General features: G+C 67.3%; 56 protein-coding genes (1 of these 56 only partly in view). 25 read left to right on the top strand and 31 right to left on the bottom strand.

Translation table 11 applies throughout. The annotated features are described in order from the left end of the window. The 5 genes in view from VMT65_RS33490 to VMT65_RS33470 are tightly spaced (at most 51 nt apart) and all read right to left on the bottom strand, a layout consistent with a single transcriptional unit that may run on beyond the window. Positions 1-225: the 5' portion of a copper resistance D family protein gene (locus tag VMT65_RS33490; protein ID WP_326312685.1), read on the bottom strand. 744 nt of this gene lie to the left of the window's left edge; the window shows 225 of its 969 coding nt (coding positions 1-225); it begins with the start codon at positions 223-225; the stop codon falls past the left edge of the window. Next, complete coding sequence (locus VMT65_RS33485; RefSeq protein WP_326312684.1) at positions 222-761, bottom strand: copper resistance CopC family protein; 540 nt, start codon at positions 759-761, stop codon at positions 222-224. The genes VMT65_RS33490 and VMT65_RS33485 overlap by 4 nt, the downstream gene beginning before the upstream one ends. Further along, positions 758-1,411, bottom strand: a complete 654-nt coding sequence (locus VMT65_RS33480) for a YcnI family copper-binding membrane protein (RefSeq protein WP_326312683.1) — start codon at positions 1,409-1,411, stop codon at positions 758-760. Before VMT65_RS33480 ends, VMT65_RS33485 begins: the two co-directional genes overlap by 4 nt. Positions 1,412-1,462: 51 nt before the next feature. Beyond that, complete coding sequence (locus tag VMT65_RS33475) at positions 1,463-1,963, bottom strand: hypothetical protein (protein ID WP_326312682.1); 501 nt, start codon at positions 1,961-1,963, stop codon at positions 1,463-1,465. Positions 1,964-1,970: 7 nt separating this feature from the next. After that, positions 1,971-2,609: a DUF6474 family protein gene (locus tag VMT65_RS33470; protein ID WP_326312681.1), complete on the bottom strand. Its 639-nt coding sequence runs from the start codon at positions 2,607-2,609 to the stop codon at positions 1,971-1,973. Positions 2,610-2,786: 177 nt separating this feature from the next. Between VMT65_RS33470 and VMT65_RS33465 the strand changes: the two genes are divergently transcribed. The 3 genes from VMT65_RS33465 to VMT65_RS33455 all read left to right on the top strand — a co-directional run bounded on the left by VMT65_RS33465 (position 2,787) and on the right by VMT65_RS33455 (position 6,943). Continuing rightward, complete coding sequence (locus tag VMT65_RS33465) at positions 2,787-4,436, top strand: TM0106 family RecB-like putative nuclease (protein WP_442790349.1); 1,650 nt, start codon at positions 2,787-2,789, stop codon at positions 4,434-4,436. Further along, entirely contained in the window at positions 4,433-6,391 is a 1,959-nt protein-coding gene (gene htpG, locus VMT65_RS33460; protein WP_326312679.1) for a molecular chaperone HtpG, read from the top strand. Before VMT65_RS33465 ends, htpG begins: the two co-directional genes overlap by 4 nt. A 351-nt stretch (positions 6,392-6,742) precedes the next feature. Continuing rightward, positions 6,743-6,943, top strand: coding sequence for a cold-shock protein (locus tag VMT65_RS33455; protein ID WP_326312678.1), 201 nt, complete (start codon positions 6,743-6,745; stop codon positions 6,941-6,943). Between the two features lie 106 nt (positions 6,944-7,049). Here VMT65_RS33455 and VMT65_RS33450 read toward each other — a convergent pair whose 3' ends face one another. Beyond that, positions 7,050-7,817 (bottom strand): SDR family NAD(P)-dependent oxidoreductase, encoded by a 768-nt coding sequence (locus tag VMT65_RS33450; protein ID WP_326312677.1) that lies wholly within the window; start codon positions 7,815-7,817, stop codon positions 7,050-7,052. 145 nt (positions 7,818-7,962) lie between these two features. On the opposite strand from VMT65_RS33450, the gene VMT65_RS33445 reads away from it, so the two are divergent. Both VMT65_RS33445 and VMT65_RS33440 read left to right on the top strand, forming a co-directional pair. Continuing rightward, positions 7,963-8,871, top strand: coding sequence for an SDR family NAD(P)-dependent oxidoreductase (locus VMT65_RS33445; protein WP_326312676.1), 909 nt, complete (start codon positions 7,963-7,965; stop codon positions 8,869-8,871). Positions 8,872-8,907: 36 nt separating this feature from the next. Continuing rightward, positions 8,908-9,552, top strand: coding sequence for a TetR/AcrR family transcriptional regulator (locus tag VMT65_RS33440; RefSeq protein ID WP_326312675.1), 645 nt, complete (start codon positions 8,908-8,910; stop codon positions 9,550-9,552). Here VMT65_RS33440 and VMT65_RS33435 read toward each other — a convergent pair. From VMT65_RS33435 to VMT65_RS33425, 3 genes are all read right to left on the bottom strand, one after another. Then, positions 9,493-10,242, bottom strand: a complete 750-nt coding sequence (locus VMT65_RS33435; RefSeq protein ID WP_326312674.1) for a TMEM165/GDT1 family protein — start codon at positions 10,240-10,242, stop codon at positions 9,493-9,495. The genes VMT65_RS33440 and VMT65_RS33435 overlap by 60 nt on opposite strands. Positions 10,243-10,536: 294 nt before the next feature. Further along, complete coding sequence (locus tag VMT65_RS33430; protein ID WP_326312673.1) at positions 10,537-11,058, bottom strand: peptidase; 522 nt, start codon at positions 11,056-11,058, stop codon at positions 10,537-10,539. A gap of 281 nt (positions 11,059-11,339) precedes the next feature. Then, positions 11,340-11,963, bottom strand: a complete 624-nt coding sequence (locus VMT65_RS33425) for a superoxide dismutase (protein WP_326312672.1) — start codon at positions 11,961-11,963, stop codon at positions 11,340-11,342. Between the two features lie 195 nt (positions 11,964-12,158). Between VMT65_RS33425 and msrA the strand changes: the two genes are divergently transcribed. Next, positions 12,159-12,839 (top strand): peptide-methionine (S)-S-oxide reductase MsrA, encoded by a 681-nt coding sequence (msrA, locus tag VMT65_RS33420; RefSeq protein ID WP_326312671.1) that lies wholly within the window; start codon positions 12,159-12,161, stop codon positions 12,837-12,839. Positions 12,840-12,914: 75 nt separating this feature from the next. Here the strand turns inward: msrA and VMT65_RS33415 are convergent, their stop codons facing one another. Continuing rightward, the gene (locus VMT65_RS33415; RefSeq protein ID WP_326312670.1) at positions 12,915-13,526 is read right to left on the bottom strand and encodes a hypothetical protein; all 612 of its coding nucleotides are present in this window, start codon (positions 13,524-13,526) and stop codon (positions 12,915-12,917) included. 321 nt (positions 13,527-13,847) lie between these two features. Between VMT65_RS33415 and VMT65_RS33410 the strand changes: the two genes are divergently transcribed. The 4 genes from VMT65_RS33410 to VMT65_RS33395 all read left to right on the top strand — a co-directional run bounded on the left by VMT65_RS33410 (position 13,848) and on the right by VMT65_RS33395 (position 17,105). After that, positions 13,848-14,219 carry a rhodanese-like domain-containing protein gene (locus VMT65_RS33410; protein ID WP_326312669.1) on the top strand — a complete coding sequence of 124 codons (372 nt, stop codon included), beginning with the start codon at positions 13,848-13,850 and terminating at the stop codon, positions 14,217-14,219. 47 nt (positions 14,220-14,266) lie between these two features. Then, a complete protein-coding gene (locus tag VMT65_RS33405) occupies positions 14,267-15,343 on the top strand; it encodes a DUF4328 domain-containing protein (RefSeq protein WP_326312668.1) in 1,077 nt (358 codons plus the stop codon). Next, positions 15,340-16,107: a glycerophosphodiester phosphodiesterase gene (locus tag VMT65_RS33400; protein WP_326312667.1), complete on the top strand. Its 768-nt coding sequence runs from the start codon at positions 15,340-15,342 to the stop codon at positions 16,105-16,107. Before VMT65_RS33405 ends, VMT65_RS33400 begins: the two co-directional genes overlap by 4 nt. An 80-nt stretch (positions 16,108-16,187) precedes the next feature. Beyond that, positions 16,188-17,105, top strand: a complete 918-nt coding sequence (locus VMT65_RS33395) for a DUF5926 family protein (protein ID WP_326312666.1) — start codon at positions 16,188-16,190, stop codon at positions 17,103-17,105. 359 nt (positions 17,106-17,464) lie between these two features. Here VMT65_RS33395 and VMT65_RS33390 read toward each other — a convergent pair whose 3' ends face one another. The 4 genes from VMT65_RS33390 to VMT65_RS33375 all read right to left on the bottom strand — a co-directional run bounded on the left by VMT65_RS33390 (position 17,465) and on the right by VMT65_RS33375 (position 21,292). Continuing rightward, entirely contained in the window at positions 17,465-18,013 is a 549-nt protein-coding gene (locus tag VMT65_RS33390; RefSeq protein WP_326312964.1) for a ferritin, read from the bottom strand. Between the two features lie 92 nt (positions 18,014-18,105). Then, entirely contained in the window at positions 18,106-19,404 is a 1,299-nt protein-coding gene (locus VMT65_RS33385) for an LCP family protein (protein ID WP_442790348.1), read from the bottom strand. Positions 19,405-19,659: 255 nt separating this feature from the next. Continuing rightward, positions 19,660-20,454 (bottom strand): CPBP family intramembrane glutamic endopeptidase, encoded by a 795-nt coding sequence (locus tag VMT65_RS33380; protein ID WP_326312665.1) that lies wholly within the window; start codon positions 20,452-20,454, stop codon positions 19,660-19,662. Positions 20,455-20,521: 67 nt separating this feature from the next. Continuing rightward, positions 20,522-21,292, bottom strand: coding sequence for a DUF2470 domain-containing protein (locus tag VMT65_RS33375; RefSeq protein WP_326312664.1), 771 nt, complete (start codon positions 21,290-21,292; stop codon positions 20,522-20,524). Positions 21,293-21,395: 103 nt separating this feature from the next. Here VMT65_RS33375 and VMT65_RS33370 point away from each other — a divergent pair, with 103 nt between their 5' ends. From VMT65_RS33370 to VMT65_RS33360, 3 genes are all read left to right on the top strand, one after another. Beyond that, positions 21,396-21,815, top strand: a complete 420-nt coding sequence (locus VMT65_RS33370) for a hypothetical protein (protein WP_326312663.1) — start codon at positions 21,396-21,398, stop codon at positions 21,813-21,815. A gap of 103 nt (positions 21,816-21,918) precedes the next feature. After that, the gene (gene pheA, locus VMT65_RS33365; RefSeq protein ID WP_326312662.1) at positions 21,919-22,836 is read left to right on the top strand and encodes a prephenate dehydratase; all 918 of its coding nucleotides are present in this window, start codon (positions 21,919-21,921) and stop codon (positions 22,834-22,836) included. Next, a complete protein-coding gene (locus tag VMT65_RS33360) occupies positions 22,833-23,495 on the top strand; it encodes a histidine phosphatase family protein (RefSeq protein WP_326312661.1) in 663 nt (220 codons plus the stop codon). The genes pheA and VMT65_RS33360 overlap by 4 nt, the downstream gene beginning before the upstream one ends. Here the strand turns inward: VMT65_RS33360 and VMT65_RS33355 are convergent. The 6 genes from VMT65_RS33355 to VMT65_RS33330 form a co-directional block, all read right to left on the bottom strand. Then, complete coding sequence (locus VMT65_RS33355) at positions 23,485-24,342, bottom strand: ESX secretion-associated protein EspG (RefSeq protein ID WP_326312660.1); 858 nt, start codon at positions 24,340-24,342, stop codon at positions 23,485-23,487. The two genes, VMT65_RS33360 and VMT65_RS33355, sit on opposite strands and share 11 nt — an antisense overlap. Beyond that, positions 24,339-25,523 carry a PPE domain-containing protein gene (locus VMT65_RS33350; RefSeq protein ID WP_326312659.1) on the bottom strand — a complete coding sequence of 395 codons (1,185 nt, stop codon included), beginning with the start codon at positions 25,521-25,523 and terminating at the stop codon, positions 24,339-24,341. Before VMT65_RS33350 ends, VMT65_RS33355 begins: the two co-directional genes overlap by 4 nt. A gap of 14 nt (positions 25,524-25,537) precedes the next feature. Next, a complete protein-coding gene (locus VMT65_RS33345) occupies positions 25,538-25,849 on the bottom strand; it encodes a PE domain-containing protein (protein ID WP_326312658.1) in 312 nt (103 codons plus the stop codon). Between the two features lie 79 nt (positions 25,850-25,928). Continuing rightward, positions 25,929-26,282 carry a metallopeptidase family protein gene (locus VMT65_RS33340; protein WP_326312657.1) on the bottom strand — a complete coding sequence of 118 codons (354 nt, stop codon included), beginning with the start codon at positions 26,280-26,282 and terminating at the stop codon, positions 25,929-25,931. Between the two features lie 20 nt (positions 26,283-26,302). After that, positions 26,303-27,463 carry a septum formation family protein gene (locus VMT65_RS33335; RefSeq protein ID WP_326312656.1) on the bottom strand — a complete coding sequence of 387 codons (1,161 nt, stop codon included), beginning with the start codon at positions 27,461-27,463 and terminating at the stop codon, positions 26,303-26,305. A gap of 81 nt (positions 27,464-27,544) precedes the next feature. Next, positions 27,545-29,134 (bottom strand): GMC family oxidoreductase, encoded by a 1,590-nt coding sequence (locus VMT65_RS33330; RefSeq protein ID WP_326312655.1) that lies wholly within the window; start codon positions 29,132-29,134, stop codon positions 27,545-27,547. Positions 29,135-29,331: 197 nt separating this feature from the next. On the opposite strand from VMT65_RS33330, the gene serS reads away from it, so the two are divergent. From serS to VMT65_RS33300, 6 genes are all read left to right on the top strand, one after another. Further along, positions 29,332-30,591: a serine--tRNA ligase gene (gene serS, locus VMT65_RS33325; protein WP_326312654.1), complete on the top strand. Its 1,260-nt coding sequence runs from the start codon at positions 29,332-29,334 to the stop codon at positions 30,589-30,591. Positions 30,592-30,666: 75 nt separating this feature from the next. Then, complete coding sequence (locus tag VMT65_RS33320) at positions 30,667-32,535, top strand: putative bifunctional diguanylate cyclase/phosphodiesterase (RefSeq protein ID WP_326312653.1); 1,869 nt, start codon at positions 30,667-30,669, stop codon at positions 32,533-32,535. Between the two features lie 100 nt (positions 32,536-32,635). Beyond that, complete coding sequence (locus VMT65_RS33315) at positions 32,636-33,901, top strand: MFS transporter (protein ID WP_326312962.1); 1,266 nt, start codon at positions 32,636-32,638, stop codon at positions 33,899-33,901. A gap of 113 nt (positions 33,902-34,014) precedes the next feature. After that, positions 34,015-34,902: a DMT family transporter gene (locus VMT65_RS33310; RefSeq protein ID WP_442790347.1), complete on the top strand. Its 888-nt coding sequence runs from the start codon at positions 34,015-34,017 to the stop codon at positions 34,900-34,902. A 70-nt stretch (positions 34,903-34,972) separates the two neighbouring features. Further along, positions 34,973-35,992 (top strand): MauE/DoxX family redox-associated membrane protein, encoded by a 1,020-nt coding sequence (locus VMT65_RS33305; protein ID WP_326312651.1) that lies wholly within the window; start codon positions 34,973-34,975, stop codon positions 35,990-35,992. Positions 35,993-36,096: 104 nt separating this feature from the next. Beyond that, positions 36,097-36,450: a BP74-related protein gene (locus VMT65_RS33300; protein ID WP_326312650.1), complete on the top strand. Its 354-nt coding sequence runs from the start codon at positions 36,097-36,099 to the stop codon at positions 36,448-36,450. 78 nt (positions 36,451-36,528) lie between these two features. Here VMT65_RS33300 and VMT65_RS33295 read toward each other — a convergent pair whose 3' ends face one another. After that, the gene (locus VMT65_RS33295; RefSeq protein WP_326312961.1) at positions 36,529-38,073 is read right to left on the bottom strand and encodes a Rieske 2Fe-2S domain-containing protein; all 1,545 of its coding nucleotides are present in this window, start codon (positions 38,071-38,073) and stop codon (positions 36,529-36,531) included. Between the two features lie 46 nt (positions 38,074-38,119). After that, a complete protein-coding gene (locus tag VMT65_RS33290) occupies positions 38,120-38,965 on the bottom strand; it encodes a hypothetical protein (protein WP_326312649.1) in 846 nt (281 codons plus the stop codon). 99 nt (positions 38,966-39,064) lie between these two features. Between VMT65_RS33290 and VMT65_RS33285 the strand changes: the two genes are divergently transcribed. Continuing rightward, a complete protein-coding gene (locus tag VMT65_RS33285; RefSeq protein WP_326312648.1) occupies positions 39,065-39,817 on the top strand; it encodes a lysophospholipid acyltransferase family protein in 753 nt (250 codons plus the stop codon). 95 nt (positions 39,818-39,912) lie between these two features. Here VMT65_RS33285 and VMT65_RS33280 read toward each other — a convergent pair whose 3' ends face one another. After that, entirely contained in the window at positions 39,913-40,143 is a 231-nt protein-coding gene (locus VMT65_RS33280) for a hypothetical protein (RefSeq protein ID WP_326312647.1), read from the bottom strand. A 449-nt stretch (positions 40,144-40,592) separates the two neighbouring features. Between VMT65_RS33280 and VMT65_RS33275 the strand changes: the two genes are divergently transcribed. The 3 genes from VMT65_RS33275 (at position 40,593) to VMT65_RS33265 (ending at position 42,560) form a co-directional block, all read left to right on the top strand. Then, positions 40,593-41,489 carry a helix-turn-helix domain-containing protein gene (locus tag VMT65_RS33275; RefSeq protein ID WP_326312646.1) on the top strand — a complete coding sequence of 299 codons (897 nt, stop codon included), beginning with the start codon at positions 40,593-40,595 and terminating at the stop codon, positions 41,487-41,489. A gap of 6 nt (positions 41,490-41,495) precedes the next feature. After that, a complete protein-coding gene (locus tag VMT65_RS33270; RefSeq protein ID WP_326312645.1) occupies positions 41,496-41,720 on the top strand; it encodes a DUF397 domain-containing protein in 225 nt (74 codons plus the stop codon). A gap of 183 nt (positions 41,721-41,903) precedes the next feature. Then, positions 41,904-42,560, top strand: coding sequence for a class I SAM-dependent methyltransferase (locus VMT65_RS33265; protein ID WP_326312644.1), 657 nt, complete (start codon positions 41,904-41,906; stop codon positions 42,558-42,560). 20 nt (positions 42,561-42,580) lie between these two features. Here VMT65_RS33265 and VMT65_RS33260 read toward each other — a convergent pair whose 3' ends face one another. From VMT65_RS33260 to VMT65_RS33230, 7 genes are read right to left on the bottom strand one after another with little or no spacing between them, the layout of a single operon-like run. After that, positions 42,581-43,207: a hypothetical protein gene (locus VMT65_RS33260; protein WP_326312643.1), complete on the bottom strand. Its 627-nt coding sequence runs from the start codon at positions 43,205-43,207 to the stop codon at positions 42,581-42,583. A 20-nt stretch (positions 43,208-43,227) separates the two neighbouring features. Continuing rightward, positions 43,228-44,898 carry an ABC transporter family substrate-binding protein gene (locus VMT65_RS33255; protein ID WP_326312642.1) on the bottom strand — a complete coding sequence of 557 codons (1,671 nt, stop codon included), beginning with the start codon at positions 44,896-44,898 and terminating at the stop codon, positions 43,228-43,230. A gap of 19 nt (positions 44,899-44,917) precedes the next feature. Next, positions 44,918-46,585 carry an ABC transporter family substrate-binding protein gene (locus VMT65_RS33250; RefSeq protein WP_326312641.1) on the bottom strand — a complete coding sequence of 556 codons (1,668 nt, stop codon included), beginning with the start codon at positions 46,583-46,585 and terminating at the stop codon, positions 44,918-44,920. A 48-nt stretch (positions 46,586-46,633) separates the two neighbouring features. Further along, complete coding sequence (locus VMT65_RS33245) at positions 46,634-48,298, bottom strand: ABC transporter family substrate-binding protein (protein ID WP_326312640.1); 1,665 nt, start codon at positions 48,296-48,298, stop codon at positions 46,634-46,636. An 11-nt stretch (positions 48,299-48,309) separates the two neighbouring features. After that, positions 48,310-50,187 carry an ABC transporter ATP-binding protein gene (locus VMT65_RS33240; protein WP_326312639.1) on the bottom strand — a complete coding sequence of 626 codons (1,878 nt, stop codon included), beginning with the start codon at positions 50,185-50,187 and terminating at the stop codon, positions 48,310-48,312. Beyond that, positions 50,184-51,110 carry an ABC transporter permease gene (locus VMT65_RS33235; protein ID WP_326312638.1) on the bottom strand — a complete coding sequence of 309 codons (927 nt, stop codon included), beginning with the start codon at positions 51,108-51,110 and terminating at the stop codon, positions 50,184-50,186. Before VMT65_RS33235 ends, VMT65_RS33240 begins: the two co-directional genes overlap by 4 nt. Continuing rightward, positions 51,110-52,084, bottom strand: coding sequence for an ABC transporter permease (locus VMT65_RS33230; protein ID WP_326312637.1), 975 nt, complete (start codon positions 52,082-52,084; stop codon positions 51,110-51,112). The genes VMT65_RS33235 and VMT65_RS33230 overlap by 1 nt, the downstream gene beginning before the upstream one ends. Before the next feature lie 261 nt (positions 52,085-52,345). Here VMT65_RS33230 and VMT65_RS33225 point away from each other — a divergent pair, with 261 nt between their 5' ends. Further along, the gene (locus VMT65_RS33225) at positions 52,346-53,146 is read left to right on the top strand and encodes an HAD family hydrolase (RefSeq protein WP_326312960.1); all 801 of its coding nucleotides are present in this window, start codon (positions 52,346-52,348) and stop codon (positions 53,144-53,146) included. Here VMT65_RS33225 and VMT65_RS33220 read toward each other — a convergent pair whose 3' ends face one another. Further along, the gene (locus VMT65_RS33220; RefSeq protein ID WP_326312636.1) at positions 53,147-55,318 is read right to left on the bottom strand and encodes an N-acetylmuramoyl-L-alanine amidase; all 2,172 of its coding nucleotides are present in this window, start codon (positions 55,316-55,318) and stop codon (positions 53,147-53,149) included. A gap of 319 nt (positions 55,319-55,637) precedes the next feature. Between VMT65_RS33220 and VMT65_RS33215 the strand changes: the two genes are divergently transcribed. Further along, positions 55,638-56,874 (top strand): SpoIID/LytB domain-containing protein (locus VMT65_RS33215; RefSeq protein ID WP_326312635.1); only part of this gene is annotated, 1,237 nt, incomplete at its 3' end.

Raw genomic sequence — 56,874 nt, 5'->3', positions numbered from 1 at the left:
CAGTCGCGGCAGCGCCGCCAGCCCGAGCACGCCCGCGCCCGCGCAGTCGGCCAGCACCCGGACCGGGGCCTCGGCCTGGACCGGATCGTTTCCGGCCAGGATCCAGGCCAGTGCCGCACCGTCGAGGGCGACCGGGATGACCAGCAGCAGTAGCCATCTCGGTGAGCTGCTGCCGCCGGTCGTCCCGCGCTCTCGGCGACGATCGGTGCGGTCGGGCCGATTCACTTGCGCTGCTTGCCCCGTCCGCCGAACAGGGCGAAGGCCAGGCCACCGCCGAAGAGCACCACCGCGCCCACGATGAACACCCACAGCGGCACGCCGCCGCCGTCGGAGCCGCCGGAGGAGGAGGCGTTGGCGTCGGCCTTGGGGCCCGGAGTTCCATTGCCCGCCTTGGTGAGCGTGAAGGTCCGCTTACCGCTGACGGGGTGCCCGTCGGCGGAGGTGACCCGATAGGCGATGGTGTATTCGCCGACCGGTCCCAGCTCACCGACCTCGATGCTGATGGTCGGCCCCTCCACCTTCGGCTGCCCCTTCGACCACAGGTTCTTGTCGGGACCGGTGACCGTCATGGACGGGTAGGCGGGCTGCAGGTTCTCGTTGAACGTGATGCTCACCGTCGCGGGCGAGGTGTCGATCGAGGAGCCGTTCTCGGGGCTCGACGAAATGGGCGCGGAGTGCGCGTTCGCGACACCGCCGCCCAGTAGCGCGAATCCGAGGGCCAGCAGGCCGGTCACCAGACCGGCCAGCAGCTTGCGGGTCATGACCGGCGTCCCCGCAGCACGCTGCCCAGACCGAGGGCCGCACCCAGCGCGCCCAGCGCCAGGCCGATGCCGCCGAGCCAGCGCGCGGTGTTGTCGGTGCCCTTGTTGGAGGTGTCCGCGTCGGCCGCGGCGGGTGCGTCGTCATCGCCGCCCTTGCTCTTGGCCAGGGTGAGCGTCGGCGCCGGATGCTCGGGCTCGGAGCCGTCGCCGTTCATCGGCTGATTCCACTCGACGACCTTGCCGTCGCTATAGGTCTGGGTGGCGTTGAAGCTGACCTTGTCCTGCTTGGGCAGCGGGCCGATGGACAGCGGAAAGCGCTGGAACTGGCCGGGGGCGATGCCCGGGTTGCCCGGCGCGGCGGTCCAGGTGACCGCGGTGATGTCGCCCTGGGCGTTCTTCTCGACGGTGGCCGTCCACCCGGCGATCGGCTCGGTGCGCGCGCTCTTCAGATTCGGCAGCGCGACAGTGAGTTTGGTGGTGGAGGCGGTGTCGGACTCGTCCGGCACCCGGAAGGTGGCGACGCCGTAGCCGCCCTGGGTCGCGCCCGGGGCGTCCACCACCACGTGCGCGGCGGCGATGCCCGCCGCGGACAGCAGCAGGCCGGACGCGGCCGTGGCGGTGACGAGGGCGCGCGAAAGAGAGGTGTTCATGAAAGTGGGTTGCCTTCTCTGACAAGGGTTACGGGAAGTTAGGGGACGGGGTTACGCCGTAACCGGTGGCGCGCGCGGTCCGCTCGCGCCCAGTGCGAGAAGGGTTTTCGGGGTCCAGGTCGACCGGGGGCGACGCGGTCGCGCGCCCGCGGTCACGAATTCCTCGGGTCGGGTGAGCACCGCCCGGACCGCCCGCGAGAGCAGTCCGTAGAGCCGCTCGGCGACCAGGATCAGGAAGGCGCAGCCGAGGGCCGCGACCGCGTGCGCGGCCACCATCGGGCCGTGGTCGGCGAATTCCATTGCGTGCGCGGCATGCCCGTGCTGCACCAGGCCGCTCAGCGCGAGATGGCAGGCGGGCTGGCCCGCCACCATGAGCACCGGCAGCGCGGCGCGCGGGCGGATGGCGGCGGCCAGCGCGCCCAGCGCGGCCGTCACCAACACCAGCAGCATGAGTCCCGACGAGCCGGGATAGCCGCCGCCCGCGAACCCGTGCGCGGCGACCGCCAGGGTCGCCATGGCGACGCCTGCCAGTCCACCGCGCACCGAGCTCATGGGGTACTCAGTTCACGCCGAGACGCGCGAGCACATCGGCCTCGAGGCCGGAGAGCTCGTTGGAGATGGAGGCGTGCACGGCGCGGCGACGCTGCACCGGCATCTGGGCCGCGGTGCGCACGGCCGCGGACAGGCTGTCGAGCCGGTCGCGGCTCGCGGTCACGAACTTCTTGGTCTCGGTGTCGGAGTGCTTGGCCTCGATATCGGAGAGCGTGGATTCCGCGCTCGCGATGCGGGCCTGCAGCTTCGCGCCGGGGCCGGAGAACTCGCCGAGCTGCTCGAGTCCGACGCCCAGCTGCTGGGCGCGGCGGGTGTCGAGCTGACCGCGCACGAAGGTCGCGGCGCGGTAGGCCAGCGGGGCCAGCACCGGCACCAGGATGCGCGCCACGCCCAGGTACTTGCGGATCGAGGCCGCGCTGAACGGATCCCGCTCGGCCCGGGCCGCGATCTTGTTCGCGGCCTTCTCCTCGGCCTGCAGCTTGGCGATCTCCGCCTTGGCGACCTGCTTTTGTGTACGCACCTCGGCACGGTGGCGCTTGCGCTCGTTGCGCGCGCCGAGCTTGGCCTCCATGCCAGCCTTGTGCTTGAGGGCCTTCGCCTCGGCTCGGCGGCTCACCTTCTTCTTGCGCTTGCCGAACAACCCCATAAATGGCCTCCGTCATGCTGGTTCGCCATGGCAGCACAGGGCCGGGGGGTTTGCCTGTCCGCCCATGAAACACAGTTTGCGAATCACCCTAACGGGTGCGCTCGCCACGCAGCGAGTGCCGGGCGGTTTCGACGCCAGTTCGTAGGAATGTCGGGGGTGGAGGCCATACTGACTGGCGTGTATTCGGGCATCGGTGACCATGGCGAGCGGGCTGCGTTTCTGGACGCACGGTCGCTGATCGGATGTCGGCACCGGCTTCACCTCGACGCCAGCCATCCCGGCGTGTTGACCGGTGTGGCCGAGGATGCCGGCGTGCAGCAGCGGCGGGAGGCCGCGGCCGCGCATCGATTGCAGGTGCGCGACACCCTGGTTGGGGCCGCGCCCGAGCGGTGGACCGTCATCGATCCCCAGCAGCCCGCGCAGCAGCGGGCCGCCGCCACCATGGCCGCCATGGCGGCCGGGGCCGAACGCATCTGGGGCGGGCTGCTGCCGCAGGAGACCGACACCGGCCGCCGCGGCGGTTGCGAAATCCTTTGGCGCGACGCCGATCGCGGCGGCTACATCCCGATCATCGTGGTGAATCACAAGGTCAGCGATCCCCGCCAGCCCGATCCGGCGGACTACCATCCGACCACCAGCGATCTGTACGAGTGGAATCCCAAGCCGGACAAGCACGTTCGCACCCGCCCGCAACCCCGCGATCAGCAGCGCCTGGCGCACCTCTACCGCATGCTGCAGCGCCACGGGCTGGCCAGTCCGGCCCTGGTCGGCGGCGCGATCGGCTACCACTTCGACCGCATCCTCGTCCACGATCTGGGCCCGATCCTGTCCGACTACGACATTCGCTACGCCGACCGCATCGCCGTGGTCCGCGGCGAATTGCCCACCGTCCCTTCGAAAGTCCCCGAATGCCGCCAGTGCCCCTGGTGGACCCGGGCCCCGGAGGAGGGCGGCCGCAGCTGTGAGCAGTGGTTGGCCGAGCACCGCGACGTGAGCCTGGTGGCCCCGGGTTCGCGCGCCGAGACGCTGCGCCGCCACGGCGTCGAGACCATCGACGATCTGGCCGCCTGGAACGGCGACGAACCCGACGACTGGCAGTACGAGCCCTTCACCGAGACGGTCGTCACCGCCCGCGCCTGGGCCACCGGCGCGCCCCTGGTCCGCCGGGTCGACCGGGTCCGCGTCACCCGCGCCGACGTCGAGGTGGACGTGGATCTGGAGAGCTTCCAGGAGCACGGCGCGTACCTGTGGGGCACCCTGCTCGACGGCGTCTACCGCCCGTTCGTCACCTGGGATCCGCTGCCCACCGAGGACGAGGGCCGCTCCTTCGCCGAGTTCTGGGGCTGGCTGATGACGGTGCGCGCCCAGGCCGCGGCCGACGGCAAAACCTTTGCCGCCTACTGCTATTCCCGCACCGCCGAGGACAAGTGGCTCTACGAGTCGGCGCGGCGCTTCGCCGGCCGCCCCGGCATACCCACCGAGCGCGAGATCCAGCGGTTCGTGGACGGCCCGCAGTGGGTGGACATGTTCCAGGCGGTGTCCGAACAGTTCATCTGCCCGAACGGCAAGGGCCTGAAGAAGATCGCGCCGGTCGCCGGATTCCATTGGCGTGACGCGGAAGCCGGGGGCGAGGCGTCCATGGCCTGGTACCGCCTGGCCGTCGCCTACGACGGCGGCCAGCCGGACCTGTCGCAGCGCACCCGCATCCTCGAGTACAACGAGGACGATGTGCAGGCCACGAAGGTCTTGCGGGACTGGATGACCGATCGCGCGGACGCCGAGGTTCCCGCCATCGCCGACTTCGCCCGTCGTAATATCGCGTCGTGAGCGAACACATCGAACACCTGGAGTTTCAGGCCGAGACCCATCAGCTCCTGGAGTTGATGATCCACTCGGTGTATTCGAACAAGGACACCTTCCTGCGGGAGCTGATCTCGAACGCCTCCGACGCGCTGGACAAGCTGCGTCTGGAGACCTTCCGTGACAAGGATCTGCAGGCCGACACCTCCGATCTGCACATCGAGCTCGCGGTCGACCGCGACAATCGCGTGCTCACCGTGCGTGACAATGGCATCGGCATGTCGCGCGCGGAGGTCGTGGATCTGATCGGCACGCTCGCCAAGTCGGGCACCGCCCAGCTGCGCAAGCAGTTGCTGGAGGCGAAGGCGGGGGACCAGCAGCAGGCCGAGGAGCTGATCGGCCAGTTCGGCATCGGCTTCTACTCGACCTTCATGGTGGCCGACAAGGTCACCCTGACCACCCGCAAGGCGGGCGAGACCACCGGCACCCGTTGGGAATCGCAGGCGGGCAGCTCCACCTACTCGATCGAGGAGCTCGACGAGGCGCCGCAGGGCACGTCGGTGTCGTTGCACCTCAAGCCCTCCGACGACGAGGATCACCTCTTCGACTACACGCAGGAGTGGAAGCTCCGCGAGATCGTCAAGAAGTACTCGGATTTCATCGCCTGGCCCATCCGCATGGATGTCGAGCGCACCGTCATGGACGGTGAGGGCGAGGAGAAGACCGAGAAGAAGCTGGTCGAGACCCAGACGCTGAACTCGCAGAAGGCGCTGTGGACCCGCCCGCGCTCCGAGGTCTCCGACGAGGAGTACAAGGAGTTCTACAAGCACGTCTCGCACGCCTGGGACGATCCGCTCGAGATCATCCCCATGAAGGCCGAGGGCACCTTCGAATACCAGGCGCTGCTGTTCATTCCGTCGCACGCGCCGTTCGACCTGTTCACCCGCGAGCACAAGCGCGGCGTCCAGCTCTACGTGCGTCGGGTGTTCATCATGGACAACTGCGAAGAGCTGATGCCGGAGTACCTGCGCTTCGTCAAGGGCGTGGTGGACGCGCAGGACCTGTCGCTCAATGTCTCCCGCGAGATCCTGCAGCAGGACCGCCAGATTCAGATGATCCGCAAGCGCCTGGTCAAGAAGGTGCTGTCCACGGTCAAGGATTTGCGCAATGCCGAGGACAAGACCAAGTACCAGGAGTTCTGGAAGGAATTCGGCCGGGTCCTCAAGGAGGGCCTGCTGTCGGACATCGACAACCGCGAAACCATCCTGGGCGTCTCGTCTTTCGCGTCCACGCACTCCGAGACCGAGCTGACCTCGCTGGCCGAGTACGTCGAGCGCATGCCGGAGTCCCAGTCGGCCATCTACTACATGACCGGCGAGACCCGGCAGCAGATCGAGAACTCCCCGCACATCGAGGCGTTCAAGGCCAAGGGCCTCGAGGTGCTGGTGCTGACCGACCCGGTCGACGAGATGTGGGTGGGCTCGGTCACCGAGTTCGAGGGCAAGCCGATCGTGTCCATCGCCAAGGGCGAGGTGGATCTGGAGACCGAGGACGAGAAGAAGGAGTCCGAGGCCCTGCGCGAGCAGCAGGAGAAGGACTTCGCCGACGTCCTGACGTGGCTGCGCGAAACCCTGGACGCGGACGTGAAGGAAGTGCGCCTGACCAACCGGCTCACCACCTCCCCGGCCTGCATCGTGGGTGATGTGTTCGATTTCACCCCGATGCTTGAACGCATGTACCGCGCCTCCGGTCAGGAATTGCCGCACAGCAAGCGCATTCTCGAGCTGAACCCGACGCACCCGCTGGTCACCGGGCTGCGCGACGCGTTCGCGAAGGTGTCCGGCGAGGAAGAGAAGCCGGTGGAGCTCACCGAGACCGCCGAATTGCTCTATGGCACGGCGGTTCTCGCCGAGGGCGGCGAGCTGAAGGATCCGGCACACTTCGCACGGGTGCTGGCCGACCGCCTCACCCGGACGCTCTGACTCACCCGGATGCTCTGACGGTCGTACTCTGATCGGGCTCCTGTGGATTTTCCGCCGCGCGCGGTGTTTCCGCAGGAGCCCGACCTATAGCAAGCGGGAATTGGTCATACCCAATTTGTCCCGAATGTGACGGTCCGCATCTCTCGGCGATTTCGGGAACTCACGGCGGACGCGTACGTTGTACGTCTTGGTCGTAAGTTTTTCGTGTTCGTGTTCAACATGCTCGCGCGGAACATTGTGCGGGCGTCGCTTCACCTTGCGAAGCAAGTTGCAAGCCGCCTTCTGATCGACCCCCGGGTGCCGCGGCCGCGGCACCCACGCACCAAAGAAACACCTCGTCAGGAGAAGGTAATGGTTCAGGGCACCGTCAAGTGGTTCAACGCGGAGAAGGGCTACGGCTTCATCGCCCGCGAAGACGGCCCCGACGTTTTCGTCCACTACTCGGAGATCGAGGGCAACGGCTACCGTCAGCTCGAAGAGGGCCAGGCCGTGTCGTTCGAGATCACCGAGGGCAAGAAGGGCCCGCAGGCCGCTGCGGTCCGCGCCCACTGATTCGGTAGGTCGGGCGCGGGTGACTCAACCCACGCCGCCACTTTTTGAACAACCAAAGCCCGCACCGGTTTCCGGTGCGGGCTTTGTCGTATTCGGAGACCCGGCGTCAGCGCGGAGCCATGCGCAGCGCGCCATCCATGCGGATGGTCTCGCCGTTGAGGTAGTCGTGCTCGGTGATGTACTGCGCCAGCTGCGCGTACTCGTCCGGGCGACCCAGGCGCGACGGGAACGGCACGCCCGCCTCGAGCCCCTTGCGGTACTCCTCGGTGACACCGGCCAGCATCGGGGTGTCGATGATGCCGGGCGCGATGGTGTTCACGCGAATGCCGAACTGTGCCAGGTCGCGTGCGGCCGGAATGGTCATGCCGGCGACGCCGCCCTTGGAGGCCGAGTAGGCGATCTGCCCGATCTGACCCTCGAAGGCCGCCACCGAGGCGGTGTTGATGATGACGCCGCGCGAGCCGTACTCGTCGACCGGATCGGTCTTGGCGATGGCGTCGGCGGCCAGGCGCATCACATTGAACGTGCCGAGCAGGTTCACGGTGATCACCGTGCGGAACAGCTCCAGATCGTGCGGGCCGTTCTTGGACAGGATGCGTCCCGCCCAGCCCACACCGGCGCAGTTGACGACAATGCGCAGCGGCACACCGGATTCCACGACGGTGGCGACCGCGGCGGCCACCTCGTCACCGCTGGTGACATCGGTCGGGATGAGGGTGACACCGGCGGGGACGCTGTCACCCGCACGCTCGATCGACTGGGCCAGATCCAGGCCGAAGACGGTCGCGCCCGCGTCGGCGAAGCGCTTGGCGGTGGCCGCACCCAGGCCGGACGCACCTCCGGTGACAATGGCGGCGGAGCCCGAAATCTCCACGGTGATTGGTCCTCTCGACGGTGGAGGGCCCTCTCACTGGCCCTCCGTCAATAGGCACCCTAGCGGGGTTCGGTGCGGCCCCTGCGAGGGGTCGCTCGCAAAGTTTGCGAACACGAATGTTCGTCTAAGTGGTAGTTTCGCATACATGAATGCCAGCCCGGCCCGGGCCCGCCGTGGACTCCGCCGAAAGACCCCGCGAGTCGCGGGCAAACGCATCCTGATCACCGGTGCGGCGCGGGGGATAGGGGCCGCCCTGGCCCGGCAGTTGCATCAGCACGGCGCGCACGTGGCGCTGCTCGGCATCGAGGAGTCGCTGCTGGCCCAGGTCGCCGCCGACTGCGGCGACGCCCCCTGGCGCTACTGCGATATCGGTGACCCGGCGCAGGTGCAGCGGGTCGTCAACTCCCTCACTGCCGAACTGGGCGGTCTGGATGCGGTGGTGTGCAATGCCGGTATCGCGCGGCAACTTTCGCTGCTGGGCGGGGATCCGACCGTGCTCGAGGAGACCCTCACCGTCAATGTCCTCGGCGTCTATTACACCCTGCGCGCCGCCGGACCCCACCTCGCGCACCGCGACGGCTACGTCCTGCTCATCTCCTCGCTGGCCGGGGCCATCCACCTACCCCTGGCCGGGGCCTACAGCGCCTCCAAGGCGGCCGTCGAGGCGCTGGGCGACACCCTGCGCATCGAATTGCGCCACACCGGAGCCAAGGTCGGCATCGCCTACTTCGCCGAACTCGACACCGAGATGACCAGTCGCGGCTTCGGCACCGAGGCGGCGCGCAGCATTCTGGGCCGCACCACCGTGTCCGGCATCGCCCCGCTCGGCCCGGCCATCGACGCCTGCGAACACGCCCTGGCCCGCCGTTCCCGCCGCATCGTCTCGCCGTACTGGGTGAGCATGGCGCTGTGGTGTCGCCCGCTGACCCAGCGCCTGGTCGACTACTCGCTACGCGGCGGGGTGGCCGGTGGTTTGGAGATCGCCCGCACCGAACCGACGGGCTTCACCACCGAACAACCGGCTCGACCCCGCAGAATGAGAAGGCTCGCCTGATCGTCCCCTGATCGCCCCGGCCAACGGAGTCCACCTATGCCCGAATCGGCAACCCGCCAACTGCCCCGCGGCCGCCACGGCCTCCCCCGTGCGGAAGTGGTCGCGGCCCAGCGCGATCGCATCCTGCTCGCCATGGCCGAGGCGATGACCGAGAACGGTTATGTCGGAACGCCGGTCGCCGCGGTCATCAAGCGCGCCGGTGTCTCCCGCGAGACCTTCTACGAGCAATTCCGTTCCAAGGAGGACTGTTTCGAGGCCGCCTACGAGCGCGCCGCGGAACTTATGCTGTCGGGCATTCTGGCCGCCACCGGCGCGGAGTTCGACGGCGAGACCCGCACCGAGCGCATCGAACGCGTGCTGGGGGCCTACCTGGACGCGCTCGCGGGCCAACCCGCCTATGCCCGTTTGTTTCTCGTCGAGGTCTACGCCGTCGGTCCCGAGGCCATCGCGCGCCGCACGGCCCTGCAGGAGACCTTCGTGGCCATGGTCGCCGATGTGCTGGGCGCGGACACCGAGCCGCAGCGCTTCGCCTGCCAGACCCTCGTCGCGGCGTTGAGCGCCATGGTCACCGCGCGCATCGCGGTCGGCGATCTGGATGGTCTGCGCGCCCTGCGCGAGCCGCTACTGGACCTCGTGCGGCGCAGCGGAGAACTGTTCGGCAGCACGGTCCTCGGCGACTGAACGCCGGACCGCGGCGTCCAGTGCGCGGCGGCGCAGCAGGTACAGCACGCCGCCCGCGAGGGCGGGCACGATCAGCGCGAGCGCGGCGGCGACCGGGGTGCCCAGGCCGTGCGCGAAGGCCTCCAGCAGCGTCAGCGCGCCGAAGTACAGGAACAGCAGGCCCGAGCAGACGGCGATGAACCGCTCCGGAATGTGCTTGCCGACGGTCACCCCGATCAGAATGGCCAGCCCGCCCGCGGCCACCATGCCCGCCACCGAGCCGATCCACACCGCGACCCAGCCGTTCTTGGTGGCCAGGGCCATGGTGGCGAACATGGTCCGGTCGCCGAGCTCGGCCAGCAGGAACGCCGAGAGCACGACCAGGAACGCGTTGCGGGACTTGGGTTGTGCCGCGATCTCCGCCTCGTCGTCGGCGGGGGTCAGCGGCAGGGTCTCGCGCAGGGTCCACAGGCCGACGCCGAGGAGGGTGGCCGCGGCCAATAGGGAGATGACGCCGGTGGGCAGCGCCGCGCCGACGAAGTGGCCGACGCCGACGGCGATCAGATTGACCAGCACGCTGGCGGCGGTGATGCCGCTCAGCACCACCCACCAGCGGTAGCGCAGCGCGAATGTCAGTGCCATGAGCTGCGATTTATCGCCCAGTTCGGCGAGGAAGAGCACGCCGAAGCTCAGCAATATCGTGGCGATCATGAAAGGTCAGCTCCCAGGTCTCCGGCCTGTCGGCTGAATGCGGGGGCGCTTCAGCCGACACCGCACCGGTCAATCGGTTTGGTTTGTTGTCGGCCGAAGGTCTCGCCCACCGAAGGCTCTCGGTTCACGCGCCGGACCCGAAAAGGATCAGTATGTCGACGGCGTGATTGTGGGCTACTCCCCTTCGCTCGGGGCCACTCTACTCCGGCAAACCGGGCGCGTGCAAACGACTGTCGCCCAAATCGCAATGCACGCAATAAGTTTGGCGACGCTGCCGAAAGGTTTCGGGTACCCTCACGCCGCCAGCAGCATGGCCAGAACCGCGGTGTCGGGATCACTGATCGGATCCACCCCGACCCGCGAAACCATCGAGGTCACCGTCCCGTCGCTATCGGTTTCCACCCAGGCCGCCCGATGTTCGAGTCCCAGATGCGGTAGCCCCGGCAGGAGCAGACAGCCCGACGCCGCGCCCGCGCACTCCGGCAGCGAGGGTCGCGTCTCGCGCGGCGGATGCAACATGATCAGGGCGGGTGGCACACGTTCGGCAAACTGGCCGGGCTGCAAGGCTTCCGAGCCCAATACCGTGCCCTCCGCGATGACCAGACCCACCATCGCCGGATCCGGATCGTCGGGCAGCTCCTCCCGCGCCCCGAACACCGTGGACGTGGGCAACAACCCCGGCAGACTCGCCACCCGCACCGCGAGCACCAGCACCTGCGCCCATTCCTTGGTCGAATCGGGCCAGCGCCCGGAGATCACGAACCCTTGCAGCGAACCACCCGCATGGAACGGCATGACGCCGATCTGACCATTCATGAGTGCCTCCCGAACCCTCCCCGGTGGCGGCTGTCCCGGTGTTGCTATAGCTGTTCCCATTGTTGCTATTGGGAACACCAGGTTGTACCAGAGCAGAACTGGCACACAAGTACCAAAGAGTGCTAGCACCTGCCCCTGTGAAATGCGAACGGCCCGCGAACCGGTCGGTTCGCGGGCCGAGTATCGGGTGTATGGGCCGACACCCTCGACTCCTCGGGGGTTCGGGGGCTGCGCCCCCGAATATCCCTTTTGGGGGTGTGGGGGCGTAGCCCCCACCGGCATCAGCCGAAGATCAAACCCTTGCCCTGGTTGACGGCCTTGCTGTAGCGGTCCTGGATTTCGGCCCAGTTCACCACGTTCCAGAACGCCTTGACGTAGTCCGCCTTGACGTTCTTGTACTGCAGGTAGAAGGCGTGCTCCCACATGTCCAGGCCGAGCAGCGGGATGATTCCGAGCGGCACGTTGCCCTGCTGGTCGGTGAGCTGGAAGGTGAGCAGCTTGTTGCCCAGCGTGTCGTAGCCCAGCCACGCCCAGCCGGAGCCCTGCAGGCCGTTGGCGGCCGCCGAGAACTGCGCGACGAACTTGTCGAACGAGCCGAACTCCTCGTCGATGGCCGAGGCCAGGTCGCCGACCGGCTTGTCGCCGCCGTCCTTGGACAGGCTCTTCCACCAGATGGAGTGGTTGACGTGGCCGCCGAGGTGGAACGCGAGGTTCTTCTCGTTGAGGAAGATGGCGGCGTGGTCGTCCTTGGCGCGCGCCTCTTCCAGCTTCTCGAGGGCGGCGTTCACACCGGCGACGTAGGCCGCGTGGTGCTTGGTGTGATGGATCTCGTTGATCTGCCCGGAGATGAAGGGCTCCAGGGCCGAGTAGTCGTAATCAAGTTCAGGCAGCGTGTAAACAGCCACGATGTCCCTTTCAGTGTCGGGGCCGTGTGCCCTCGGCATGGTCCGAGGCGCACCCAACCATCATTCGTACACCCGCTCGTCTGCAACCGGGCTGCGTGCCCCCACATTCCGGCCGATGTATATCTTTCCCAACGTTTGGAATCCTGGCGATCGCAACTTCGCCGCCGGTTTCGCCGGGTCCCGTAGCATCGAGCCATGTCGTGGTACGACGAGTTCGTTGGGCGTTTGCGACTACCGGAACCGACCATGGTCACAGCCGAGCAGGCGCTGCCCGGTCGTTCCGAACCCCTGGTCATTCCGGAGAAGCACTACCTCAATGGCCACCCGCTGAAACCGCCCTTCCCGGCGGATATGCGGCTCGCGGTGGTGGCCATGGGCTGCTTCTGGGGTGCGGAGAAGGGGTACTGGCAGCTCGAGGGCGTATACAGCACGGCGGTCGGCTACGCGGGCGGCTACACGCCGAATCCGACCTATGAGGAGACCTGTTCGGGCCGCACCGGGCATACCGAGTCGGTGCTGGTGGTGTTCGATCCGCGGGTGATCGACTATCCGGGAATTCTCAAACAATTCTGGGAGAACCACGACCCAACCCAGGGCATGCGGCAGGGCAATGACCGCGGCACCCAATACCGGTCGGCCGTCTTCACCTTCGACGATGAGCAGCTCGAGGTCGCCGAGGAGACCAGGGGGATGTATCAGGAACGCTTGACGGCGGCCGGATTCGGCGACATCACCACCGAGATCGCCCCGCTGCCCGACCTTTCCGCGTTCTTCTACGCCGAGGGCTACCACCAGCAGTATCTGGCCAAGAACCCCGGCGGCTACTGCCCCGACCACGGCACGGGCATCGAGTGTCCGATCGGCTTGGGCGCGTAGCGGCTTTCGTTCGAGGCAATCGAAAGGGGTTCCAGGACATCGTCCCCGAACCCCTTTTACGTGTGGGTCGACTACCTACAGCGGCGGGACCACGTCCGGGCGCTGGGTGCGCGGGTCGCCCGCGTCGTGCGCCTGCCACCAGCGGACCCCACCGGCGATGAACTCCGGCAACGGAATCGGATTGCCCGCCTTGTCGTGCACCTCGGCGCCGTCGAACCACACGCGCACATCGAGTTCGCGCGGGTCGATGCCCTCTTCCTGGGAGAACTCCATCATGTGCGCGCCCTCGGTGTCGCGCAGCCGGGTGTCGAAGCTGAGCAGTTTGCGCCACTGGCTCCAGGAGCTGTCGCTCAGATCGAGGAAGTCCCAGCCGTGCAGCGCGCCGCCGCCGAAGCTGTTGACCGCGTCGTGCAGGCCCTCGAGGGTGAGGGGCAGCACAACGGGTTCCAGATCGTCCCAGCGCTGACGGCGCAGCGAACACGCGACCCGACTGACCCCGGTGAGGGTCAGGTAGATGTCGCAGTCGGCGGGCGGCGGGCCGTCCTCGGGCAGGGTCAGCACATCGAGTTCCAGTCGTAGCGTGCCCGCCTCGGTGTCGACGTCGATGCCGAGGCAGGTCGCCTCCGACAGTGCGAGGTTGAGTCCCTTGATGTCCAGGCCGTCGAGTAGCCCCCTGCTCACAGTCATAGCGCCAGGCTACCGATCTTGCCTGGCCGGGCCCAGGATTTCCGTTTTTCGGTAGTGTTGTCGTTTTTTTCCTTTCCGAACGGAACCGCGGGCCGACCTGCGGCGTCAGACTGGATGGGGCCTTCTGGGACAGAGGGCCCGGGTCGGCCGCTCCGGAACGAGGAGGGGACTTCCGGATCGGCCGACCGGAGCGAACACGGACTTTTCGGTCGGCTGTCAACCTGTGGATCAGGTTGTGGATTATGTGGATAACTCCCGAAACCAACCTCGCGCAGGTACGGAACTCCACCGCCCTCGCGCCCGCGTGGCAGGATCGAAACCGTGACGAACCCCGACGTACCCACGGTGCCGATCGACGCGGTGCCCGCGGAATTCGATGCCGCCGACGGCTGGGGTTCCGCGTCGCCCGCGCCCGCGCAGCTGCTGGACGTCCGCGAGGACGACGAATGGCAGCTCGGGCGCGCGCCCGGCGCCCTGCACATCCCGATCACCGATGTGCCCGCCCGCCTGGACGAATTGGATATCGACGCCGAGATCTACGTGATCTGCCGACAGGGCGGTCGGTCCATCACCGTCGTGCAGTACTTGAACCAAATCGGCTACGACGCCGTCCATGTCGCGGGCGGCATGGTGGCCTGGCAGCAGACCGGGCGGCCGCTCACCGGTGACGGTCCCGAGGCGAAGATCTACTAGACACGATCGATCAGGTGACGATCCATTAGGCGCGGAGAGGTGGAGCGATGAACGGGGGACAGGTGGGCCGATCGCGATCCGCCGTCGTGCAGCCCTGCGCCCGCTGCGGCGCGCGTTGGGCCGTACAGGGCAAACCGTTGCACTGGTGCCCGCGCTGCCACGGCGTGCTGCTCTCGCCCGCCCCCGTCGACGCGCCCGCCGACCGCCGCAACTACCGCTGGGTGGCGCGCCCGCCGGGCCGGAAATCGGCTGCCGCGCAGCCCGTCCGGCGGCAGGTCAATCCGGAGACGCCGCGCTACCACCAGATTCCGCAATGGGGCTTGCACGATCGTCCCCCGGTCGAGGCCGCCGCCCCGCGCCGTCCGCTGGCGGCCTGGAGCGATCGAATCGGTGTCCTGTTGCCGGTCACCGCGGGCCTTTTCGTGCTCGCCGCCCTCGCCGAATTGGGCCGCTACGGGATTCTGCTGCGCAACCGGACCCGGTTGATCCAGCCCTGGCTGCTGTGGATTTCCGATGGCGCGGTGACCGTGCTCGCCATTGCCGCCCTGGCGGTGGCCCTGGCGGCGGCGGTGGCGCTGGTCGGCTGGCTGACCGAGACCCGCCGCGCCGCCTACGCGAGCCTGGGGGAGACCGACCCGCGGCCGCTGCGCACCCTGGTGCTGGGTTGTGTTGTGCCGGTGGTGAATCTGGTGTGGCCCGGGGTGTTCCTCACCGAGGTGGCCCGGTTGCGCATCGCCGACGGCACGGACCCGCGGCTGCTGCGCGCGGTCCGAATCTGGTGGGCCGCTTGGCTGGTGAACGCGGTGCTGGTGGTGGTCTCGGTGCTCTACCGGTTCGCGGGTTCCCTGCAGGCGCAGGCCGACGGGGTGCTGTTCAGCATGTGGACCGATCTGGTCGCGGCCGGTGTCGCCCTGGCCTCGCTGGCCCTGGTGCGCTCCTTCGCGGGTCTGGATCTGCGGGGTCGGCCGAAGACGCTGCGGCGCTGGGTGATCGCCACCGCGCCCGCGCGGCCGGTGATCGAACCGGTGCGTCCGGGTGTGACGGAGTCCGCCGAGCGCGCGCCCGCGGTCGCGGTCGGGAATGATGAGGTCACCGCGGAACAACAGGAGGTAGTGGCGAAGTGAGCCGGGCCAGTCGTGCGCCGTTCGTGGTCGCGCACCGGGGGGCGTCGGCGGCGCGACCCGAACACACCCTCGCCGCCTACGATCTCGCCCTGCGGGAGGGCGCGGCCGGTGTCGAATGCGATATCCGGCTGACCCGGGACGGGCACCTGGTCTGCGTGCACGACCGCACGGTGGATCGCACCTCGAACGGCGTCGGCGCGGTCAGCGAGATGACGCTCGAGGAGTTGAAGGCGCTGAACTTCGGCACCGCCGACGAACCCGAGGGCGTGCTCACCCTCGCCGAGCTGATCGAGCTGGTGCTGGACTGGAAGAGCCGTCCCACCAAGCTTTTCATCGAGACCAAGCATCCGGTCCGCTACGGCGCACTGGTGGAGACCTCGCTGCTGACCGAGCTGAATCGCTACGGCATCGGCGCGCCCGCGTCGGCGGATCACTCGCGCGCGGTGGTCATGTCCTTCGCGGCCACCGCGGTCTGGCGCATTCGCCGCGCCGCCCCGCTGCTCCCGACGATCCTGCTCGGCGAGTCCTCCCTCTACCTCACCGGCGGCGCGGCCCACACGGTCGGCGCGACGGCCATCGGCCCGTCGGTGCGCACCCTGCGCGAACACCCCGATCTGGTCGACAAGGCCGCCGCCGCGGGCCGCGCCACCTACGTCTGGACCTGCGACGACGCCGAGGACGTACAGCTGTGCGCCGACCTAGGCGTGGACTGGGTCGCCACGAACTACCCGGCCCGCACCAAAGCCGTTCTCACCACCGCCTGAACCACAAGAACGAGACTTTCAGCGCCGCAAACCCGCCCGGAGCGCAGCGGAGGGCATCGAGCACAGTAGGTTTGCCAGTCATGGGTAAGAGCAAGCGCAACAGTCCCAAGCCGGACAGCAATCGCGCGGAGAAGCTGGCCGCCCGCCGCGCCGCACAGGAGGCGGCGGCGCAGGCCGTGACGCGGCCGTTCGAGGGCCTGGCCGCCGAGTGCGATCTGGTCGCGCTCCGGGAGTTCGTGCCGTCGGCGACCGCCACCTTGAAGCTGTCGCCGAGCGTTTCCGCCGAGCGGTCGGTCACCCTCGCCACCGTGCTGCCGGGTGCGGTCGCCGCGCTGGTGCGGGCTGGTGACGAGCCGGTCGGTTTCGTCGGCACGCAGGTGCAGTTCCAGTCCGCCGATCCCGCCGCGGATCTGGCCGCCGCCATTCTGTGGACCCAGGCCGCCGCGCCGGGCGAATCGCTGAACAGCGCGGATGTCGAAGGCGCGCCGCGGCTTTCGGAGGTGCTGGATCCGGGCGCGGCCCTGGACCTGACCGTGCACCAGGACTTCAACTGGTGGGTGCCCGAGGGCGTCACCCCGGATCCGCAGGTGGCCGCCACCATCGAGCAGGCCAATCAGGCCATCATGCCCTCGGCCCGCCTGGAGCTGGGCGCGGACGGCATCGGCGCGGCCTGGTGGGTGGACGCCGGGGAGAAGGCGCACATCCGCTGGGTGCGGCCGGAGGACGAGGATCGGCTCATGCTGGCCCTGGCCCGCCTGCACGCGGCCGGTGATCTGCACCTGGGCGAGGGTTCGCGGTTCGCGGGCTCGTTCCGCACCCACGGTCTGCTGGTACCGGTCTTCGACCTGGATCCCGAGAAGCACGCGAGCGAATGGGAGGCCCCCGCACGCGAATTCGGTGCGAAGCTGGCGGCGGCCGTGCAGTCGGACGCCCCGCTGACCTCCGAGGAGCGCCGCTCCCGCGACGGTCTGCGTTCGCGTCAGGTCACGCTGCGCTGAGTCGGTTGCGCTGAGAGTTGTTCGGGCCGTTCGCCGGGTGCATCGCAGCCTCGGTGAACGGCCCGAATTCTTTGCGAGAGTTTTCTGAAAAATGCGTGTTTCGAACCGGTGACTCGGTTAGGTTCTCTTCATCCTTGATGTTCAGATGAGGAGGATGCCATGGATGCCATTCTGTCCCTGGTCAAATCGATGTTCAGCACGCTGTCGGCCACAATGTCCGCCAACTCCACCGGCAACGTTCAGGTGCCCATGAAATAAGGACAGGCGGGTATACGGCCCGGCACATCGAGCACACAGTGGCAGGCCCGGTCCAGCGCAAGGGACCGGGCCTGTCGTGTTCAATCCACCGCGTCGTTTGTCTAGAGCGAGCCGCCCGCGGCGTGCGGTGCGCCGGAAGCGTCCTTCGGACCGCTCATTTCGCGTTCCACGAAACGCTCCAGATCGAACATATTGTTGCTGGCGCGCTCGGCCACGGTGAGCAGGGTGCGCATGGTGGCGACCTCTTCGACCTGCTCCTTGAGGAACCACTGCATGAACTGCTCGCCCTGGTAATCGCCCTCCTCGCGGGCGGTCTTGGCGAGCTGGACGATTTGCTCGGTAACCGTCTGCTCCTGCTTGAGCGCCAGTGCGATGGGCTCCTTGGCATTCGCGAATTGCGAAGTGGCGGCCTCGATCCCGGGCATTTCGACAGCGATGTCCTGATCGATCAGGTACTGCGCGATCATCATCGCGTGATTGCGTTCTTCGACGGCCTGCTTGTAGAAATACTTGGCCAGGATCGGCAGATCGGCGCTGTCGAACCACATCGCGACGGCGATGTACTGGTGTTCGGCGCTGAATTCGTTGCGGATCTGATCCTGGAGCAGGCCCTGGAACTTGCTGCGTTTCGTCTGGGTTCGGGTGGACATGCGGACGACATTAATCCTGGTCAAATCGCGTGTCATCCAAGTGCAACCTTATTGAGCACAACCTAATTGAGGCTAGTGTTGCCTAATAATTGCTAGCTGCCCACGGTCGTGATCAAGTCCTGCGGGATCTGTTGATCCTTGGCCAGGGCGTCGAAGAACGCACTCGCCTTGGTCTTGTCCCAGAGCAGCACATTGCCGCTGCCCGACACATCCTCGAACCCGCCGACCGGCACCGTGGTGGTGATCGGATCGTCGTTCAGGGCCCGGCCGAGGGTGGCCAGATTCCAGATGTGCGCGCTCTTGTCGACCTTGAGCGCATCGGTCAGATCCCGCACCAGCGGCCAGGATCGGAACGGATTGGCCAGGGTGGCGGGGCTGGCGACCTTCTTCAGCAAGGCGCTCAAGAACATTCGCTGATGCAGCATGCGGTCCAGGTCGGCGCGCGGGGTGGCGCGCGAGCGCACGAAGCCCAGGGCCTGTGGGCCATTGAGGGTTTGGCAGCCCGCGGGCAGATCGATTCCGGCCAGTGGATCCTGCATGGGCGAGTCCAGGCACATCTGAATGCCGCCCACCGCGTCGACGATATTGGCGAACCCGCCGAAGCCGATCTGCGCGTAGTGGTCGATGTGCACCCCGGTCGCGCCCTCCACGGTCTTGACCAGCAGTTGCGCGCCGCCGACGGCGAAGGAGGCATTGAGCTTGTCCTTGCCGACACCGGGAATGCTGACGTAGGAGTCGCGCGGCAGGCTGACCAGGGTCGGCCGCCCGGACTTGGGGATGTGCACCAGGATGATGGTGTCGGTGCGCTCGCCCTCGACATCGGAGGAGTCGCCGGTGGACAGCTGCTGTTCCTGATCCTTGGACAGTCCCGCGCGGCTGTCGGATCCGACCAGAAGCCAGTTCGTCCCGGGCGTGTCGCCGACCCGACCCTGATAGTTGGCCAGTGCGTCGATCCGGGTGATGTGGGTGTCCACGTAGATGGCCGCCGCGATCGGCAGCATGAGCAGCACCACCAGCAGCGACAGGAGCCAGCGGAACCAGTGCCGCTTCTTGCGCGGACGCGAGCCGCGCGGCGGGCGGCCGCCACCACCACCGCCGCGACGCTTGCCCGGGGGCAGCGGCGGCGGGGGAGTGCGGGGTGGTTCGTCGTGGAAGGGCTCCGGCTGCTGGGTCGGCGCGTAACCCATGGCGCTGGCCGCGGGCTCCCGCACCGGCACTCGATTGCCCTGCGGCATCTGATTGCGTTGCGGCGGAATCCGATTGTCCCCGGGCATCCGATCGCCGTGCGGCGGCACCCGATTGACCGGCGGCCGTTGCGGCGGCACGGGCCGTCGGTTGGGCGGCACCTGCGAATAGGCCAGGGCCGGGCCGGATTCATTGCGTCGGATCACCTGGGTTGGTTCTATTCGGTGACCGCCGTCGTTAACGGTCGCGTCGTCCCCGCCGGTTCGGTGAGACGAAGGTCTCTGCGGTTGCCCGGGATTCGCCATGGGTCGCTGGGGGTGCGCCGGGGGCTCGCCCGGGCGTCCCGGCGGCGGCTCCCGGCGCATCCGTGCAAAGTGCTGGGGGTCGTCGCCGTTCATCACCAGAAACAGTACCGACCGCAGCGCCCGCGTGGCTCGTTCCGATTGCATTACTTCCCGGCATCAGGGCAGCCAGGAGACGTGTCCGCGCAGAAATGTGTAGCCGACGTAGGCGATCGTGTCGATGAGCGCGTGCGCGAGTAATAGCGGCCACAGTCGATTGGTGCGCTGCCAGTAGCGACCGAAGATCAACCCCATCACCACGTTTCCGAGGCCCCCGCCCAGGCCCTGGTACAGGTGGTAGCTGCCGCGCAGCAGCGCCGAGGCCAGCAGGGAACGATGCTCCGACCAGCCCAACGCACGCAGTCGAGTAATCAGATAGGCGACGACCAGTACTTCCTCGGCCGCGGAATTCGCCCACGCGGACAGCACCAGCACCGGCAGCCGCCACCAGTGCTCGAGCGAACTGGGCACGATGGTGACGCTCACCCCGAGCGCGTGCGCCGCCAAATACAGTCCCAGCCCGGGGATTCCGATCACCGCGGCCAACACCAGCCCCGGCAGCACGTCGGCGCGCCACCGCAGCCGCCGCACCAGCCCGACCGCCCGCGGCGCGATCCCGCTGCGCCACAACAGATACAGCCCCAACGTGGCCCAACCCAATAGTCGGGCCACGCCCAACAGTTGGAACAGCAGATCGATGGTCGACTGCGCCGCCCGCGACGCGTTCAGCGCCACCGTCTGCTCGCCCACCCCACCGGGCGCGAGCGCGCTCTCCACCAGCGACAGCGCCGCATTGGCCCCGCTCAGCCCGAAGGTGACGACCAATACCACCGTGATCTCGAGCTTGATCGCCCGCTTCTCCTGCTCGGAGGACTCGGGCGCGGGCCACGCGGGCGCACGATCAGCGGAAACCATGCCCGCCAATCTAGGCCCGCCGACCCGATCCGGCCCGACACGCTGCGGTGGCGTGCGGCCGGGGGTGTCAGATGCGGTGCAGGCCGCGGCGGAAGGGGTTGCCCGCCAAGGCGTGGACCTCGCGACTGAGGGATTCGATGTCGTCGGCGGGGGTTTCGAAGGGGATGCGGATGTCGTGGTCGGCCTCGACGGCTTCGACGCGCAGGGTGACGCCGTAGCGGTCGATGGCCAGCGGGTGGATGAGCGCGCCGCGGCGCAGGGCGTGCGGGAGGCGGCGGGCCAGTCGGTCGATGACGTCGGCGTGGTCGGCCTGAAGGTGTTGCAGCCAGCCCGCTTCCAGGGCGCAGAACGGGTCGGGGCGCGCCTCGCGCAGTTGCTCGCGGTCGGCCGCGGCGGCGCCGGAGGTGTCGGCGACCACGGCGGAGTCGATGACCAGCCGCAGCAGCGTCGAGCCGTGGCCGACGTCGAGCAGGGCCGGATGCGGGTGGTCGGCGGCGACCGCGGCGGCCAATGCGCGCTGGGCGTGTGCGGGGACGCTGTGCACCCAGCCGCGCAGCCACACCAGCGCCCGCACCCGTTCCCGCAGCTGCAGCGGGGCCTGATCGGTGAGCTCGAGCACCGCCGGGGATCCGTTTGGGCCGCAGCCGAATACCAGCCCCGCGGCGGTGGAGGTGCTCGACACCGCCATCACCATGTCCCCGCACTGCCGCAGCAGGTGCACCGAGGTGGGCACGGGGTCGAGGCCGGGCAGGGCCAGCATCGCGCTGTCGGCGTGGGCGCAGGCGCTGTGCACGCGTTCGGCGGTAGTGGGTGCGACGACCTGGGCCGCGTATGGCATACACACCTCCGGATTGAGAATTAGGTAACCCTAAGCTAAGTGATGCGGATCGCTCCCGCAAGGCCCTGCCCGCCGGGGCAACCGGGATCGCTACGGTGAACGCGTGCCGCACGATTCGTCCCCCGCGCCCGAGCCGGTCGCGCTCACCCTGTCCGTCCCGCCGCGTCCGGCGCGTGGTCTGGCCGAAGGTCTGGTCCGTTCGGTCTCGGCCGATCCGGTGGTCGAGGTGCTGGACATGGGGCTCGACGAGGCGGCGATCTCGGAGTTTCTGGTGCGAATCGTCCACGGCGACAGTGGTTTCGTGGCCCGTGCCGACTCGGGGGAGCGGGCCGTGGCGGCGGTTGCCGCGACCGTGGCCGCGCTCATCGGCGACGACATTCGGGCCGCGCTGGCCGCACCGGACCTCGACTTCCTCACCGGCTTGAAGCCACCGGCGGTCGAGGCCTTCCGGGAGGTGCTGCTGGCGATCGAGGCCGAGGACGTCGCGGACGTCACCGCGGCGCTGTCGGTGCTGGGCGGCTGATCAGCCGGTGCCCGGCGGTCGATCCCCCGGTCAGGGGTGCGAAGTTACCTGGGAGTTGGCCAAAGCGGGAGGGGACCGCGCGCACGCAAGTAATGTCGTTACCGTGCCGCGCATCGCCTACTTCGGGCCGTCGGGAACCTTTACGGAGATGGCCCTCGCCAAACTGGAGTCCACCGGAATCTTCGATGGGCCGGTCGAGCGTGTCCCGTCCCCGAGCCAGGGCGCGGCGATCGAGCTGGTGCGGGCCGGGAAGACCGCGGGCGCGGTGGTGCCGATCGAGAGTTCGGTCGAGGGTTCCATCGCCCCCACCTTGGACGCGTTGGCCGTCGGCCCCCGGCTGCAGATCATGGCGGAGACGGATCTGGACGTGGCCTTCACCATCCTGGGCCGCCCGGGCGTCGAGCTCGCGCAGGTGCGCCGCATTGCCGCGTATCCGGTCGCGGCCGCCCAGGTCCGCATGTGGCTGGCGGTGAACATGCCGCTGGCCGAGCTCTACACCTCCGCCTCCAATGCCGCGGCCGCCGAGGATGTGGCCGCCGGGCACGCCGAGGCCGCGGTGTCGACCGCCTTGGCGGGCGAGCGCTTGGGCTTGGCGCCCTTGGCTTCCGGTGTCGCCGATGTCGATCGGGCCGTCACCCGTTTCGTCCTGGTCACCGCGCCGCGACCCGCGCCGCCGCGCACGGGGGTGGATCGCACCTCCATCGTGCTGGAGTTGGCCAACGAGCCCGGTTCGCTCATGCGCGCCTTCGCCGAATTCGCCACCCGCGGTATCGATCTCACCCGCATCGAATCCCGCCCGACCCGAACGGGCATGGGCACCTACCGTTTCTACCTGGACTGTGTCGGCCATATCGACGACACCGCGGTGGCCGAGGCGCTCAAGGCCCTGCACCGCACCGCCGCCCGGATCCGTTTCCTCGGTTCCTGGCCCGCCGCCTCGGCCACCGGCACACCGCCGCCGCCCGACGCACCCGCCGCGGCCTGGCTGGCCGATCTGAAGAAGGGGGTGGCCGACCTGTGACCGGCAAACTCATCCTGGTCCGGCACGGCGAGACCGAGGGCAATGTCGGCAAGATCCTCGACACCCGGCTCCCGGGCCTACCCTTGACCGAACGCGGTGTGGCACAGGCGAAGACCTTCGGCGCGAACCTGGCCGCCCCCCCGCAGCGCCTGTTCTCCTCGGCGGCCCTGCGCGCGAGACAGACCGGCGGCTACATCGAGGCCGCCACCGGTGTCCCGCTCGAGGTGCTCGAGGATCTGCAGGAGGTGCAGCTCGGCGAGCTCGAGGGTCTGAGCACCCGCGCGGCGCACGAGGAATTCCAGAAGGTCTACCACGCTTGGCATTTCGGCGATCTGGAGCTGCGGGTGCCGGGCGGTGAATCCGGCGCGGAGGTGCTCGCCCGCTATATCCCGGCCCTGCAACGCCTGCGCGACGAGTACCTCACCGATCCGGACGCCGGGGATGTCATCCTGGTCAGCCACGGTGCGGCCATGCGCCTGGTCTCCCGCGAACTCACCGGTGTGCCAAGGCTTTTCGCGGCCAACAACCACTTGGACAATACCGAGACCATCGAATTGCTGCCCTTCGAGAACAATCTCTGGGAGTGCACCCGCTGGGGCCGCTATCCGGCCCCGTTCGCCGACGCCATCGAGCCGACCGGCGACGACCCTATGGGTTAGGGAATTCGCCCGGGTGGGGGAATTCGCTGCGCAGCGGCAGGGATTCGAGCAGATCCTGTAGTGCCGTCCGGAAGCGGGCCGGGGTGCCGCTGGCGAACGAAGTCCACTTGGTGCCGTCGCTGGCCGTCGTCGTAATGGCGAGGAACCGGCCGTGCCGGGTGTTGTAGACGGCGAGGTGGCCCTCGGCCTGCTCGCGCGAGCCGTCCCCGTAGAGCACGCCGACGATCTCCGCGTGCGAATTCACCTGCACCAGAGCCGAAGCGAGCGTCTGCGCGTCGCGCGCCGGATTGCACACCTTGGTCAAGCGCGCGGCGGTGGTGGCCGCGTCACCCGCGTCGTCGAAGATCGGCACCAGATCCTCGGTGGGCGCGTTCATTCCGGCCAGTTCCAGTGGTTCGCACGGCCCGAGCGCGGCCAGCACGGTGCCCGCCAGATCGTGGCTCGCCTCGTCGATCACATACGATCCGGGACCCCGCAGCGCCACCACCTCGAAATCCGAGCCCTTGGCGAGACAGAGCCGGTTGACTTGGCCTTCGACATACCAGCGCACGGCCAAAACCCAATGCGGCCGGTAGAGCACGCGCAAGCGTTCGGCCAGTTCGGGATGCACCTGATCGTCGTCGAGCAGCTCGCGTTCGGCCAGGCTCGCGGCCGCGGCGGCCATGGCGGCATCGTGGTCGGCGGCATTGTCGTAGCGCCCCATGGCATTCAGCACCACGGGCAGCTCGTCGATCTCCAATGCCTCTTGGAGGTACTGCATTTCGTCGAGCGACAGCGTCACCGACCCCAGCAGCGAGGGGACACGGCCCGCCCCGAGCACCCCGCTGCCCGCGCCCGGCACCGTCACCGGTCGGCCAGGGGGTCGCCGCCGATCACCGCGGGCGCGATGACCCGGCCGTCGGCGAAGACCTCGGCCGAGCGGCCGTAATCGTGGCCGCGGTGCGTCTCCTCCTCGTCGCTGCCCTGGCTGCCCAGCAGCGGGCTGGTGCCGGTGGATCGCACCGGGGTGGTGGAGGCCGGAGCGGTCGCCACGGTCATCGGCTCGGCGATGGGCGCGGCGGGAGGCGTTGCGCCGCCGGGGGTTCCGAGCCCGGTGCCCCATCCGTCCGGGAGCCGCAGGGTGCCGCCGCCGGTGCCGATGTTCACCGAGGTGCCCACGCCATTGAACGACACGGCCTGCGTGGCCAGCGCCGCGCCGCCCGCGCCGACGGTCGCCGCACCCGCGCCCGCCATTACCGGCAGGCTCGAGGTGGGCAGCGCCGGGGTTTGCGTCACCGCATTGGCGATGGCCGTAACCGCCGTGCTCGCAACGTTTCCCGCGCTGCTGACGCCGCTGGTGACCACCGTCCCCGCCACCTGCGCGGCCTGCGAGAGGGCGCTGGTGACGGCCGGATTCTGGGCCAGCGCCGCGGCCGCGCCGAGCGCCGCCTGCACCGGATCACTGCTGTTGGCGAAGGCGTCGCCGCCCGCATTGGCCGAGCCCGCGCCCATGGCGATGGGCGGCGGCATGAGGAACTGGCCGGGCGTGGCGACCATCAAACTCGTTGCGGCCTCATAGGTTTCCATCACCAGTGCGGCCCGGATGTCGAGGGCCAGCTTGGCGGCCTCGGCCGCTTCGGCCGTGCCATTGAGCGCGCCGCCGCTGGAGTAGGCGGCCACCCGCGCGGCCTCCACGGCCGCGATCTCCGGCAGGCTCGGCATGGCGATGCTGGCCACGGTGTAGGCGGTGGCATTGGCGGCGGCCTTGCCCGCCATGATGCCCGCCATCACGGCCTGCTGTTCGGCCCAGCCGGTGAAGACGCCCAGCCGTGCCAGCACATTGATGCCGTTCACGCCCTCGAGTCCGACGCCGATCTCGGCCATCACCCGCGCGACCGTCGTGGTGGCGTCGACCCAGGAGGCGGTGAGCGCGCTCCACGCGCTGTTCGCGGCCACCAGCGGAATGGCGTGCGTGCCGGCATTGAGCGAAATGGAATTGATCTCGGCCATGCGGGGCAGCCAGAACACCCCGGTGATTCCCAGCGTCATGTGTATCTCCCCTTCTACACCTGGATCGCGGCGATGCCGGCGGCGCGCAGGGCGTCTTGCGCCAGATATTGGGCCAGCTGGCTGCGCAGGGTGGCGGCGGCGTGATGCAACTCGAGAATGCCCTGGGCGACCGCGTGGTCATGGGTGAAGGCGGCATTGTTGAAATGCGCTGCCGCGAGGAAGGACACCTCTTCGGTGCCGGAGGGGAGCACGTGGGTGGCGGGTGCCGTCGCGCTCGCGGCGGCGGCCAGCCGTTCGGCGAGCAGATCGAGCTCGAGGGCCGCCGCGAGGATCACCTCGGGCTGCACGAGGACATGGCCAACCATGATCGGGCTCCCTTCTACGTTCCACCCCGGTTATGAAGATTGGACGCAGAGGTTTGCTGATCGGTTCCCAGCGCCGCTGTCAGCCCCATCCCAACTGATGGAGGCGCTCGTCGTCAATCCCGAAATAGTGCGCTATCTCATGAATCACTGTGATTGCCACCTCTTCGACCACCTCTTCTTCGCTGTGACACATCTCGAGGATGGCGTCGCGATAGATGGTGACGGTGTCGGGCAGCGCGCCGCCGTAGTGGCTGAAGTCCCGGTCGGTGAGCGCAATGCCGTGGTAGAGCCCGAGCAGGTCCGGTTCCTCGGCATTGCGCGGTTCGATGAGAATCACCACATTGTCGATCGCCTGTGACAGCTGTGGCGGAATCAGATCGAGTGCGTCACCGACGAGCTCTTCGAAGCGGTCGTCGGACATGGAGACGGGCATGTGTTTTCGCTATCGCCGACTCAGCGTGGCTGGGGGATAACCGGCGGGGCCGCGCCGGGCAGCGGCGGCGGGGTGTAGCGGCCGGAGTTGGGCGGCGGGACCGGGGCCTGGCCGTCGATCTGGATGTCGCCCTTGGCCGATCCGGTGATGGTGGCGAAGCCCTGATCCGCGCCCTTGCCGACCATGCAGTTGAGGCTGCGGGAACCGGCCAGCCAGCTGCGGGCGTCGAGGGCGTCCCAGAACAGGGTCAGGGTCTTGTTGCGCAGCGCGTCCGGGGTGCCGAGATAGTCGGCGGCGTCCTTGGCGCACTGGTCTTCCATGAACTTGTCCTGATCGTCCTTCGAGGGCGGGCCGCCGTTGAAGTGGGAGGTCAGGTCCACGGTGGAGACGATCTCGAAGGCGTGCGGCTGGGTGCAGTCGACCGGATCGGTGGGCAGGTTGGACTTGATGCCGATGCAGGTGCCCACGTCATAGACCTTGGACTGGTTGATCTCTCGCACGCTGCCGGTGATGGGTTTGGTGGCGATGCCCTGGCTGCCCGAGACCTGCAGGCCGCAGCGCAGCGTGCGCTCGCCCGCCTTCCAGCCCGCCTCGCCCGGATTGATCAGGCCGACAACGAATTTGCCACGCGGGTCCAGCTTGCCGCCGAGGTACTCCTGGGCGGCGCTGACGCAATGCTCGTCGCGCAGTTCGGAGAAGCGCAGCGAGTCCGGGAAGCGCGAGCCGGGTCCGAACTCCTTGCCCGGGTACTTGCTCAGGTCGATGTCGGCGGTCACCTCGAACAGGTGCTTGCTGCCGCAGTCGACCTTGGACAGGTCGGAGGCATTGCTCTTGGACCACGTCAGGCAGTCGCCCTCCTTGGCGGTGCCGAAGGCCGCGCCCGCGACCGCCCCGGTGGGCTGCGCGGCCCCCGGCGCGTGCGCCTTCACCCGATTCGAGTCGAAGCCATTGGAGACGAACATGGTGATGAGCACGGCCAGCGTGACGCCGACCGCCATCGCCAGCAGCCCCCACCGCACGGTCGACGCCGAGAGCGGACCGTTCTTGTCCAGCTTCGACTCGACCGCGCGCAACGGTGCCAGCAATCGATCCAGCGCCGTCGGTTTCCGACGGTTGGGCGACCCGGGGCGCGGCGAACTCGGCGGCGCGGGCCACTGCGGAGGCGTCATCTGCTCAGGCATCGGCACCCATCATTGCAGCGCCCTCCCGCCCCCGCCACGAACCACCGGCCTTCCGCCCGATCTTCGCACCCCCCGAACCGCTTACGACATGATCAGGTCGGCCGCCTTCTCGCCGATGAGCACCGCCGGGGCGTGGGTGTGGCCGCGGGTGATGATCGGCATGACCGAGGTGTCGGCGACGCGCAGGCCCTCGATGCCGCGGACGCGCAGTTGCGGGTCCACCACGCTGGTCTCGTCCTTGCCCATGGCACAGGTGCCGACCGGGTGGTACAGCGTGTGCGAGTGGTCCTCGAGGCAGCGGCGCAGCACCTCCTCCATCGGGGTGTCCGACGGCACGGCGGGTTGCATGAGTTCGCCGATGTGCTCCTTCATCGCGGGCTGGTGCGCCAGTTCGACGCACTGCCGCAGCCCCGCCATCAGCGCGGCGCGGTCGGCCGGTTCGGCGCAGTAGCGCGGGTTGATGCGCGGCGCGGTGAACGGGTCCGGCGAGGTGAGGGTGATGCTGCCGATGGATTCCGGCTTGAGCAGGATGGCCGCGAAGGTCAGCGCGTGCCCGTCCGGATCCCCCAGTCCCTCCGCGATATACGGCGCGGGTCCGAAGATGAGCTCGAGGTCGGGCAGTTCCAGCTCCTCGCGGCTGCGCGTGAACCCGTACGCCTCACCGATGTTCGAGGTGAGCTGTCCGCGCCGCAGCACCAGGTAGTTGGCGAGTTCGAGCAGGTTCTTGTCCGCACCGTAGAGGCTGCCCGCCCGGGTGCGGTAGACGATGGGCGCGGCGAGGTGGTCGCGCAGTCCGCGCCCTACCTCGGGCAGGTCCCGCACCACCGGAATCCCCAGCTCCCGCAGCCGATGTCCGTCGCCGATCCCGGAGAGCATGAGCAGCTGCGGGCTGTTGATGGCCCCGCCCGACAGCACCACCTCCCGTTTGGCGGTGATCTGCTTGGTCTCCCCGCCGATCCGGTACTCCACCCCGATCGCCCGCGTCCCCTCGAACAGGATCCGGGTGGCGTGCGCCTCGGTGACGACGGTCAGATTGCGTCCCTGCTGCCGCGCGGGCCGCAGGTAGGCGTCGGCGGTGGACCAGCGCGCCCCGCGCTTCTGGGTCACCATGGTCTGCGAGAACCCTTGCGGCCGATCGCTGTTCGCGCGTTCCACCGGATATCCGGCCTCGGTGGCGGCCTGCAGGTAGGTGTGGGTGATCGCCCGCGGGCTGCGCTGTCGGGAGATGTGCAGCGGCCCGCCGCGGCCCTCGCCGGGTTCGCTGGCTTCCTCGACGGACTCCATTTTCTGGAAGTAGGGCAGCACCTTCTCGAAGGACCAGTCCGGTCCGGCGTAGCGACCCCACTCGTCGTAGTCGGCGGCGAACCCGCGCACCCACATCATGGCGTTCATGGAGGAGGAGCCGCCGAGCATCTTGCCGCGCGGCCAGTACACCTTGCGGTCGCTGAGTTCGGGCTGCGGTTCGGTGCGGTAGTTCCAGTCGTAGGGACCCTGGAAGAGCTGGTTGAACGCGGCGGGAATGTGGGCGAACTTGTCGCTGTCCTCGCCACCGGCTTCGAGGACCACGACGCTGACGCCGGGTCGTTCGCTCAGTCGTGCGGCCACGGCGGCCCCCGCGGATCCGGCTCCGATGACGACGAAATCGGCGGTGTGCGGGGTGTATTGGGGCATGGTGACTCCTCGTCAAAGACCACGGCGGAGCCGCTGCCGGACTCCCTGCCGTCCCATGCGGCTAACCCTAGGTCGGAAATCGCCCGGTCGTGGGCCGGATGGGTGGGATCGGGACCCGCGATTGAGCTGATCAAGATCAAATAGTGAGCGCCGACCTATCCGAAATTCGGTGGAGGCCGCCCACTAGGCTGAACCGCATGATCGACCTTCGATTCCTGCGGGAAAACCCGGAAGCGGTTCGTGCGTCGCAGCGTGCTCGCGGTGAGGACCCGTCTCTGGTGGACACCCTGCTCGAGGCGGATGCCGCCCGTCGCGCCGCGGTCGCGACGGCCGACAATCTGCGCGCCGAGCAGAAGGCGCTGGGCAAGAAGGTCGGCAAGGCTTCCCCGGAGGAGCGCGCCGAGCTGTTGAAGCACGGCCAGGAGCTGTCGGCGAAGGTGAAGGAGGCCGAGGCGGCCGAGAACATCGCCGACGCCGAGATGGTCGCCGCCCAGCGCGCGCTGTCGAACGTCGTGCAGGAGGGCGCGCCCGCGGGCGGCGAGGACGACTACATCGTGCTCGAACACGTCGGCACCCCGCGCGAATTCGATTTCGAGCCCAAGGATCACCTGGACCTGGGTGAATCGCTGGGCATCATCGATATGGAGCGCGGCGCGAAGGTCTCGGGCTCGCGCTTCTACTTCCTCACCGGTTACGGCGCGCTGCTGCAGCTGGGTCTGCTGCAGCTGGCCGCGCAGCAGGCCACCGCCAACGGCTTCACCATGATGATCCCGCCGGTGCTGGTGCGCCCGGAGGTCATGCAGGGCACCGGCTTCCTGGGTCAGCATGCCGCCGAGGTCTACCACCTGGAGGAGGACGACCTGTACCTGGTCGGCACCTCGGAAGTGCCGCTGGCGGGCTATCACTCGGGCGAGATCCTGGATCTGAGCGCGGGCCCCAAGCGCTACGCGGGCTGGTCGTCCTGCTTCCGCCGCGAGGCGGGCAGCTACGGCAAGGACACCCGCGGCATCATTCGCGTGCACCAGTTCGACAAGGTGGAGATGTTCGTCTACACCACCCCGGACCAGGCCGACGCCGAGCACAAGCGACTGCTGGCCTGGGAGCAGGACATGCTGGCCGCCATCGACGTGCCCTACCGCGTCATCGATGTGGCCGCCGGTGATCTGGGCAGCTCGGCGGCGCGCAAATTCGATTGCGAGGCTTGGGTTCCCACCCAGCAGACCTACCGCGAGCTCACCTCCACCTCGAATTGCACGACGTTCCAGGCCCGTCGGCTGAATGTCCGGTACCGCGACGAGAACGGCAAGCCGCAGATCGCCGCCACGCTGAACGGCACCCTGGCCACGACGCGCTGGATTGTCGCCCTGCTGGAAAACCATCAGCAAGCCGACGGTTCGGTGCGGGTGCCCGCTGCGCTGGTGCCTTTCGTCGGCACCGACGTGCTGGCACCGCGCTGAGAATTCGCTACTCGGCGTGGCTTATTCCGCCGGTTGTGTCTACCGCAAGCAGGGCTTATGTCTAGGCTAGGCAGCGTGCGAGGAATCGGGTCTCGCGGCGATACCCGAACCCGGGTGCGGGCGGCATCGGCGCTGGCGACGGCAATGGTCATGGCTCGGACCACCGGGGCGTTCTACGTCATGGGTGGGCTGCTGGGCTTGATCCTGACGGCGGTCGCCCCGGGTAATGAGGGCAATCGGCCGCTGGTGGGCGCGGCGGCGTTCGTGGCGCTGCTGCTGGGTATCAGCCTGCTCATCTGGGGTCCGCGGCTGCCGCATTCGGTGCATCACGCCTATGTGGCGACCGCGACCGTGCTGGTGACCGTTGCGGTGCACTGGTTTCCGAACACGGTGGGCGCGATCAGCCTGGCGGCGTTCTACGTGTTCGTCGCCTGTGATGCCGCCATCTTCTTCTCCTGGCGGTGGTTGGGCGCGCATATCGCCTTCGCCATCGCCTGCTGCCTGTGGGTGGTGCCCTCGCGCGGGTTGCCGTGGTGGTCGGGTCTGATTCCGGCGGGCATCACCTTCGGAATCGGCATCGTGGTCGGCATTTTGACCCGCATGGCCTCCGACGCCGATATCGACGTATTGACCGGTCTGCTGAATCGGCGTGGCTTCGATCGCGCGCTCAGCAATGCCATCGCGCACGCCACCCGCACCGAGCAGGGTCTCGCGCTGGTGCTGGTGGATCTGGATCGCTTCCAGAAGATCAATGACCATCTCGGGCACCGGGCCGGTGACGCCGTGCTGCAGCGGGTGGCCGACACCTGGTCGAAACTGCTTGGGCCGGATCAGCGTCTGGCCCGCTACGGCGGCGACGCCTTCGCGCTGCTGCTGCCCGGCACCACCGAGCAGGCCGCGATTCTGCTGACCGAGGAGTTGCGGGCCGCGGTGACCACCGGCTGTTCTGCGGGTGTGACGTCCTGGCAGCCGGGTGAATCCGGGTCGCTGCTGGTGTCGCGCGCCGATGTCGGTCTGTATCGGGCCAAGCAGGCGGGCCGCAATCGCACGGTGCTGGAGTCGTCGCGGCAGCTGCCGCTGGCGGTGGAGCTGCGCGAGGCCATCGACCGCGGCACCCTGGACGTGCAGTACCAGCCGATCGTCTCGCTGTCGGACGGCGCGACCCGCGCGGTGGGTGTGGAAGCGTTGCTGCGCTGGTCTTCTCACGCGCAGCCGGATGTCACCACCGAGGGCCTGATCCGGGTCGCGGAGGAATACGACCTCATCTCCGACCTGGACGAGCTGGTGCTGCGGCGCGCCTGTGCGGACGCCGCGCGTCTCCAGGAGACCTTCGCCCAACTCGATCTGACCCTCAATGTGAATGTGAGCGGGCTGGAGCTGGCCGAAACCGAGTACGCCGACCGGGTTTCCGGCATTCTCACCGAAACCGGCTGGCCCGCCGAGCAACTTGTGCTCGAGGTGACCGAGTCCGAGTTGGCCGCCGAATCCGAGACCGCCATCGCCAATCTGCACAAGCTGCGCGAGCGCGGGGTGCGCATCGCCATCGACGATTTCGGCACCGGCTACTCCTCGCTGAGCCGCCTGGCCACGCTGCCGTCGGACATCCTCAAGGTGGACCAGTCCTTCGTGGCGGCCATCCGCTCCGATTCCCCCGCCCCGCCGCTGCTGGGCGTGATCGCGGCGCTGAGCAAGTCGCTGGACCTCCAGGTCATCGCCGAGGGCGTCGAGACCGAATATCAGGCCGCCGTCCTCACCGAACTCGGCTTCGCCCTGGCCCAGGGCTACCACTACAGCGATTCGCACCCGGTCTCCGAGCTCATCAACGACCTCAACGACCGCCACGGCCTGGTAGGCGCGTCGGTCTCGGAGGGTGAGCCGTCCACCAACGGCTGGATCCCCCTGGACAATCCGCTTGACGGTAGTGGTCCCGGCGCGCAGAGTTGAGCCCATGCGGCTGGTGATCTACGCCTGTTGATTCGTACTCCGTAGTGCTTCGCTCCGTCGCGCATCCGCCGAACGGGGCCCGGCGCTTTCCACCCGTGCGCTGACGCTGCGCGCGATCCTGTTCGCGTTCACGGCCGACCTGATTCCGCTCTACGCCATCTACGCCCTGCTGTTCGCCGACCACGGTCTGAACGCGGCGCAGATCTCCTCGCTGTTCGCCATCTGGTCCGCGACGTCGTTCCTGCTGGAGATCCCGTCGGGCGCGTGGGCGGACACGGTCTCTCGCCGAGGCCTGTTGATCCTTTCCGGCGCGCTGCTGACCGCGGGCTTCGCCTGCTGGACCCTGTTCCCGTCCTACCTGGGATTCGCCGCCGGCTTCGTCCTGTGGGGCACTTCCGGCGCACTGCGCTCGGGCACCTTCGAGGCCCTGATCTACGACGACCTGCACGCCCGCGCCGCCACGGCCGAGTACGCGCGGCTGACCGGCCGCACCCGCGCCGCTTCCGAATCCGCCGCTCTGGCAGGCATTCTCGCCGCCGCACCGCTGTACGCGTGGGGCGGCTACGCCTTGGTCGCCTGGTCCAGCATCCTCATGGCGACACTCCACACCCTCGCCGCGATCACCCTGCCCGACGCACCGAAATCGGTGTCCGCGGCCGACGTGGAGGAGCTGGAGGAGGTAGATGATCTGGAGGCGGCGGATGATCTGGACGAGCCCGACGATGCCGCCGGAAGCCCCGCGCGGGCAATCGGATATCTCGCCATGCTACGTGCGGGTCTCCGGGAAGCATTGCACGTCAGGGTGATTCGCCGCGGCGTGATCCTGGTGGCCCTGCTCAACGGCCTCACCGCATTCGACGAGTATTTCGCCCTCCTGGCCCACCACGCGGGTGCGGGACCGTCCTACGCTGCCGCACTGGTCGCCTTGACCGTGGCGGGTTCCCTGGCCGGATCGGCCCTGGCGGGTCGCTTCGAGGGAATGCGCGCTCGAACCATGTCGATCGCCCTGGCCACAGCCGGTGTCCTCTTCCTCGGCGGCTCCCTGCTGGCGGGTGCGGCCACCCACCATCCCACGTCCATGTATCCGCTCACGGCCGTAGGCTTTTCGGCCATAGCCATCGCCTACGGCATCAACTACAACGCCGACATCATCGCCGCGGCCCGCCTGCAAGACACCATCACCGGCCCCGCCCGCGCCACCGTCACCTCGGTCGGCGGCTTCGCGACCGAGCTGGTAGCCCTCCTGGTCTTCCTCTACGCCGCAGCCGCCACCCCCTGGCTCCCCCTCGCCCTGATCGTGGCGACCCTGGGCACCCCCCTCCTCCTGGCAGCCGCCCTGACCCCCACTTGGCTGCCGAAGCGCTAGTCCGGGTTGGAATCCGGGCGGTCGGTCGTGGGGGTGGGGTGTGGGGGCAGAATCTAGCCGTGGCGGTGCGGCGGTGGTTGGGCTTGGTGTTCGGGGGGTCTATTGGGGCTGCCGTGGCCACGCAGTCGCGGATCAATGGGGAGTTGGGGGCACGGCTGCACGATGGGATCGCGGCGGCGACCATCAGTTTTGGGAGTGGGCTGCTCGTGCTCGCCGTCGTGTTCGCGGGTAGCGGGCGGCTGCGGGCGGGGGTTGGGCGGGTGCGGGCGGCGCTGGCCAGCGAGGAATTGCGGTGGGGGCAGCTCCTGGGCGGGCTGTCCGGCGGGTATTTCGTGGCCTGCCAAGGGCTTACCGTGGCGACCATCGGGGTCACCGCCTTCACGGTCGCGGCGGTGGCCGGGCAGTTGGTGAGCAGTCTGGTCGTGGATCGGCTCGGCTGGGGGCCGGGCGGGCGGACTCCGGTGACCGCGTGGCGGATTGGCGCGGCGCTCCTCGGCCTGGTGGCGGTCCTCCTCGCGGTGGTGGGACGCAATGGGAGCGATTCGATCCTCGGCGGCCACTCCGTGGCATCGATCCTGCTGGTGGTGCTGCCGCTGATCGCGGGCATTCTGGTGGCTTGGCAGCAGGCGGTGAACGGCCGCGTCGGTGCGGTGGGCGGCCCGCTGTCGGCCACCCTCGCGAATTTCGCAACCGGCACCGCGGCCTTGGTGGTCGTGGAGGCGGTGCTGTTGACCCGGCGCGGCGGCCTCGGCCCGCTGCCCCACGAGCCCTGGCTGTATGTCGGTGGGCTGATAGGCATTTCATTCGTGGCGTTGGCCGTGGCGGTGGTCCGGTGGATCGGAGTGCTGCTGCTCGGCCTGACCTCGGTCGCGGGACAGCTCCTCGCCTCGGTGGTGCTCGACCTGGTCGCCCCGACCGGCGCGGGCGTCTCGAGCCTGGCGGTCATCGGCTGCGCGCTGACCTTCGTGGCCGTGGCGTTGGCGGCTCGCACCCGCGGCTGACATCCTGTGCATCAAAATTGTTCGGCTGATTCGTAATTCGCCGTCCATATCGGTGTGCGATGGTGCGACTATGGCTGTCGACTACGTGGTGTGGGCCGCGCGATTGGTGCTGGCCGTCGTGTTCGGGCTGTCGGCGTGGGGGAAGTTCGCCGATGCGTCGGGTACGCGGAAGGCGGTGGGGGAGTTCGGGATCCCACTCTCCTGGGTGCCGACCGTGGCGTGGGGCCTGCCGACGGTCGAGGCCGCGGTGGCCGTGACGATCGTGCTGCCGTGGACGGCGGCGGGTGCGGGTCTGATCGCGATTCTGCTGCTGGGCATGTTCACCGGTGCCGTGGTGCGACTTCTCCGCCATGGAAAGCGACCGGTCTGTTCATGTTTCGGTGCCGCCAGCGCCGCACCCGTCGGCCGCGGCACCGTGATCCGCAATATCGCCCTGATCGCCCTGGCCGGGTGGACGACCGTGGCGACCTTGGCCGAACCCCACGTGCCGGGTGTCCTCCCGGTCGACCACGCGATCGCGATGGGCACGGCGGCGGCGTTCGCCGCCGTGCTGGTGTCGTTGTGGGGCGAATTGCGCGCCCTGCGACGGCGACTGGACGAGCAGGTCCTCTCCACCCTGGGCGCGGAGGGACTGCCGCCCGGCGCGGTGGCCCCGGAATTCGAGGTGCTGAAGACCGGCGGCGGACGGACCGGTCTGGACGAATTGCTCGTGCCGGGAAAGTCATTGCTGCTCGTCTTCGTCCATCCGGGATGCGAGATGTGCGCCGCGCTGGCCCGTGAATTACCGCGCTGGCAGGCGCGTTCATCCGATGCGCTGACCATTGCCGTGCTGGGCAACGGCGATGTGGCCGAACATGCGAAATGGGGCGAGGAACAGGGGCTCGGCACGATTCCGGTGCTGGTCCAACAGGGCAACGAGGCCGCCTTGCGCTATCGGGTGCGCGGCACGCCCTCGGGTGTCTTGATCAATGAGCAGGGCCGGGTGGCGGCTCCGGTGGCCCGGGGCGCGATGGCGGTACGGGATTTGATCGTCCAGGCGCGGCGAGTGAGCAAACCCGCGAATCCCCAAACAAACGGGGCGGTCCTCTAAACCTATTGGTACGCAATTAAATTCATCGGATTGCCTGGTTTGCGAGGCATACCATCAATGAGCAGGTCCTGCCTCACCCGATCGCTCTGTCGAAGGGGACAACCATGGCCTTCTTCGCATTCACCGATTTTTCCGGTAAGGAATTCGTCTTCCAGCTGAACGATGACCAGCGGATCGCGGAAGCGCGCCGCATTCTCTCCGGCGAGGAGACGATGTCCACGCACGTGATGGGTCGGATCAGGAAGCGGCCGGAGCCCTACAACCCCGGCTGGGGCTTCATCCTCGATCCGGACACCATCAGCTTCTTCACCGTGGCCATCGAGGTCTGCGACTCCTCCATCACCTATGTCGAAGACCATCTCGACGAGGCGTGCGGCGCCTTCTTACCCGGCTGCTTCTGGTGTCCGTGGTCGTCGCGCTTGACCCGGGAGTTGCAGGATTCGGAGGTGGCGCGCTAGCGCGGTGCGGGTGCACCGAAACCCGATGCGGCCGGACCTGTTCCGGCCGCATCCGGGCTCTCGGACCAGCTTCGCTTCTCAGACCAGCTTCTTCGAGCGCAGCTCGTGCCCCTTGGAGGTCTTGCAGCGCCCCGACTCCAGATCCCACTGCCACCCGTGCAGGTTGCAGGTCAGCGTATTGCCTTCCACCACACCGAATTTCGACAGGTCCGCCTTCAGGTGCGGGCAGCGCCGCTGCACTTCCCAGCCGTCGAGTTCGGTGGAGGCGGAATCGTCGTGCGCCTCGGCGAACCAGCCGTCGGCGTAGGCGATGCGCTCATCGGTGAGGCATTTGAAGAAGGTGTAGAGGAATTCGTTGTAGCCGCCGATGCGCCAGGTGGTGAAGCGCGTGGACAGGAAGATGGTGTTCACCCAGTCCGGCTCGTCGTCGCGCAGCACGGTGCGCACGAGTTCCGGCGCGATGCGGAATCCGTAGCGGTGCTTGCCCTCTCCCTCGATGGGCTCGCGCACCACGCGCTTGGGGAAGTCGAGCACCACGGTCTCGTCGCCCATCACGAGGCTGACCGGGTAGCCGATGCCGTCGCAGATGAGATCGCTCTGCGCCATGATCGGCTCGAACTTGGCCTTCAACGCGGGCAGCAGCGGTTCGCCCTCGGCCGGAGCCCAGGTCGCCTTCTCGGCGGCCAGCACCGGAGCCATCCGCTGCGCCATGTCCTCGATGTAGGCGGCCTTGTCCCCGTAAATCGTGTCCGGATCGACCGGGTGGGTGAGCGAAAGCAGTTCCTTGCCACGCAGATCCGCGGTCGAGCCCGGGATCATGAGCAGCCCGCCCTCGTTGCCGTGGATCTTCATCTGATCCAGGAACACGATCTGGTCGGGGAAGATATTGCCCTCGTCGCCGCGATCGTCATTGAGGTAGCGCAGCTCGTCATCGAGGAAGACCGGCGGTCCCGCGGACGGGACGACCCAGGTGGCCCCGACCTGCTCGATGTAGGAGCGGGCGCGGTCCATGCCGCGCTGCCGCTTCTGCTTGCCGAAGTTGGCCTTGGTCTTGGTCGGAATGTCGTAGACCATCGGGTACCAGATCGCGCCCGAGTACTGCAGCAGGTGGATGTCCACGTGCCCGAAGTTGTCGTGCAGCACATCCATGTCGACCGGCCGCGCGTCGTTCATGTTGAAGCACACGGTTTCTCCGTCGGCGACCACCAGGGCGGAGTCACCGATGGGCCCGTCGGCGGGCGCGCGCAGCGCGATGATCATGATGTCGAGATCGCCGCCGGGACCGGTGACCGTGGTCTTGACCGAATCCTCGGTCTCCACGAACTTGGTGAAGCCCAGCTTCTCGAGCTCGCGCTTGAGGTCCGGCACCGGGTAGTCGGGCAGCAGGACGGTGGCGTCCTTGTTCACCTTGTCCGCGAGGTGCTTGGCGTCCCAGTGATCGCGGTGCAGGTGCGAGACGTAGAGGAAATCGCAGTTGCCGAGCTCGTCCCAGTCCAGCTGGGTGTTGTCGGGGAACGGGAACCACGATCCGAAGTAAGCGGGGTTGACCCAGGGATCGCAGAGGATCGTCCCGGCCGCGGTTCGGATGTGGAATCCGGCGTGTCCGACGCTGGTGATCTGCACGAGCTTCATTCCTCCCTGGACCGTTACCAGCCACCCAGAGTACCGACTAGCCGGAGACGTCGCCGATGCAGTAACCCTCGGAGCCCGACTTCAAGGTGTATATCTGCTTTGTCTGATTACCCGTCCCGGTGGTGACCGGCACCGACACGGTGATGTACCCGCCGCGCGGCCATTCGGACTTGATGGACTCGTCCACGAAGGTCCTTACCGTCCCCGGCTTCGACGGGTTCGCCGCCAGCGGCACCGCGACCGGTTTGCCCGAACCATCCGGATCCCAGGTGCGCCCCGCGGCACAGACCAGCGGGTAGGCGTCCTCCCGATCGCTGGGATCCAGCGGTCGGCCCACGGCACGGGATAGGAAGCGCCGCACGGTGTGTCGCGCGTCGGCGTCATTGAATCCGATATCGCCGCCGGTGGTGAAGACGCGCGGACACGCGTATCCGCTCGCGGTGTCGCGATCCTGCGCGGTGACCGTGAGAATGCCGTTCTGCCAGATCGACGCGTTGCCGCTGTGCACGCCCTGCCCGGTGAGCGCCGCGAGCACGGCCTGCGGATCCGCGTACATGGTGCGCACATTGCCCGGGGCCATGGTCCAGCACCGATCGGCCAGCCCGTCGATACCGTGCCCCCGCAGATCGGCCGCCCACCGCGCGACCGCCACCGCGGCCTCGGGATTCCCGGGCACCGCGCCGACGCCCTCGGTGGCCGTCGCGGTCGCCGTCTGGGTATCGACGCTGGCCTCGGTGGCCGCACCGGCGTCCGCGTGCCAATCGGTCCCCTCGATCCCGACCCGCGAATCACATCCCGCGCCCACGCACGCCGCGAGCGATAACACCGTCCCGACCAGCCCCTTGCGGAGATGTACACGCAGCGCTGTCCGGCTGTACTCCACTCCTGCGAACCTCTTTCAGTGTCTGGAAGTCACATCAATCAAGAAGGTGTTGCCTGGATCACTGGATGCCGCGCGGGCAGCGACTACGCTAGCGGACTTGTGGAACCCGTCTACTACCCCGTCATCGGGCTGGCCCGCACCATTTTCGCGCTGCAGGGCCTGAAGTTCACCGTCAAGGGTGACGAGAATATTCCGGCGACCGGGGGTGCGGTCATCGCGATCAACCACACCGGGTACATGGACTTCACCTACGCCGGCCTGCCCGCGCGCACCACGAAGCGCTACATCCGCTTCATGGCCAAGAAGGAGGTCTTCGACAGCCCCGTCTCCGGCCCGATCATGCGCGCCCTCAAGCACATTCCGGTCGACCGGGCGGCGGGCGCGGAGTCCTACCACGAGGCCGTCAACCGACTGAAGTCCGGCGAACTGGTGGGCGTCTATCCCGAGGCCACCATCAGCCGCAGCTTCGAACTCAAGGAATTCAAGTCCGGCGCGGCCCGCATGGCCATCGAGGCGAATGTCCCCATCATCCCCATGGTCATCTGGGGCGCGCAACGCGTCTGGACCAAGGGCTTCCCGAAACGCCTGGGCCGCACCAACACCCCCATCTCCATCGCGGTGGGCGAACCCATCGCACCCTACGAACCCGCGTCGGCGTTGACCGCTCAGCTGCACAAGACCATGGAGACCATGCTCTTGGACTTGCAGAAGGACTACGTTCACGAGCCGGGTGCCTACTGGGTCCCCGCCCGCCTCGGCGGCAGCGCGCCGACCCTGGAGGAAGCCAACGCCATGGACGCCGCCGAGGCCGAGGAGAAGGCCGCCCGCCGCGCGGAGAAGTCCGGCGAATAACCCTCGCGTTCAACGACATACGGCCTGTTCCGGGGCGGAGCACCCCCGGAACAGGCCGTGTCTCGTCCATCGGGTGCTCCGGCCCCGCCGGTGTCTCACGCCCGCCGTGCGGTCTTGCGGACGCGGGCGCGGGGGTCGTACTTCTCGAAGTAGCTGGCGTCATCGCTGTTGCCCCGCCGCAAATGCCCGATCCCGAACCGCTCCCCGTTCGACAGCACGATCCCCCGATCGGTGGCCTGATCGATCCAACACTCCACCGCATCCCGCCCGGTAGCCCGAAACCGCACGGCCGCAGCCGCTTTGGCCCACTCCGGCAGCCTGTTCACGCCCGCACCCTCCCCTTCGGAGTGATCTCGCCGCGGGAAATCTTCAGGAGCGATATACGGATTTGTCATGCCCTCGCCCCGCCCGATGCCGACCGTGCACCCGATACCGAGTCCCCGGCGGCACCCGCCGCAACCCAACCCCACCGGCAACAATCAGCGGCCCCCCGCCCCCGGGCGGAGCCTGACCACGATCCTCCCCAACAGTCCAGTGCACTCCCGCGACGAGCGCGAGAAACGAAGTGGCAGCAAGCAGAAAAGTCCATATTTCCAACGGCATTTCGACATCCCTCGATTCGATTGGTGCCGGACGTATCTCAAGCAGACGCCTCGCATCAGAGGGTGGCAATGGCAATACGGCAAACCCACGAAACTGCCCCGAAAGCCCTGGAACATTGCCAAAATGGCTTCACGCGGTTGCCATTCTTCATACGCATGAGGGGGTAGTGGTCGTGGCGAATGCGAATCCAGCGCCAACCTCGGTCGCACGCAAGCAGGTCGGCATGCAGCTGCGCGAGGCGCGCGAGAAGGCGAACCTGGATCTCAAGGATGTCGTCGACGAGATCGGGCCGGGCTGGAGCATCAGCAAGCTAGGTCGCATCGAGCGTGGTGAGTCCGGTCGAATCAGCCTCCCGGAGGTGGATCTGCTCGCGAAGATCCTCGAAATGGACGAGGACGCCCACGCGAACCTGATCGCCCTGGTCAGGCAGGCCGCTTCGAAGTCTTGGTGGTACAAGTACCGCGACGTGGTCCACAGCGGCTTCCGCATCTACGCGGACATGGAAGCCTGCGCGCAGCGGCTCACCATGTACAACAGCAACATTGTGCCCGGTCTGCTTCAGACGCCCGAGTACGCTCGGGAATTGGATCGCATCTATTTCAAGAACGATCCGCCGACCGTGCTCGACCGCCGACTCCAACTCAAGCTGGAACGGCAGACGTTCATCACCCGTAGGACCAAACCTATTGCTGTGCAAGCGATCCTGCACGAGGCGGCGATCCGTGTGCAGGTCGGTGGGCCGAAGGTGATGGAAGCCCAGCTCGAACATCTCGTCGAGATGAGCAAACGCGCCAATATCAATCTGCGCGTCGTTCCCTTCAGTGCCGGGCACCCCCTGGGAACGGCCGTCGGATCATTCACGATCATCGAGATGAAGCCCTCGGGCGGCCTCGATCAGCAGCCGGTCGTGTACTTCGATTCACTGGTCGGAGCCGCGTGCCTCGAGGACTCGGACAGCATCGCGACCCACACCAAGGCCATCGATTCACTTCGAGGGGCAGCGCTGGACGAAGTCAGTACCCGCACGCTGCTGCGACAAGTCGGTAAGAACGCAAGACCGAAGGGATAGCGCACGATGTACAACCTGTCCGGAACGGACATCCGGGTTCGCAATGCCAACTTCCGCAAGAGCAGCAGGAGCGGCAACGGACCCGACTGCGTGGAGGTGGCCTTTCTATCCGATGGCGCTGTCGCAGTGCGTCATTCGAAAGCCAAGGACGGTCACGTCCTCGTCTACACACCCAGTGAATGGGATGCCTTCACGGCAGGCGTCCGGGACGGTGAGTTCGAGCGGCCGTAATCGACGGGACGCCCCGGGGCGGAGCCGCCCGCCGCGTCCAGGCCCGTGGTGATCATGGGCCTAAACCTGCACTAAGGCAGTGGAATTGGCAGGAAACTGCTCTCCGGCGGCGATTTGTGCAGGTATTGGCCCATCGCGTTGGCTCGAGTCCGTCTCGCTCGGGTACCTGGGTAGTCTGCGGGCGTGGGGACGGGTCTGAATTCCGGCGGATGGCTGGAGGATGCGCGGAGGTCCTATGACACCGTCGCGGCTACCTATGCGGACGTCACGCGTCACCTTCTGGATGAAACGCCCGAAGAGCGTGCGGCCTTGGCGGCTTTCGCCGATTCGGTGCGGGCCCAGGGCGGGGGACCGGTTGCGGATGTGGGTTGTGGGGCGGGGCGGATCACGGCTCACCTGCGTGGACTGGGGGTGGACGCCTTCGGAATCGACCTGTCGCCCGGGATGATCGAGGTGGCTCGCCGCGAGCACCCCGGCCTCCGGTTCGAGGTCGGTTCCATGACAGACCTCGCCCTCGCGAACGCCTCGATAACCGGCCTGGTCGCGTGGTATTCGCTGATCCACATCCCCGATGACGAGCTCGGTTCCGTCCTCGCCCACTTCCGTCGAGTCCTCCGCCCGGGCGGAGCACTGCTACTCGGCTTCCACGTCGGAAACGATTCGCAGCTGAAGACCCAGGGCTACGGCGGACACCCGATCCACCTGCACGTCCATCGCCGCCAGCACAGCCGCATGCGCGAGTGGCTCACCGATGCCGACTTCGCCGTCGCGTCGATCAAAACCACGACCTCCCCCGAAAGCCCGCTCGGCGGCATCATCCTCGCCCGCCGCCAAACCTGACGGGCTCGGCGATCTTTGGATCAGGTGGGGTCGGAGCCGCGGATGGCGGTCAGCCAGGTCGCCACCGCCGCGGCGACCAGCGTCGCGACCACGAAGGCAATCCAGCCCCCGCCCGAGGCGTATACCCACAACAAGCCCGCGAACGGCCCGACAACGGCCGCCTGCGCGTCCAGCAGCAGCCTGCGCCCAATCCCGGTGCGGCCCAGCGCCTCCGGATCCGGCCGCGCTGGATTGTCGATCAGCTTGCCCACCGGCTCCGAATCACGCAGCCGCCCGGACGGATACATCCGAACCCCACCAACAGACACCGCCCGCCCCTCCAATACGGCCGTGTCCTGCGTCAACGTCACCAGCACCGGATCGAAAAACACCGGCAGCCAACGGTTCTTACCGCCGACAGTGAACTCCAACCACGACCGACTCACCAGTCGATGCTGCTGCCGCACCCGCCGCACGGCCACCTCGCGACCGTCCTTCGGCAACCCGGCCGGAAGCAGACCACTTGCGACGGCGAACCGAAACCCTGTGTAGCCCAGGATGATCAAGGAGATAGTCCCGAGCATGGCGATCTGATCCGCATCGGCGAACGGGACCCAGACGAGCGTGATCGCCAGTGTCCCGATCGTGACGAGTGCCGGGTAGGACAAGGGATGTCGCCACCAAGGGGTCACTTAAGGAAGCCGATCTTGGTGTAGTCCTTGTCCGCCATCCCGAACGCGCCGTAGTTGGCGACGTCCTTGCGGACGGCGTAGGTGCCCGCGGGCTGGTTGAACGGCACGGACCACACCTCGTCCCAGATCATCTGGTCGGCCTTGTTGGCAAGTGCGATCGCCTTGTCGGGATCGAGTTCGGCGACCGCCTGATCTATGACGGCATTGAGCTCCGGCGACCCGATCCGCGACTTGTTGCCGAGCCAATTCCTCGGGTTGTAATAGAACAGCTGCTTCAGAATCCCGATCGGAAATGGTGTTCCACCGATACTCCATTGCGCGAGATCGTAGTTGCCCGGGTCGATCACATTGGTGAACAGACCCTGTCCCGGAACGGTTTGAATATCGAGCTTGGCCCCGATCTTCTGGAAGTCGGCCTGGATGATCTTGGCGTCATTGACCCAGGCGTCCTGCTGGTACATGACGTCGCGAATGACCAGCTTCTTGCCGTCCTTTTCGCGGACATCGCCATTGCGGATCCAGCCGAGTGCGTCGAGCTCCTTGGCGGCCTGATCCAGATTGAAGGCGAATGGCGCCGAATTGTCCTGGTAGCCCTTCTGTCCCACGACGTAGACGTGGTTGCCCAGCGCCTTCGGATTGTCGACCACCCCGTGCAGGAAGGTCTCCACGATCGTCTGCCGATCGATCGCCTTGGCCAGGGCCTGGCGCAGTTTCACATCCTCGAGGATGGATCCGGGCGCGCCATTGAACGCGATGAAGGAGTAGCCGGGTGGCGGACTGCGCCGAACTTCGACACCCGGCGAATTCCGTGCGGTGGTGACGCCCTCGAGTCCCGAGGCCTGGGCAATATCTAGCTCGTTGTTCTGAACGGCGGGCAGCATGGCGCTGTAGTCCAGAACACTGAGGGTGATGGTGTCCAGCTTCGGCGTATCGCCCCACCATTTGGGATTGCGGCCCAGGGTGATTCGATTCTGGGTGCGGTCGATGTTCGTGATGACGAACGGTCCGGCGCTCACCGGCAGCGTGTTGCGTGCCCAATCATTGAGGGCCCGAGGCGATTCGGTCGCGGCCTTCGGGTAGAGCGGTGAGAACAGGCCCTTCCACTCGCCGTACGGTTGCTTGAAGGTGACGACCGCCTGTCGGTCGTCGACGCCGCGCTCGACCGTGCCGATGCGGTCGTAGCCATCGGTCGACGATACGAGATAGGCATTGTCGGAGCCGTTCTGCGCCTGGAATTCCGACCGCAGATCCTCCCAGGTGATGGGACTGCCGTCGGTCCACACCGCCTTGGGATTGATGGTGTAGGTGACCACCTGTGGATTGGTGCCGGTCAATTGGACATCGGTGAAGTAGTTCTTGTCGATGCTCAATTCACCTGCCGCGTTGGCGATGAAGGGGGAGCCCAAGAGCGGACCGATCACACTGGCGGTATCACCGGTAGTCCCGTCCACGTGCAAGTAGTTGAACGACTCCGGGAAGGAGGTCAGCGGCAATCGAAGATTGCCGCCGTCCCTCAGATCGGACACGGGATGCGGATTGATGTCGCTCGTGGTGCCGAGTTCCCCACTGCCGGCAGCACCACCGTTGTTCGAACTACACCCGGACACCACCAATCCGACCGCAACCACCGGGATCGCGAGTCGGATCAGGGTGGAAGATGTCCGCATAACCGCTCCCTTCGTCGAGTTACTTGAGGAAGCCGACCTTGGTGTAGTCGGGGGTAGCCAGACCGAAGGCTCCCCAGTTCGCCAGATTGACGCGGACGGCGTGGGTGCCGGAGGCCTGGTTGAAGAGCATGGAATGCCCCTCGTCCCAGATCATCTTGTCCGCCTTGTTGGCGAGTTCGATGGCCTTGTCCGGGTCCAGCTCCGCAATGGCCTGGTCGATGAGCGTGTTCAGTTCCGGGGACCCGATATGGGACTTGTTGCCCTGCCAGTTGTTCGGGTCGTAGTAGTAGAACTGCTTGAGCGCGCCGATCGGCAGCACGCTGGTGGACCGGCTCCACTGCGCGAGGTCGTAGTTGCCAGGATCGATCACATTGGTGAAGAGGCCGGTACCGGGGACGGTCTGGATGTCCATCTTGACGCCGATCTTCGCGAGGTCGGCCTGGATGATCTTGGCAGTGTTCACCCATTGGTCCTGCTGGTACATGACGTCCCGGATGGCGAGTTGCTTGCCGTCCTTCTCGCGCACATCACCCTTCATGACCCAGCCGAGGGCATCCAATTCCTTGGCGGCCTCATCCAGGTTGAACGCGACGTCCTGCGAGTTGTCCTGGTAGCCCTTCTGACCATCGATGTAGACGTGGTTGTTCACGGTCTTCGGGTTGTCGACGATGCCGTGCTGACCGGTGTTGACGATGGTCTGCCGATCGATCGCCTTGGCGATGGCCACCCGCAGCTTCTGGTCCTCGAAAATAGAGCCGTGTGCTCCATTGAATGCGATGAAGCCATAGGTCGGTTCCGCCGCGCGCCGGATCTCGACGCCGGGCGCCTGCTTGGCCCCGGTGACGGCTTCGAGCCCGGAAACGTAGGCCTCGTCCAGCTCATTGTTCTGGATGGCCGGCACGGTCGCCGTCGAGTCGAGCACGCTGAACGTGATCGTATCCAGCACCGGCTTGTCGCCCCACCACTTGGGGTTGCGTCCCAGCGTGATTCGATTCTGGGTCCGGTCGATGTTGGTGATCATGAACGGTCCCGCGCTGAGCGGCAGCGAGTTGCGGGCCCAATCGTTGAACGCGGCCGGTGATTCGGTGTCGGCCTTCGGGTAGAGCTGCCCGAACGCGCCCTTCCACTCACCGTACGGTTGACTGAAGGTGACCACGGCCTGACGGTCGTCGACGCCGCGCTCGACCTTGCCGATGTGGTCATAGCCGTCGGTGGAGGCCGACTGGTACTCGTTATTGCTGCCGTTGTTGGCCTGCCACTGCGACTTCAGGTCCTCCCAGGTGATGGGAGACCCATCGGTCCACACCGCCTTGGGATTGATGGTGTAGGTGACGACCTCGGGATTGGTCGAGGTCAGTTGGATATCGGTGAAGTAGTCGTGATTCACCGTCAGCTCGCCGGCGGCGTTGCTGTTGAACGTGTACGGCAGGGTCGGACTGACGACGTCGGCGGTGTCCTGCACATTGCCGTCGACGTGCAAGGCGTTGAACGACGCGGGGAAGGAGGACAAGCTCAACCGGAGGTTGCCACCCTCCTTCAGGTCCGAGACCGGATGTGGGTTGATCGCATTGGTGGTCCCCAGCGCCGCCGTCCCGCCCTCGGTGGAGCTGGAACTACACCCGGTCACAACCATCCCGAGCGCGACCATCGGGATCGCGAGTCGAATCATGGTCGAACGTATCCGCATGGACCGCTCCTTCCGCCGAGACGGCTGTTGTCTGTTTCGGGCGGGGCCCTATTTCAGGAACCCGATACTGGTGTAGTCGTACGAGGCCAGCCCGGGTGATCCGAAGTTGGCCAGCTCGGACCGTACCCCGAAGTTGCCCTCGTCCTGGATCAGCGGCAGTGAGTGGCCCTCCTCGAAGACCTTGCGGTCGACCTGATTCGCCAGCTGAATGGCCTTGTCGGCGTCGACTTCCGACAGCGTCTGGTCGATGAGAGCGTTCAGCTCCGGCGATCCGACGCGCCCGTAGTTGAGCTGCATGTCGCCGGGGTACAACCCGAACAGCTGCGGGAGGCTGCTGTACACGAAGGCGTCGCCGGAGAGGATGAACTGCGCGACATCGAAATTGCCCGTCTGCATGACATCGGTGAAGAAGCGCTGCGGACCATGGGCGTCGATGGTCATCTCGATACCGATCTTCCCCAGGTCCTGCTGAATCAGTTTGGCGACCTGGAGGTGAGTGTCGTTCTGGACAAAGACGTCCCGAATGACCAGCTTCTTACCGTCTTTGAACCGGCCGTCGCCCTGCTTCACCCAGCCGGCCGCGTCGAGTTCCTTCGCGGCGGCCTCGGGATCGAAGCCGGGCGCGTTGTCCTGGTATCCGTGCTGTCCGCGCAGGAAGACCTCGCTGTTCAGCGGCTGCGGCTTGTCGACGATGCCGTTCTGTAGGGTGTCGGCGATTCGCTGCCGGTCGATGGCCTTCGAGATGGCCACGCGCACTTGCTGATCGGCGAGGATAGATCCCGGTGCGCCATTGAACGCGAAAAACCGCCACCGATTCCATGCGGCGTGTCGGACAGTGAGGCCGGGCACCGAGCGGACGTTCTGCAGATCGGGCAGGGTGCGCAACAGCGCCGCGTCGAGTTCGTTGTTCTGCAGGGCCTGCGTCCACGCATCGGCGTCCAGGACACGGAAGGTCACGGTGTCGAGTTTCGGGGTGTTGCCCCACCACTTCGGATTGCGGGCCAGGGTGATCAGTTGGTTGGTGCGGTCGATGTTCTGCAGCAAGAACGGTCCCGCGGATACCGGGAGCCCGTTGACCAGCGACTTGTTGAACGCCTCGGGGGTCGCCGTCACCGCCTTGGGGTAGAGCATGGAGTTGCCCGACAGCTGGCCGCGCCAGTCCGCGTAGCCCTTGTCGAAGGTGATGACGGCCTGACGATCGTCCACCCCGCGCTCGATCTTCGCCACCCGGTCGAAGCCGTTGCTGATGGCGATCTGGAAGTCCTTGTTCTTTCCGCTCAGCGAATTGCCTTCGGAGGCAATGTCTTCCCAGGTGATCGGAGTTCCGTCGGACCACACCGCCTTGGGGTTGATGGTGTAGGTCACCACCTGTGGATTCGTGGACGTCAGCTGGACATCGGTGAAGTAGTCGTGATTGACGCTGAGATTGCCGGCGGCATCGGTGTTGAACGCGCGGGGCAGCATGAAACGCTCGATGTCCGCGTAATCGCCGTCGTTGCCATCGATCTGCTGCGCGTTCCAGTTGACCGGAATCTCGGGTGTCGGCAGCCGGAGATTGCCGCCGTCCTTGATGTCGTCACGCGGATGCGCATTGATATCGGCCGTCATGCCCAGCGCACCGGTTCCGGCCGGTGCCGACGTATTGCTACTGCATGCCGCCAGCGTCATTCCGCTCGCGAGAACCAGTGCGGTGCAGGCTAGTCCAATCCGCATCCGACACCCTCCTATTGGGTTGCCACCGGAACCGGCACCGCATCGATCAGTGCGCGGGTGTATTCGTGCTCCGGACTGGCGAAAATTCGTTCCGCCGGACCGTATTCGACGATCTGCCCGCGGTACATGACCGCAATGTCGTGGGCAAGATTACGCACCACGGACAGGTCGTGTGAGACGAACAGATATGAGAGCCCGCGCTCGGTCTGCAGGTTGCGCAGCAGGTTCAGCACACCGGCCTGGATGGAGACGTCCAGTGAGGACACCGGTTCGTCGAGGACCAGCAACTCCGGGTCGAGGGCCAGGGCACGCGCGATATTGATGCGCTGCTTCTGCCCGCCCGAGAAGTCGGCCGGGTAGCGGTCGGCGTGCTCGGGGCGCAGGCCCACCTGCTCCAGCAATTCTGGTACACGCCGGTTGATTTCGTCGCGCGAGCGCCCGTCGATGCGCAGCGGTTCGGCGAGCGCGTCCGAGATGGGCAGGCGGGGATCCAGCGACGCGGACGGATCTTGGAACACGATCTGCATCTTGCGCCGGATCTCCCGACGCTGCGTCTGGGTGAGCCCGGCGACATCGTGCCCGAGGATCTCGATGCTGCCACCCTCGGGGCGAACCAGATCCATGATCTGGGTCAGCGTCGTCGACTTGCCGGAACCGGATTCGCCGACCAGCGCCAGCGTCCGGCCCGCGCGGACCTCGAAGCTGATGCCGTCGACGGCTTTGACCTCGCCCATCTTGCGCTGGAACACCACGCCCTTGACGATCGGAAAGGTCTTGCGCAAATCGGTGACCCGCATGACCACCTGCGAGGCGTCCACGGCCGCAACCTCTTCGGGCGGCTCGATATCCTCGCGGTAGGCCGTGAACAGGGCCGTCGTACCCACCTCGGCGGTACGGATGCAGGCGGCGCGATGCCCGGGACCGGTGTCCTGCAACGGGGGTTCGGCGGCGCGGCAGTCGTCGATCGCGACCGGGCAGCGCGGCGCGAACGGGCAGCCCGGTGGCAGCGCGTGCATGGCGGGTGGAGTGCCGACGATGGGGATCAGCGGCCGACGGGCCGGACCGTCCATGCGCGGGATGGAACCCAGCAGGCCGACCGTGTACGGCATCCGCGGCGCGGTGAAAAGTTCCTGCGCCGGAGCGGTTTCGACGATCCGCCCGGCGTACATGACGGCCACGCGGTCGGCCAGCGTCGCCGCGATGCCCATATCGTGGGTAATGAAGATGACCCCCGCGCCGGTGATATCGCGTGCTTTGCGCAGCAGACCGAGAATTTGCTTCTGCACCGTCACGTCGAGCGCGGTGGTCGGCTCGTCGCAGATGATCAACTCGGGATCATTGGCGATGGCCATGGCGATGACCACGCGCTGACGCATACCTCCGGAGAATTCGTGCGGAAAAGCCCTGGCGCGCTGGGCCGCGTCCGGAATGCCCACCAGTTCCAGCAATTCGACCGCCTTGGCGGCGGCTTCCTGCTTGCTCAGCTTCTTGTGCGCCAATAACGCTTCCGCGATCTGGTCGCCGACCCGGTAGACGGGGGTCAGTGCCGACAGCGGGTCCTGAAACACCATGGACACTTTGGTGCCGCGCAGCTTCGACATCTCTCTGTCGCCCAGCCCCAGCAGTTCCCGGCCGCGCAGCCGGATCGAGCCCTGCACGCGGGCCTGCTCGGGCAGCAGGCCGATCACGGCCATCGAGGACACCGACTTGCCGGAGCCCGATTCGCCGACGATGGCCAGCACCTCGCCGTCATTGACGGTGAAGTTCACTCCGCGCACCGCGTCGACCCGACCCTCCTCGCCCGGGAAGGACACCCGCAGGTCGGATACCTCCAGCAGCGGCGCGGTGGTCTTGGAACGCTCGATCGTCTCGGCCGAATCCTGGGTCATTTGTCGGCCTTTCGTGCCTGCTTGGCCCGTGCCTTCTTCGCAGTGGGGTCGAAGGCGTCGCGCAGTCCGTCACCCATGAGGTTCGCCGAGAGCACGATGATGACCAGGAACGCGCCCGAGAACATGAACGTCCACGGATAGGTGCCCGCGTTCTTGGAGTTGTCGCCGATCAGCGAACCCAGCGAGACGTCGGGCGGCTGGACACCGAAACCCAGGAAGCTCAAACCGGTTTCGGACATGACCGCGCCGCCGATCGCGAGCGTGGTGTCGATGATCAGGATCGAGGCGATGTTCGGGAGGATGTGCGTGGTGATGATCGTCCAGTTGGATGCGCCCATATACCGTGCGGCACGGACGAATTCCCGATCTCGCAGGGTAAGGGTCAGACCACGCACCATGCGGGCCGAGATCATCCAGCCGAAGACCGCGATCAGCACCACCAGCAGGACCACCGAGTCGTTGCCCTTGGTCTTCGGCGCGAACAGCGCGATGAAGATGAAGCTGGGTATCACCAGCAGTAGATCGACCAGCCACATGATGGCCCGGTCGGTCCATCCGCCCAGCAGACCCGCCACCGATCCCGCGGTCGTCGCGATGACGGCCGAGATGAGGGCCGCGCCGAAGCCGATCACCAGGGACTTCTGCAGGCCGTGCAGCGTCTGCGCCAGGACGTCCTCGCCCAGCGAGGTGGTGCCGAACCAGTGTTTTCCATTGGGCGGCTGCAGGTTCGCCGTGGTGTCGATGTCGTGGTACGAGTACGGCAGGAAATGCGGCACGGTGAACGCGATCACGAAAAGCAGGATCAACACCATCGCGGCGGTCACCGCGATCTTGTTGCGCAGGAACCGTCGCCACACCAGCTTCCGGCGTCCGGCCGCGGCGACCTGCGGCGCGCCCTGGACTATGGTTTCCACCTCGGTCATCAGACACGCACCCTGGGGTCGAGAATCGCGTACACGATGTCGGAGAGCAGACCCGACAACAGAATCACCACGCCCGCGAAGAGCGTGACGGTAAGCACGACATTGATGTCCTGGGAGTGGATGGAGTCCACCAGCCATTCACCCATGCCATGCCAGCCGAAGATCTTCTCGGTGAAGGTCGCGCCGGTGACCAGTCCGCCGAAGCCGTAAGCGAACAGGGTCGCCATGGGGATCAGCGCGGTACGCAGGCCGTGTTTGTACAGCGCACGGGTGCGGGTCAGACCCTTCGCGCGGGCCGTGCGAATGAAATCGCTGCCGAGCACGTCGAGCATCGCATTGCGTTGGTAGCGGCTGTAACTCGCCATCGCGCCCAGCGCCAGGCTGAGGGTCGGCAGCACCATGTGCTGGGCACGGTCCACGATCTGATTCCACAACCCGTGCACGGCCGTCGCCGATGTCTCACCGGTGTAGAGGAAGATCTGCTTCCCGGTGGACAGATTGATCTCGAGCGCACCGTATTTCAGCAGCGTCGCCAGCAAGAACACCGGAGTGGACAGCAGCAGCATGGACACGATCGTGCTGACGTAGTCGCTGAACTTGTACTGGCGGATCGCATTCGCCGCACCGATCAAGACACCGAGCGTGGTACCGACGATGGAGCCGATCAGCAGCAGCCGGAGACTGACCCCGACGCGGCGACCCAGCTCTTCCGTCACTGGCTGCCCGGCCATGGTCTTGCCGAAGTCGCCCCGCACCACGCCGCCCGCCCAGGACAGGTAGCGCAGCGGGATCGGCTCGTCCAGATGCAGTTCGGCCCGTTTCGCCTCGATCACCGCCTGAGGCGGGCGCGGCTTGCGCTGTTCCAACTGGTCCAGCGGGGTGAACGTGTACGCGCACACCGTGAACGCCAGGAACGACGCCAGTACCAGCAGCACGACATAGTTCAGCGCACGTCGCAGCAGAAAACCGGCCATCATTCCCTTTCGGGGTCGAGTACTGACCCCAGATCATAGGGACAGGAAACCGTAAACGCCGGGTACGTAGGGGAGATGCGACGGCAATCCGTGTGTTATCGGGTGTGGCGGGGCAGTGCCGGGGAGCCGGGGTGGGTGGGGGCGAGGGATCGTGTCCGAAAGGTCTCGTTTGTACGGCGGCGTCCGTAATCCACGGGCGCGGGGGTTGGGGCTCGAGGCAGGATGGAGTAGGTGACGCTCTTTCACCTGCCCAAACCCAAGATGGTTGCCTCCGATGTCGATGGCACGCTCATCGACCATGAGGAGCGGGTGAGCGCGCGCACCAAGGCGGCGATCGAGGCTCTCATTGCCGACGGGGTGCCGTTCGTGCTCGCCACCGGGCGGCCGCCGCGCTGGATCGATCCGGTGGTGGCCGGGCTCGGGTTCGCGCCGCTGTGCGTGTGCGGCAACGGTGCGGTGATCTACGACAGTGCGGCCGATCGGGTGTTGGATACGCGCACGCTGGATGTCGAGACACTCACCTGGGCCGCGGATCTGGCCGAGCGGCTGCTGCCGGGGTGCGGGTTGGCGGCCGAGCGGGTGGGGGTCAGCGCGCACGACGCGGCGACACCGCAGTTCGTGAGTTCGCCGGAGTACGAGCACGCCTGGCTGAATCCGGACGACACGCAGGTGTCGCGCGCCGAGGTCATCTCCGCGCCCGCGATCAAGATGCTCATCCGCCTACCCAGCGCCTCCAGTGGCGTCATGCGCGAGATCCTGGAACCGCATCTCACCGGCCGCGCCGATCTGACGTATTCGACCGATCACGGCCTCATCGAACTGTCCGCCCCCGGCGTCACCAAGGCGACCGGTCTGGCGACCGTCGCCCAACGCCTGGGTGTCCAACACAGCTCCCTGATCGCCTTCGGCGACATGCCGAACGACGTCCCCATGCTCCTCATGGCGGGCCACGGCGTGGCCATGGCCAACGCCCACCCCGAAGCCATCGCCGCCGCCGACGAGGTCGCCCCCGCCAACACCGACGACGGCGTGGCCCGCACCCTCGAACGCTGGTGGTCCTGATTATTTCCCGGGGACGGGGTCTTGGACGGCCCCGTAGTTGTTCAGGACCGTCGTGACAATTCCGGTGAGGCGGTTGAAGATCAGTGCGCCGTTCTGGAAATCGGCGCGCACGCCATCGGGCACGGGGTATTCATTGCTCGACGGGAGGCCGAGAATGCCCGCGCCCGCGCCCAATTGCAGGAAGCGCTCCAGGATCTTGCCGACCACCGAGAAGATCTGGCCGGACGGAGTCGAATACACGTAGCCATTCGTGAATTGCCCGTACTGGCCGCCGTCGGCCAGGGCGATCGGCTCCGTTTTCGGTTGTCCCAGTGGGCCGTTCGCGCCGCCCTGCTGGTCCCAGTACCGCGCCACCGGACTGCGGTCGAGCATGTTCAGGATCTTCTGGGTGAGATCCGCGAGGGCGGCCAAGTCGGCTTGATTGGACTGGTTGGCGTCGGGTGCGGGGGCCGGGGGCTGGGTGTTCCCGGCGTTCTGTCCGGGTCGGGCGCGCGGCGTTGTCGACTGCGGCGCAATCGAATTCGTGCCACCGGCGGCGTCCTCGGCGATCTGCCGGATCTTGTCCATCAGCGCGTAGGCGGCGTCACCGGGGCAGGTGGTGTTGCCGACATCGCGGTGGGCGAAGATGTTCGGCAGCTTGACCGCCTGTCCCAGAGCGTATTTCGTGTAATCGCTGCCCTCGGAGTACATGGTGGTCGAGCCCTCGGGGTCGATACCGGCCACCTTGGCGCGCCAGCCGATGTACTTGCCGATCGCCTGTATGGAGACGTCGGTCGGGGCCTCGTCCTCGTAGTCGCCCATGAGCGCGACACCGGCGGTATTGATGTTGAACCCGCCCGCGTGCGCACCCTCGACCGGGCGATCCAAACCGCCGTAGCGGCCCTCGAAGATCTGCCCGTACTTGTCGACCAGCGCGTTGTAGCCGATATCGCACCAGCCCAACGTCTTCGCGTGATAGGCGTAGATGGCGCGCACGATGCCCGCCGACTCGGCCTTGGTGTAGTCGTTGCGACCGGCCGTGTGGTGCACGGTGATCGCCGAGACACCGTCGTCGTAGGTGGGTTCCTCGCAGCGCAGCGACTCGTCCGCGCCCCACTGGGCCCGGGTGATCACCTTGGGTCCGCCGCCGGGCAGCGGGGCCGCCACCGAGGACAGGTTCTGGTCGATGCTGCCGCGGCCCGGATCGATCAGCACCGCGGCCAGTTTCTCCAGATTGATCTGCGCCGGATCGGCCGAACCGTCGTCCAGCGGCTTGGGTTCGGCGGGTGCGGAAACCGGCTTGCGGGTGACCAGCATCTGCACGGTCTTGGTATTGCCGACGTAGATCGGCTCGGTGCCCGTGCGCTTTCCGGCCACGGGATGGTCCTTGCCGTTCTCGGTCTCGGCGTCGTACCACGGGCCCCAGGTGCCGTCGGGGCGTTGCGCGCGAATCTTGGTGGTGGTGCCGACCAGGTCCGCCGCGGTGAGCGCGACCATGCTGAACGGGGTGTCCCGGGTCAACTCCTTGACCTGCGCGCCGACCTTGTCGATCAGGTCGTTGGGCACCGCGCCGGGGGACAGGGCGGGGGTGCGGAGATCGCCTTCGAGGCCGGGAACCGGGTGCGGGCCAGGGGCTTCGGCATTGTCGGCCGCCGGGACCTGGGCGTCGGGGGCTACGGCATTCTGCGTTGGGATGCCGGAATCTGTTGCGGGGGCCGGAGATTCGTTCCCTGGGGCGGCCGGTGGCTGTCCGGCGTCCGGGCCGGGTTCGGCGACGAAGCCCGGGGTTCCGGCTGCCGGACTGGTCGGTCGCGCAGATCCGGGGGCAGCGGGGCGGGCCGCGTTCGGCGTGGCCGCGGGGGCCGCGGGAGCTGTCGTGGTGGGAGTCGCGAGCCCGGCAATGCCCGGAGTCGCGGGTTGGCCGGTGCCGGGGACCGCGGGCCGAGTCGCGCCGGGCGTCGCGGGCCGGGTGGTGGCGGGCGCTTTCGCGTCGGGCTGCGCCGGATTCAGCCGCGGTAGGGGAATCTCGCTGGGTAGTTGGACGCCCGGAATGAGATTCGGCGGGATCGGAATCGATCTGGGTAGCGGCAGCATCCGCAGATCCGACAGGTGGAGGTCGGGCAGATTCAGGCCCGTCAGCTCCCGCAGCGGGAGCGTGATGTCGGGCGCCGAGTCGAGGGCGACTTCGGCCATTTGCGCAGGTATAGCTACCAGATTGCTCTCATCCGCGGGCCGGACATCCCGGGCATCACTCAGCGCGAGGATGCCAACCGGTGCGGCCAGGGCGAGGACGGTGACAACCGGGAGCGTTATGGCGTGTTTCGGTCTGCGATACGGCACGAGCATCTCCCATTCGAGGTAAATCCGTCTAACCGCGCCCGGGGTGCAAGCTTGCCACTCGGCGCATCAAGGATCACACTAGTCTCTACTGTCACATTCCCTGAACGTATGGTTGAGGCTTAGCTTTGGGTAACTCGAATGTAGCTTCGGCTCTCGACAGAACGGGTATGACATGCCGAACGGGTACCTAGCCCAGCGCCGAAAACGGCGCGGTCTGCTCACCCTGTCCCTGCTCGTCGCGGCCACCACCGGCGGCACCGCCCTGCTGCTCTGGGCCTGGCCCGACAACGCCTTCCACTTCACCGCGAATGCCGGTCACGGCCGCGGCCTGAGCCAGAACGGCGCGTTCGACAAGGCCGTCGAAGGCTGGACCGCCGATCGCATTCTGGCCAACTACTACTCCGGGGCCGAGTTCGCCGATATCGGCCCGACCACGGTCCGCGTCCGCCTCATGGAGCAGGACGACAAGACCCTCGACATCGCCTCCGATTCCGTCTTCTACGTCGCCGGTCGCCGCGTAATCCCCGGCCAGGCAGCGCATTTGACGCCCACCGCCACCGGTGCGGACGTCAGCATCACCCAGGGCTGCGACGGCAACAAGCTCTGGGAGGGCTCAACCGACGACCCCTGGGCCTACCCCGTCGCCGACGGCACCGACCGCCCCGCCAACGAACAGCTCGAAATCTGCGGCGGCAACGCCTATCGTGGCGTCCTCGGCGTGGCCCTCGACAACGGCTCACCCCGCACCGTCAACGACGTCGACCTCGAGGATTACCTGAAGGGCGTGGTCCCCGCCGAAATGGTCCCCGGCTGGGCCGACCAGGGCGGCACCGAAGCCCTCCGCGCCCAGGCCATCGCGGCCCGCTCCTACGCCCTGGCCGAACAGCGCTACTCCTACGCCCAAACCTGCGACACCACCGACTGCCAGATGTACCCCGGCACCGACAAGGAAGACCCCCGTACCACCGCCGCGGTAAAAGCCACCGCAGGCCGAGTCCTGGTGCGCGACAACCACATCCTCCGCGCCGAATACTCCGCGGCCCCCGACGGCGGCCTCCCCACCCCCGCCTCCGCCATGGAAGTAGGCCCCGCCCTCACCGACTTCCCCGCCGCCACCCCCACCCTCCCCGACCTCCTGACCCCCCAACCTCCCCAAACCCAGCCCACCCCAACGGAATCCGACCCAACAACCCCCACCACCCCGGATTCCACCACCCCCGACCCCACCACCCCGACCTACCCGGACGGCACCCAGGGCGTCGAAACCCCCACCACCCCAACCAATCCCACCCAAATCCGCCCCACCCCCAACAACCGAACCCGAGTGGGCATCCCCCTCCCACCTCTCCCCGCCCTGCCCAGTCCAGGCAGCTCCGACCCCAACTCGATGCTCTCGGACTCCCGCTGGG

The organism is Nocardia sp. CDC153 (genome assembly GCF_035818515.1).
In the GTDB taxonomy this organism is placed as follows: Bacteria; Actinomycetota; Actinomycetes; order Mycobacteriales; family Mycobacteriaceae; genus Nocardia.
Note: the sequence above shows the minus strand (reverse complement) of the source record. Positions and strands in the feature narration are given on the sequence as shown.

Coding starts and splice junctions, on each gene's coding strand:
- VMT65_RS33485 (WP_326312684.1), bottom strand. CDS start 761: ATGACCCGCAAGCTGCTGGCCGGTCTGGTGACCGGCCTGCTGGCCCTC.
- VMT65_RS33480 (WP_326312683.1), bottom strand. CDS start 1,411: ATGAACACCTCTCTTTCGCGCGCCCTCGTCACCGCCACGGCCGCGTCC.
- VMT65_RS33475 (WP_326312682.1), bottom strand. CDS start 1,963: ATGAGCTCGGTGCGCGGTGGACTGGCAGGCGTCGCCATGGCGACCCTG.
- VMT65_RS33470 (WP_326312681.1), bottom strand. CDS start 2,609: ATGGGGTTGTTCGGCAAGCGCAAGAAGAAGGTGAGCCGCCGAGCCGAG.
- VMT65_RS33455 (WP_326312678.1), top strand. CDS start 6,743: ATGGTTCAGGGCACCGTCAAGTGGTTCAACGCGGAGAAGGGCTACGGC.
- VMT65_RS33445 (WP_326312676.1), top strand. CDS start 7,963: ATGAATGCCAGCCCGGCCCGGGCCCGCCGTGGACTCCGCCGAAAGACC.
- VMT65_RS33440 (WP_326312675.1), top strand. CDS start 8,908: ATGCCCGAATCGGCAACCCGCCAACTGCCCCGCGGCCGCCACGGCCTC.
- VMT65_RS33435 (WP_326312674.1), bottom strand. CDS start 10,242: ATGATCGCCACGATATTGCTGAGCTTCGGCGTGCTCTTCCTCGCCGAA.
- VMT65_RS33430 (WP_326312673.1), bottom strand. CDS start 11,058: ATGAATGGTCAGATCGGCGTCATGCCGTTCCATGCGGGTGGTTCGCTG.
- msrA (WP_326312671.1), top strand. CDS start 12,159: ATGTCGTGGTACGACGAGTTCGTTGGGCGTTTGCGACTACCGGAACCG.
- VMT65_RS33415 (WP_326312670.1), bottom strand. CDS start 13,526: ATGACTGTGAGCAGGGGGCTACTCGACGGCCTGGACATCAAGGGACTC.
- VMT65_RS33405 (WP_326312668.1), top strand. CDS start 14,267: ATGAACGGGGGACAGGTGGGCCGATCGCGATCCGCCGTCGTGCAGCCC.
- VMT65_RS33395 (WP_326312666.1), top strand. CDS start 16,188: ATGGGTAAGAGCAAGCGCAACAGTCCCAAGCCGGACAGCAATCGCGCG.
- VMT65_RS33390 (WP_326312964.1), bottom strand. CDS start 18,013: ATGTCCACCCGAACCCAGACGAAACGCAGCAAGTTCCAGGGCCTGCTC.
- VMT65_RS33380 (WP_326312665.1), bottom strand. CDS start 20,454: ATGGTTTCCGCTGATCGTGCGCCCGCGTGGCCCGCGCCCGAGTCCTCC.
- VMT65_RS33375 (WP_326312664.1), bottom strand. CDS start 21,292: ATGCCATACGCGGCCCAGGTCGTCGCACCCACTACCGCCGAACGCGTG.
- VMT65_RS33350 (WP_326312659.1), bottom strand. CDS start 25,523: ATGACGCTGGGAATCACCGGGGTGTTCTGGCTGCCCCGCATGGCCGAG.
- VMT65_RS33345 (WP_326312658.1), bottom strand. CDS start 25,849: ATGGTTGGCCATGTCCTCGTGCAGCCCGAGGTGATCCTCGCGGCGGCC.
- VMT65_RS33340 (WP_326312657.1), bottom strand. CDS start 26,282: ATGCCCGTCTCCATGTCCGACGACCGCTTCGAAGAGCTCGTCGGTGAC.
- VMT65_RS33335 (WP_326312656.1), bottom strand. CDS start 27,463: ATGCCTGAGCAGATGACGCCTCCGCAGTGGCCCGCGCCGCCGAGTTCG.
- VMT65_RS33330 (WP_326312655.1), bottom strand. CDS start 29,134: ATGCCCCAATACACCCCGCACACCGCCGATTTCGTCGTCATCGGAGCC.
- serS (WP_326312654.1), top strand. CDS start 29,332: ATGATCGACCTTCGATTCCTGCGGGAAAACCCGGAAGCGGTTCGTGCG.
- VMT65_RS33305 (WP_326312651.1), top strand. CDS start 34,973: ATGGCTGTCGACTACGTGGTGTGGGCCGCGCGATTGGTGCTGGCCGTC.
- VMT65_RS33300 (WP_326312650.1), top strand. CDS start 36,097: ATGGCCTTCTTCGCATTCACCGATTTTTCCGGTAAGGAATTCGTCTTC.
- VMT65_RS33270 (WP_326312645.1), top strand. CDS start 41,496: ATGTACAACCTGTCCGGAACGGACATCCGGGTTCGCAATGCCAACTTC.
- VMT65_RS33255 (WP_326312642.1), bottom strand. CDS start 44,898: ATGCGGACATCTTCCACCCTGATCCGACTCGCGATCCCGGTGGTTGCG.
- VMT65_RS33250 (WP_326312641.1), bottom strand. CDS start 46,585: ATGCGGATACGTTCGACCATGATTCGACTCGCGATCCCGATGGTCGCG.
- VMT65_RS33245 (WP_326312640.1), bottom strand. CDS start 48,298: ATGCGGATTGGACTAGCCTGCACCGCACTGGTTCTCGCGAGCGGAATG.
- VMT65_RS33240 (WP_326312639.1), bottom strand. CDS start 50,187: ATGACCCAGGATTCGGCCGAGACGATCGAGCGTTCCAAGACCACCGCG.
- VMT65_RS33235 (WP_326312638.1), bottom strand. CDS start 51,110: ATGACCGAGGTGGAAACCATAGTCCAGGGCGCGCCGCAGGTCGCCGCG.
- VMT65_RS33230 (WP_326312637.1), bottom strand. CDS start 52,084: ATGGCCGGTTTTCTGCTGCGACGTGCGCTGAACTATGTCGTGCTGCTG.
- VMT65_RS33225 (WP_326312960.1), top strand. CDS start 52,346: ATGGTTGCCTCCGATGTCGATGGCACGCTCATCGACCATGAGGAGCGG.
- VMT65_RS33220 (WP_326312636.1), bottom strand. CDS start 55,318: ATGGCCGAAGTCGCCCTCGACTCGGCGCCCGACATCACGCTCCCGCTG.